A 57671-nucleotide genomic window follows, 5' to 3' on the forward strand; every position below is an offset into this window, starting at 1 on the left:
CAGTGATACACACCCATTCCCCTTACGCTGTGGCGCTATCGCTCCTGGAAGATGTTGTGATGCCAATCGACAGCGAGGGGATTGCATTTCTGGGCGAGATGCCTGTGGTCGACGGCCAGTTCGGCAGCGAGAAGCTCGCCTCCGCCGTATCCGATGCTCTCATGGACCACAGGGCATGCATCGCGCGCGGCCACGGAGTCTTCGCCAAAGGAGGAGACCTGAGAGATGCGTATATCACAGCATCAATGGCTGAGCACAGCTCCAAAATAAGATATCTGGTTAGATGGGGGAGGGTTGCGCCCAAAGACTGAACCGAAGGCTGTGCGTTTACCTTGGGCTCATGGGGTCAAATCGCCAGAGAGGGAACTCTGACGAGCCAACCAGCGGCATTCGTCCTCTACCATTTCTTCTATATACTGCTCGCCAGCGGGGATTAACCATCTCCTGAGTTACAAGATACACACTGCAGATGGTGAACTCGTCTCAAAAATATCTGCTATCGATACATCACCTTGAGTAATGAGAACTCCTGGGGACTGCTGATCAACACAACCAGGCTCTGGGCCAGATTTTCGAAGCAATTTTGAGACGACCACGCTGATAGAGAGCGTGGTCAGATCATGACAATTCTATCCTCCTTGCCATCTCAAGTGACTCCTCCGCCTCCTCGTGTCTGCCCAGGGACTTCAGGCACCCACCCCTGTTCATCCAGGCGGTCCAGTAGCCGGGGTAGATCTTTATGGCCTTCTCGAAGCAGAGCAGCGCATCGTCATATCTCTTGAGAGCAACAAGCGAGACCCCCTTGTTGTTCCAGGCATATGCATCAAATGGCTCGAGCATGATCGCCTCATCATACGATCTGAGAGCGTCCTCATGCCGCCCGAGGTTATCGAGAGCAGCACCACGGTTGTTCCAGGCCCTTCTCGCATCCTGCCCCATCGGATCGAGCTCGATTGCCCTGTCATAGCTCTTTACCGCCTCCTCGTACTCCCCCAGGCTATGGTGAGCAAAACCCTTGACGATCCAACTTCTGGAATTGAACGGATCGAGCTCTAGCGCGCGCTTGCAAGCCTCTAGCGCCTCAGAGTAGCGATCGAGGTTGTTCAGAGCTGCAGCCTTTCCCCTCCAGGCTCTGGCATGTGATGGATCGAGCTCGATCGCCCTCTCAAACGCATCCAGCGCATCTGAGTATCTCCCAAGAGCCTTCATGAGGTATCTGCCACGTGCGACCCAAAGATCCGCATTCATCAAATCGGTCTCAAAAAAACTCTGGTCGCAGGGCATATCCGGCGCTGAAACTGCAAAGGTGCTCTCAACATCCTCCACTTCATTCCTGCCCGACTTCTCACTCAAAATAACACCATCTTCAATCTTCAGAGCTGATATACAAATACGCATCGACGATATGCAGATGTGCATCCGCCTCATCTAGCCATTTCAGCCAGGGGGCTTCAGGGGAACTCTGCCGATTTGGAGATTTATCGCCGCATGCCTCCGCTCAAACAGGGCCGAAGCGGGCCTGTGTGGGCACGCTGAAGTTCGCGAGATCCTTGAGCCTGTAGTCCTGAAGCAGTATGCTCTTCAGCTTTGGCGGATGAACACTCAGAGAGATCTCCTTCGTTCTTCCATAGCGCCCCTTGCTTATTACAACAGTGTGAAGAATGCCAAGCATATCAAGCTCGGCTATGAGATCCGTGATCCTCCTGTGTGTGAGCGATTCAACTTCGACAAGCGGGCAGAGCTGCTTGTACATGCCATAAACTGCACTCGTTGTTATGTTCCTGGCAGCCTGCTCCTCCAAGAGAAGGATGCTGTAGAGCACAAGCTTTGACTGCGTCGGTAGCGTCTTTATGACCTCCTCCACCCTATCCTGCTCGATCTTGTCCCGCGCTGCCTTCACATGCTCCTCGGTGATCATCTGGCTCCTTGCCCTCTCCGCGATCTCGCCTGCGATCCGGAGAAGGTCAAGCGCGCGTCGCGCATCACCATGCTCCCGCGCCGCAAAGGCCGCGCAGAGAGGTATGACATCATCCGCGAGCACGCCCGGCCTGAACGCCAGCTCAGCCCGCTGCTCCAGTATATCCTGTATCTGCTCCGCGTTGTAGGGCGGGAATATGATCTCGTCCTCGCCAAGCGAGGATTTCACTCTGGGATCCAGGAACTCGGTGAACTTCAGATCGTTCGATATGCCGATGAGGCTCACCCTTGCCTGGACCAGATCGGAGTTAATCCTGGAGAGGTTGTAAAGAACATCATCACCCTTCCTGACGAGCTTGTCGACCTCATCGAGCATTATGACGACCACGCGCTTCTTCTCATCCAGCGCGTTCCTGAACTCCGAATAGACCTGATCGGTGGGCCAGCCGGTCATGGGAATATCCTTGTCGAAGTGCCTGGCGAGGTGTGCGAGTACCCTATACTGCGTATCGACAACCTCGCAGTTGAGGTATATGACAGAGCATGTAGACCCTGCATCCGCCTCTTCCAGCTCCTTGCCTACATACTTCGCGACGGCAGTCTTTCCCGTGCCGGTCTTTCCGTAGATGAGGATATTTGAGGGTGTCTCGCCGTGCAGGGCCGGAGCTAGGACTGATGCTAACTCCTGTATCTGCTCCTCTCTGTGGGGCAGCTCCTTTGGAGTGTAGGTGGAACGCAAAACGTCCCGCGACCTGAATATACCTCCTTGGCCGACAAAGCTGGCAAACAACCCGCTAGAAGTGGTCACAAGAACTCCCTCGAACAATGCATCCTTGGCATGGATGGTATTAAGAGTTATGGTGATCTCCCCTTTATTTCCAGTGGAAGGGGACCAACCCCTTTATTTCCAGTGGAGATTGCCATACACACCGGCAGAGAATCGTGAGCCCGTATTTGCTCAGGCTCATGAGGCCTTAGAGTGATGAACTCTGTACAACCACCACGTAGCTGGAGATCCTGTTTGAAATCGTTCAGGCTCATGAGGCCTTAGAGTGATGAACTCTGTACAACCACCACGTAGCTGGAGATCCTGTTTGAAATCGTTCAGGCTCATGAGGCCTTAGAGTGATGAGCCATGTACAACCAGCATTAATCGCCTCTACCCATATGTAAGATTGCTGATTTGCCAAATCACAGGGGGAATGCCACGACCAGTTATTCAAGCCAGCAATTCTGGATCAAAGCTGTTTAAGTGCTCTGATCGCTATTTCAATGCATTCTAGCTTTGACTTCAGGCTGGACAGATCCTGCTCGTTAGCTATACCTTTACACAGCTCCCTCAGCTTTGCATGAAGTGAGCTCCTCACGACTGCAAGACACTCTTTTTCATCATGGCTCCCCAGAGACGACGTAACTCCGACCTGGACTGTGCTTTCTGAAGGGTGTTTCTCTGAAACGCGCTTCTCCTCTTCTGGTACTCTTCCAGTGGTCTCCTGCTCAACCCTCTCGGAAACTGAGCAGACCGGGCATATGATCTCGCCTTTATACCGGAAAAGCGGAGCTCCACAATCATGGTGCTCCGCGAGCATGGTACCGCCAATCTCCATCATTCTCGTGATGCGCCTGATCATCTCTTCTTCGTCCATTTTCTCGTTCATTTCCAATCGCCTTTGACACAGGAATCCATACCCATGAAGGCTCATCTCCTCTCAAATTACCACGTATTCAAGCCTACCAGGTACGATCGTACCGACAGATCTAGCAAAATGAAGGCTCATCTTCTCGAATTACCACGTCTTCAAGCTGAGTTGGTGTTCAGGAGCACAGATACGGCAGTTTTCCAGCACCTCCTTCCAGTCTTGCATTCCAGCTGGATGAGCCTCCACGAATTTATTGCTACCTGTCGCTTTTATCTTTTCGCTCTGATTGTCGGGACGTTTCCGAATGAGAGCTGAAGCCAGAAGTTTTGGCCTTACTGCTTTTGGACCGTTAAGATACTTAGTCTTTATTTGGACTAGTCCCAAGGTCTGAACCTGTTCGGATAATGATGATTTCAGAGATCTGTGGCTTAATCCTTTTTGATGGAGATGACACTCAATCCTTATTCAAATAGGTTCCGAGGTCTGAACGTGTTCAAATAAGAAGCGAGATCCAAAATTATATGCTTTACAGCTCTTGTTTATCACAATAACTTTTTGCTTACGCTCTTATTCATATGATAACTTGCCCAAAGGGGCACTGGTCATGGTATGCGTTTGTGTCGAATGAATGAGTGCTATCATCAACCACATCACATGCTCTACAAGTTGCTGCGCACATAAGAACGTTTGCTTATTCGGGTAGAGACCTGAGGTCTCAACCATACTTTTAAATACAACGATATACATGCAGAATACAAAGCTGAGGCGGGGACTGATCCTAAACCCTTTTGCAGCCCCAGAAAACGCAACGGTGGTGATTTTTATTATGTCTGAAAAAGTGATAAAGCAATGTGTCGAGATTTTGGAGCGGATAATGAGCGACGATACTGTGCCAAGGAACATTAGGCGCTCTGCAGAGAACGTCAAGGGCATACTTCTCCAGGAAGGTCTCGCCGAAGCGGTGAAAGCAGCTTCAGCAATATCCATACTTGACGAGATAAGCAACGATCCGAATATTCCCCTTCACACAAGAACGCTGATATGGAATGTTGCAAGCCAGCTTGAGACGATACCTGTCAGCTGAAACACAAAACATACATGCGATCTTCCTGGAGTTTGGTATTTGGTGTGCACTCACGTCACTGAGATCCGCAGCATTCAGCCAGCTGGCCTCGGAGAACGCCTCTTGCGTGGACGTGGCTTCAGCGAGATCGTCAGGCTATCAGAGGCCTGATCAGAGCCCGCAACCTAATAGCGATAGAGCATCAAAAGCGCTATCAACAGCCATCAGTAATTATCAGTGATCAACTTCCACTACCTCCACTGACAGCTCTCATGCGATTTACCGAGACCGTTGGCTGTTTTGTGCTTTCGTGACTGCGCCAGAATCTGCTAAACGTCTCAGGCCAAATGTCTGCTGGTGACAGACCTACAGGACTGCCCGGCCGCGTAATTCAGGGCCTGCCCTGATGAGAGGTCGTGTGGTTGTATTACGGAAACCCCGCATGCAATAAAAAAGAGATGGATGAAAGCGTCTGAGATGATCTCTTTCAAAAATGTGCTGCTGCAGGATTTCCAGCTGCGGCTATCTTCTCCAGCAGACTTGCTCCGAGATGGTCTCTTCCAAAAACATGCCACTGCAGGAGGTCGCTCTTATCCATTTGATGACTTGCCCGAAGGAGCAGTGGTCATGCTATGCGTTCGTGTCGAATGAAGGAATGTTATCGCCAACCACATCGCAGATACAGAGCAGGAAAGCGCGCGAAGACAGCCAGAGAGTCGAATGAAGGAATGTTATCGCCAACCACATCGCATGCCCTACAAGTTGCCACGCATTATATGAGCGCAGGAGGGTAATCCTAAGTGTCGTGGTCTTAGGATCACCTTGGGTTGAGGTTCATTCTGGCGTTTCGAAGTGCCCAGAGCTTCAAGCTAATTGTCGTGGTCTCAGGATCACCTTGGGTTGAGGGGCATCGCATGTGGAGGAGCGGCTGCTGAAGCAGTCGGTGCTCCTACGACAGTAGAAGCATATCGGATGACCGGATAGCAGAAGTCCTCGACTCCGTCGAGAGGCTTCGATGTAGTTGGAAGTAATCGAAGCGCAGAAAGCCCCGCCCTTCAGGGCGGGCGGGAACTTGCAGAAAAAAAGTTGTGCATTTGATCAGATCCATCCCGCAATGTCTCCATCGGAAATGAGGGGGTCCCTGTGTTCAGGTTTATCCCACTTATATGCGGTTTGTTGGCTCTGACGTTTGTTCAGGGGTGTGTTGAGCAAAAAGCTGCTGAGCAGAGCGGCTTTGTGGACGTCCATACGTATAAAAAGCTCGATCTCGAGTTCGAGTCCGGAATCTCCAGCGAGCTCTTCCGGGTATGGGGCACGCTGGACCTCACCTCCAACAGTTCCGAGCCTTATCTTCTGCTTGAGGCAGCTCTTTTGAGAGAAGGTCAGGAAGTCTTGCGGTCGAAATACCTGCTGATCGATGTGGCTCCAGGTCAGACTGCATTCGAGTTCTCAAAGGCTGCAAGACTGTACCCTGGCAGGGGCTACACATGCCGCCTTGTGGTTTCTGATGCTGATGGCCCAATTCAAAGCGCCGAGCGTACAGTTCATATCCTGGAGAGCAGCCTGGAAGAGTCGATATATCCGCCGTCGCTTTCATTCAGTGAGCCTGCCGAAGCGCCGGCCAGAAATGGGGATGATACCGCGGAAGATCAGGAAGATCGATCTGAGGAGGATGAGACAGGAAAAAATACGAAAGATGACGAAGCAGGTCTCAATGTCACAGACAGATCTGCAGAGCCTGGGCAGGATGGTGCGAAGTACGTCGGGAGCGCCACCTCCAGGAAATACCATCTTCCAGATTGCCGGTACGCCAGGAAGATAAAGCCTGAGCACCTTGTAGTCTTCTCGAGCAAGGAGGAGGCAGAAGCCAGAGGGTATGAGCCATGCAAGGTGTGCAATCCCTGATACGAAGGGAGGTCTGAACTCTGGCTTCTCAGGAAAGGCGCTCTATTCCTCTACCCGTCGTTCGGTCATCGGGCCGTTCCGAACGCGGCGAAGGCTGGTTGCAGTCGGGGAGTTCGATGCACCTGCCTCCCCTTGAAACACCAGACTCCGGCGCCGATGATGACACCAGGTCTCTGAAATGTGATGAGCCCTATGAGTTCTGAGGCGCATGAAACCCCGCCCCTCAACTTTAGCGACAGCTGCAGGAGATTCATGCCCATCAACCAGGTAGTGGGGCGACGGACAAAAATTAACAGGCCTATAGATATCGATTTCGATGCCGATATTGTTCAAAATAACCACGCTCAGTGGAGCCAACCCTTTAGGATAAACTCAATGAAGGTAGACTACCTGAGGTAAGACAGAGGGCTGTAACCATTCCCCAAGAACTCATAGCAGGACCAGAAATCCCCCAGGATAGCACAGATGCCGCGCCGGATGCACCGTAACCATTTCCCAAGAACTCATAGCAGGACCAGTGTGAGGGCAACGGTTGGGATTGTTCAACACCCAGAAAGGTAACCATTCCCCAAGAACTCATAGCAGGACCAGTGCCTCTCCGGATCGAGTCCTCAGATGGATCGGAGATCACTGCCTTAACTTGTGGCATGCAGAGCTGGGGGACTGTCCGTTCGGGACGTGGGAGGATCTCGCTTCGCTCTTGTGTGTTCAGCAACTTGGTTGGCATGCAAGTTGATCGATGATGCAATCATTCGTTTCCAAGAAGCGCATTGCATGGCTGTCTCCACGGGCACAGATGGAACCGTCTCAAAACATCCCGCTGCCATCGAGGGATAAAATCAGCACATGGAACCCGGATGCATGGCAGGACACCATCTCACCGCCTTCACGGCTCTCATGCGGCGGCCATCGCTTCCTGGAACCCAAATGCATGGCAGGACACCGTCATACAGCCAGTTGCCGGCTGGTTTCGAGACGACTTCATGAATGAGAGCGTTTAGCTTATTCTTGATCGCTGCTCGTTTCCGCTGAGCATATCTCTCCGCTCACGAACTCATCGCCGACCCGCCTGAGCTCACAGACGATCCTTCCGTCCACCAGTCTGAGTATGCGATCAGTCTTCTCCGCCATCTCCATGTCATGCGTCACGAGGATGAACGTCTGGTTGATCTTCTTGTTCAGTTCTCTGAGCATCTCATAGATCATCCTTGATGTCTTTGTGTCCAGGTTTCCGGTGAGCTCATCCCCTATGACAATAGATGGCCTGTTCGCCAGGGCTCTTGCGACCGCAACCCTCTGGTTCTGCCCACCGCTGAGCTGGCTGGGCTTGTGATCGAGCCGGTCTCCAAGGCCGACCTCCTTGAGAAGAGCCGTAGCACGCTCGCGCGCTTCTTTTCTCTCGACCCCTGCTATGAGCATGGGCATCATCACGTTCTCGACAGCTGTGAACTCGGGGAGGAGATGATGGTACTGGAAGACAAAACCCAGCTCTCTGTTTCTCAGCCTCGCCCGCTCATTCGCGCTGATCTTCGTGACATCGATATCTTTCAGCAGTATCGTTCCGTTTGTGGGGGTATCGAGAAGGCCTATCATGTTCAGGAGCGTCGACTTCCCGGATCCGCTCGGCCCAACTATCGCCAGAAACTCACCCTCTTTTATCGTGAGATTTATGTGATCGAGAGCCACCACCTTCACACCATCACTGTATATCTTGGTCAGGTCTCTTATCTCTATGATGGTTCTGTTGCTCTGTCTATCTATAACCGGATCCATGGATTATATTCACGCTCCTCGGCTGGATGAGAACTAGCGGACTGCAGGCTTGTATCCAGAATCTCAGGGCATTGACTCTGCAGCTCCAAACAGATTTCGCGTTTTCTCATGGGAGGCAGCTTCTATCGCGTGAGAAGTCCCACAGAGCTGCATGATGCGAGATGGTTTGGCATGTGCTTCTTCTGTGCTTCTTGTTCGATTCTGAGCATCCCACATCTCACAAATACCCATGGCATCGGGATGTTTAAATGCTTTCATGCCGGCGCATCTCTGGGGTGCCTGATGGTCAGGCTGAGCTCGAAGGAATTGAACACAACATCTGCGTCCTCCGGGTCCATCCACTCAAGGCCTGTTTTAAGCACCTCCTCTTTTGAGAGCGTCTCATCATATGCGCCCACCTTCAGCCCTCTGCTCTTCAGGAGCTTCGCGAGCGCGAGGTTCCTGCTGTGATGGAGCTCCCTCACACCCGGGCGGTATGTTATGCCGTGGATGCATATCCTGATATCCACAAGTGGCTTATCGATACGCATACACCCATCCATTATGCGATCCATCCAATAGCGGATCATGCCGTCGTTGAGCTCTCTGGCGGTTCTGAGCATGACTGCATCTTCAGCTCGCTCTCTTCTCACCATCTCATTTATGAGAAACCACGGGTATACCGGGATGCAGTGCCCGCCGACGCCTGTCGATGGCATATGTATGTGACAGTACTCGTGGTTCGCATGCTCCCTTGCCTCGTGGAAATCAATGCCCAGCTCATTTGATATCTTGAAGAGCTCGTTCGCCAGCGCGATGTTGACGTCCCTGTAGCAGCCCTCCATGACCTTTATCATCTCCGCAACCCTTGCGGATGATACCAGCCTCAGATTCGGTATGAACCTCCTGTAAACGTCGTATGCGACAATGCCGCTCCTCTCATCCACCCCCCCAATGACCTTCGGGAACTCTCTGAGCCTGGATATGCTGCATCCTGTCATTATCCTCTCTGGGGAGTGCGCGAGATAGAACTGTCCGAGTTTGAGTTCGCTACTCTCCTCTATCCATCTGAGCGCGAGGCCTTCTGTCGTTCCGGGAGGCACTGTCGTCTCCAGCACCACCAGATCCCCACGCTTCAACACGCTCCCCAGGCTCCTGAAGGCGCTCTCAAGTGTCCTGAAGTCCGGATTGTGGTTCTTGTCTATGAAGAGCGGGACTATTACTATGAACACATTGCATGAGACCGCATCTCTGTACTCTGTCGTTGCGACGAGCCCCTTCCCACCATATCTCGATATGAGCTCGTCCAGCCCGACCTCCTGCGGTATGGGGTTTTTGCCGCTGTTGATTAGATCGCATCTCCTTCTGTCTATATCAACGCCCACGACCTGGATGCCATGGTCTGCGATTACTGCTGCGAGAGGAAGGCCTGCGTTGCCAAGCCCCACAACAGCTATCTTCAGGACGATCCCTCCGTGTTAATGCTTATGAATTCCCCGCAGTCGCACAGGTACTCCTTCACATCACTATCTCTCACCAGCCTCGTCAGAGGTTTGCCGCACCTGCAGACGTATCCGCGCAGGACAGCAGGGTTCCCGTAGACCAGGCCATACGGCGGGACGTCTTCTGTGACGACGCTGCCCGCCCCGACCATGGCGTACTCTCCTATGGTGGTGCCGCAGATGATAGTCGCGTTCGCGCCTATACTTGCACCCCTGCAGACCTTTGTCGGCACGACTCTATCCTCGGACCAGATGAACGCTCTCGGATACAGATCGTTTGTGAAAACCGCTGAGGGACCTATGAAGACGTCATCCTCGATCTCAACTCCGTGATACACAGAGACGAAGTTCTGGATCTTCACGTTGTCTCCGATCTTGACATCCCTATCTATGTAAACGCCCTTCCCGATGTTGCAGTTTCTTCCTATCCTCGCGCCCTCCCTGATATGAGCGAAGTGCCATATGCTTGTGCCCTCCCCGATCTCAGCGCTCTCTACGACCGCAGTTGGATGTTTTCTGTAGCTCATACCAGACCTCCCGACATCTCGGCCCACCGATGATGTTCGCATAGATGATGTCCGCGATCATCTCGCGGGATACACGCCGCGCGTCTCATACCAGACCCCTCGATATCTCGGCGCATACCTTCATGTTTCTGAGCGCCTGCTCCGGAGTTACGGGAAACTCTGATCTGTTCTTGACGGCATCCAGGAACGCCCGCAGCTCGACCTTAAGTGGTTCCACCTTGCTCACGAGCACCTTCTCGATGATGTTCTCCTGGAGGTACCTCTCTCCCTCTTTGAAGTACTTCTCGGGCTTCCTGTAGATGTACACCTCCTGGGTCATGAAGTCGCCCTCTGTCGTCACCCCCTCCTCCTCGACGTAGAACGTCCTGAACTTCTTGGATGAGAGACGGCTCGCTGATAGAGATACAATCGAGGAGTCGAATCGTATCAGGGCTTCGCAGACGTTCCTTGTGCCAGCGCTGCTTATCGTGTAATCCTCCCTCTCCGGGAAGAGCACGTTGAAGACTATATCGATATCGTGGATCATCAGGTCCTCGACTACCGATGAATCCGTGATCCTCGATGAGCCTGGATTATGCCTTTTAATCTCAACATATGCGGGCGAGGTGATTATCCTCTTTATCTCCGCCACTATCGGATTGAAGCGCTCGATGTGCCCGACGCCCACTACCAGATCCCTCGAACGAATCGCGTTCAGAAGCCTCTCCGCCTCATCGAGCGTGAGAGTCATTGGCTTCTCTATGAGACAGTGGACGCCGGCTTCGATCACACACATTGCCACATCGTAATGATGCTTCGTAGGGACGCAGATGGATACGGCCTCTGATGCATCGAGGAGCTCATCGATGGTGCGGCATATCGTTGCATACTCCTTCGCTGCCTCTGCATTCTTTTCCAGGGAATCGTAGACGTAGAGGTTATCCACGCCCTTAAGCTCGGAGTACACACGCACATGGTTGCGCCCCATAGAGCCGACACCTATAACTCCAACGTCCATCACATCACCCAGCGCTGTTCACCGCGTCCGCGATTCTCTTCAGATCCTCATCGCTGAGCCCTGGATGCACTGGAACGCTTATCACTCTTCTGGAGATCTCCTCGGCAACGGGACAGATCGATCTGATTCCGAGCTGCCGGTACAGGGGCTGCTCATAAACAGGCATCGGGTAATGTATACCCGTCCCTATACCCTTTGACTGGAGATAGCTGGCAAGATCATCGCGGCTCATCGGGAAGTCGTCCTCGACCCTGAGGACGTACTGGTTGTAGACATGCTTGCACCTCGGATCCCTCCAGGGCGTTGTTATGCCATCTCTGCTTATGTGCGCGCTCAGATACTCCGCATTTTTTATTCTTGCATCAATGAACGCATCCAGCTTTCTGAGCTGCACGAGGCCTATCGCGCCCTGGATGTTTGTCATTCTGTAGTTGTATCCGAGCATCACGTGATTGTACTTCCCCCGGTCACCATGGTTCCTAAGAAGTCTGAGTCTTTCTGCAAGCATATCATCATCTGTTGTTATCATCCCTCCCTCGCCAGTAGTCATGTTCTTCGTCGGGTAGAATGAGAAGCATCCTGTGCCGAAGCTCCCCGCCCTCTTCCCCTCGTACTCGGCGCCATGCGCCTGGGCACAGTCCTCTATAAGGATGAGGTCATGATCCTCGCAGATCTCGTGAATGGCTTTAACATCGAACGGCTGGCCGTAGAGGTGCACTCCCAGGATTGCTTTTGTGTTGCTGTTCACTTTTTCAAGAACATCCTCTGGGTTGAGGTTGAATGTCCGGGGATCAACATCTGCAAATACAGGCCGGAGCCCCTGGTACAGAACCGCGTTTGATGTCGCGATGAACGTGAAGGCTGGGCATATCACCTCGTCTCCAGGATCGAGACCGAAGGCCTTGAGCGCGAGATCCAGCGCAACGGTGCCACTGCTCACAGCAATCGAGTCTTTCACTCCAACGTACGAGGAGAACTCCTCCTCAAATCGCCTGACCATCTCCCCCTGAACAAGCATGCCTGACCTGATCACCTGGGATACGACCTCTATCTCCTCATCGCCCAGGAGCGGCCTGGCAATCGGGATGTCATCCATTTCTCTCTCCTCTTGATCATTATTCTGATGTTCACAGGAAGCCTGGAGTATGAATGTGGCTCATGTGATCGCAGCGTTTGGCTATCGAGCTCTGATAACCCTAACAGCAATCAACTTCGCCTCTTTCTTCAAGCTTACTGATCCGCCAAATCACAGGGATGAGCCATCAATGTTTCGCTGAGATGATATATTGGTATTGTGAAGATCAGCAATTGATGTCAAAAGATCCGCAGGCTGAGGATGGCAGCAGAAATATTCTCTTCTTGGGGCTGGTCAGTCTCTTTAATGACACCAGCAGTGAGATCATACAGCCGATAATGCCTCTCTTCATAACATCGCTTGGAGGAGGCGCGCTTGCTGTGGGGCTGGTGGGAGGTCTCAGTGAGGGCATTCCGAGCATTCTGAAGATCCTATCAGGATATGCGGGTGATATAATGGGGAGAAGAAAGCCGTTTGTCCTGGCGGGCTATGGCCTCTCTGCAGCGGCCAAGACGCTTCTTCCTTTATCGTTAACATGGCAGCATGTTGTCCTGCTTAAGAGCATCGAGCGATGTGGCAAGGGTGTGAGGGCAGCGCCGAAGGATGCGATCATCGCGGATTCGGCCGAGCCCTCACGCATCGGACGCGGGTTTGGGACCGTCAGGGCTCTCGACACCTTCGGAGCGGTGCTGGGATCCGTTATAGCTTATCTCCTGTGGAGCGCAGGCCTGAGCTTCAGGGATATTCTGGCGGTAGCGGCTGCACTCTCATTGATGGCATTTGTCCCTCTTTTTTATGTCAGGGATATAAGGAGATCTCCAGTGGTAGTCCTCAGGCCTGGCATCTCCTCTCTATCGCCACGGCTCAGGTGGTTCATTCTCGTGGCATCCGTATTTTCGCTTGCCAACTTCAGCTACATGTTCTTCATGCTCAGGGCGCAGGAGCTCTTCACAGGGGCTCTCGCAGTTGGAGCTCCTCTTCTGCTTTACATCCTCTTCAACGTGGTCTACTCGGGAATGGCCATACCGAGCGGAGCGGTATCCGATCTCATAGGGAGAAGATGGATCCTCGCGATCGGATACGCGCTCTTCTCCTTGGTTGCCCTCGGATTCGTCTTCGTATCGTCTTCAGAGTGGCTCGTGCTGCTCTTCGTCATGTACGGTCTTGTCTTCGCGGTGGTCGATGGGGGGCAGAGCGCATATGTTTCGGATCTGAGCTGTGATGAGATAAGATGTACAGCACTGGGCGCATATCATGGAATGGTTGGGATCGCCTCGATAGCTTCTGGCCTGATCGCCGGCACGGTCTGGCAGATATATGGACCGGCGGCGACCTTCCTCCTCAGCGCCCTGCTGGCCGCGGTAGCATCATGTGGCATGATCCTCGGAGGGGTGATTACGGGTGGAGAGAGTCGACAGCTATCATGCTCAGGTCGAGAGTAACGGGTGGGGTTGCAAGCGATTCGCCTTGTGAAACCATCGAATTTGGCTTCTTTATTATTTTATATATTATTACTAAAGTATTACTGAACAATTATTCTGCTGGAATCGAGAGCTATGGCGAGGTATCTCATGAATCTGGAGAGGCTGAGCGCTCCAGATAACGATTGACTTCGTGTTGTGTTACGAAAAATGGCATTGGGTGCAGACTGTTTTCATCCACATGGATGATCTCACGTCATGAGCGTTTTTCAGGAGAGGCTCGTGTCATACCCTTGGATAATCAGTATGCTGCAGTTCTGTATGTCTGAATCATGAGGAGCTAAGGCTGCGTGCAGTAGTAATAAATTTGTGTAAAGCCAGCAATTATATTATGGTATGATACGCGATGATCTCGTAATTTTGATCTCGGTGTTGCTCCTGTTTTCAGGCTGCATTCAGCCAGAGGAGCAGCAGGAGGTTGCAGAAAGTGTGGTCTCGGAGGAGTGGCAACCTGACGGCATTGTGGGTGTGAATGAGTACTCACACTCCCTGAAGCTCTACAGCCCTGCCAGGCAGGGCTACACGGGTGGAGTGATGACCATCTCCTGGAAGATCGATGATGAATATCTCTACATGGCCCTCAATGGAAGCACACGCGGATGGCTTGCCATCGGCTTCGAGCCCACTGAGTGGATGAGAGATGCGGATATGGTGCTGGGGGTTGTTGATGGGAATGCGAGAGTGCTTGACGAATATTCAACGGGCAACTACGGCCCCCACATAGAGGATACATTGCTCGGAGGCACAGACGACATACTGGAGTACGGCGGAAAGAGCTATGGTACGCACACAGTCGCGGAGTTCAGGAGGAGGCTCGACACAGGAGATCGCTTCGACAAGGTGTTGAGGTTGGGGAAGGACGTGTCGATAATCTGGGCGATGTCAGATAACACGGATCCAAGTGTAAAGCACAACATCGCATACGGAGAGGGCTTGATCTATCTGGGAATGACACAGAGCTCTGCGGATATTCATGGCTCGCGGGACACATCACGGAATAATATAACACAGAATGTGACACAAAATGATGCCGATTGGATGCTCTTCATATGGAAGGAGGAGAAGGCAGCCCGTGATCTCTACGAATCGCTTTATGAGCGGACAGGCCTGACGCTCTTCCTGGATCTGGTGAGATCCGAGCAGAGCCACATGGATCAGATCCGATCTCTCATGGAGCGATACGGAATGGAGACGCCTGACCTGGAGAGAGGCGTTTTCGATAACCAGACGCTGCAGGGCATCTACAACGATCTCCTCTCGATATCCTCGGATGATGACGCTCTCAGGGCGGCTGCGACCTTTGAGGAGATCAGCATCTCGGATCTGGAGAGAGCGATATCTGAAACCAGTAATAAAGAGGCAATCGATGTCTACAGCGGGCTTCTTGCCGGATCGAGGAAGCATCTGCGATCGTATGTGAGGGATCTGGAGGATAGGGGTATCGAGTATACCCCAGTGTATCTGAGCAGAAGCGAGTTCGATGAGATTGTGAGGGCGGCGTAAAAGCAGGCCTTCGGTCGCATTCTCCGCATTTATCCTCTATCATCCCTTATACGAAGAAGAGCGCGAGAGAAGAAAAGATCCTCGAGCTCATTCTCCGCATTTATCCTCTATCATCCCTTATACGAAGAAGAGCGCGAGAGAAGAAAAGATCCTCGAGCTCATTCTCTGCATTTATCCTCTATCATCCCTTACACGAAGAAGAGCGCGAGAGAAGAAAAGATCCTCGAGCTCATTCTCTGCATTTATCCTCTATCATCCCTTACACGAAGAAGAGCGCGAGAGAAGAAAAGATCCTCGAGCTCATTCTCTGCATTTATCCTCTATCATCCCTTACACGAAGAAGAGCGCGAGAGAAGAAAAGATCCTCGAGCTCATTCTCCGCATTTATCCTCTATCATCCCCTTGAGTTGGTCGTTTAGTGAAATCATCGATATTCGCAACGCCCAGCCCTGCAGATTTGTGGGATTTCTCGTCAGAGCTCGTCTATTGCAACTATATCATTTGGCGGTAGTGTGCTAATTGGTATGAAAATGGTTCTCACGAAGGTCAATTTTCATCCACATGGGTGACCTTGGGTCATGGGTGTTTTTCTGTAAATTGATCTCAAGCTGCTATGCCCTGTTTTGAATTTACAGTAAATATGGCACACAGTCTGTTTGGCTCTTCGAGCCCGCAACCCATCTTAAAGCATGGACCTCAGAGAGGTCCGATGCGTATCTCATTCTGGCCCGACTGCGAGACTGGCGCTCTCGGGCCGGCTCTGAGGGCGAACCTGATCCTCTGGCTGTAGTAGTTGCCGCTTGGATCGTTCGTCTGTATGTAGTTCCTGCCGGACTGGTACATCGGGGCATTGTTTGTGCCTGCGATGATGGTACCGTATAGCCCCTGGTCCACAGTGTTGTAGCTGCCCATTATGTAGGCGGAGTTGCTCATCGTCTGGCTCGGATCGACATGTGCAGGCAGCATGTTTATCGTCTGCACGACCTGCTGGCTCAGGGTGTTGCCATCTCCCACTATCGTGGCAGTATTCCATCCGCTCTGGTAGATCTCATTGCCCGTAGCGCTCTGTGAGACGAGCTGGTTGACTGTGTTCAGATCTCCTACAACAGCGACAGCATTGGCCGCGCTCTGTGATATGGTATTGCCATTTGCGCTCTGGGATGTGCTCTGCCCAACCGTATTGTTGTTGCCTATGACAACAGCCGCATTTGCGGCGCTCTGGGTTACGTAGTTCCCTGAGGCGCTCTGGCTTATCTTCTGGTTGACATTGTTGTTGTCTCCAACCACCACTGCAGCATTCGAGGCGCTCTGGCTCACATAGCCGCCAGATGCGGACATGTCTATTGACTGCGATACGGTGTTGCCCCCATGATATGCGGAGGCAAGCGGGATCATCAACATCAACATCAATGCAATGTATCTCATATCATCACCTGCGGGTTAAGGGGCCCCCAAAAGGGGACCCCGCCCGGCGAGTTTCCCCCACGCCCCAACCCGCAAGAGAAGAGTACCCGTAGCGGATTTAAATTCCTATTTTTCACGTAGGTCCAATATCAGCTTGATGTATACCAAGGGGCGGTTAGTGAGGATGATATAGACGGCGACAGAATATTTGGAATTAAATTAATAAATTTAATCGAATTATTTTAGTACCTCCTGTTGATAGTAGTAATCATGAGAGTAGCAGTCATTCTGATCTTGATCTTGCTGGTCAGCACAGCCGGCGCGATCACCGACGCCGACTACAGCATCACCAGATCCAAGAAAAGCGCTGCAGAGATATCGGGCATGGGATACCACGGAGCTCACTCCGCGCGCCTCAGTGTGTATCCGGGAGGGTCATCTAAAAGTGTGCCGATAACCATCAGCCCAACACGTATGGATGCGCTCGATACACTCAACCTCTGGATCTACCCGGCGTCTAACAGGGGTTCTATCGAGCTGGAGGTCTTGCTGGATGGAGATAGTGATGGAAAGTCGGGTACCAGTGATCCAGATGATGCACGCATTCTGATTGACATGGCAGCATGGAGCGATGGCAGATGGGTTGATACAGGTGGCAACTCCAATGGCTGGCGCGAGTTCGATGCATCAGAATCGAGGCTCGACATAAAGAGCAAGGACTCTCAGAAGAGCAGAAAGGACCTTACATGGTCTGAGGCACAGGAGGTCCTTCGCGGTATGGATGTCATCAAGGTATACATACGCCTCAGAGGCGCCACGAAGTACGAGGGCGTATCCTGCTACGTGGATTATGTGAGAATAGCAGGAGAGGTGATAAGCTTCGAGCCTCTGGAAAGAGACTCCATAAAGAAGGCGAAGCAGAGCAGTGTCAGCCCGGGAAGCACAATCACATACACCATAACATATGGGAACAACTTGGAGGTGCCTGCGGATATTGTTGTGCGGGAGTTCTACGACCAGAGGACGTTCTTTCTCGAGGCGTATCCTCCGCCGGATCCCGGAACCACAAACGTCTGGACCATACGGGGGTTGAGGCCAGGGGAACACGGCCAGATAACCGTGAAGGTGAAGACGCTGAGGGGATCATGTACCGCCGGGATCGATGGGAGTGTGGTTGGCGTGGGTTATGCATCCGTGTACCGGAGGCTCTCTACGGAGCGAGAGACATACTACGTGACGAACAGCGTCCGCATCGATGGCGGAGGGATCAACCGGAGCGCATCAGCCACGACAAAGGTCAGATCGCAGGCGGGATTCGTTTTCGAGTTCACGGAGCATGGGTCTGGGAGCTATGCAGCATCTGATGATATGGATTACTCGACGACGTCGATAGTGTTCCAGAGCGAATCGCAGGCGAACCGATCGCCCATTGACCTCAACCTGAGCATGAGAAGCATCGGCTACAACAGCACATGGGGGTTGAGCTGGAGCTGCGAGAACCAGAAGCTGAACAGCTACATGCAGGAGACATATTATGGGGAATTTATAAACCTCAGCGGCATGGCCATCATGAGAAGCACGCGATCCACATTTGAGAGCCGAGGGAGCATCAATGGCATGGCGGACCTGAGATACATGACAAGGGACTCTGGTGTCGAGAGGAGGCTTTATGGGATCTTCAACCTCAGCACCAAGGGAATTATGTGGAAGAAAAGCCGATAGGGAGATGTGGCGAGGGAGGGGAGGGTGCCTCCCCCGCATCTTACAGGAGGTATGGAGGACGCTTGGATAGTCCCACTCTCTTACCCGCGCCAGTGAAGGCATACACTGGTTCTCCTTATATCTCTATGTTTCAGCTAGATCTCATGTAGATCTCATCTATGTCGGGTGCATCAGGCATGAATGAGAACAGGGAGTGTTCCGAATCCAGTGAGAACGCTCCTGTCCGTTTGCGAATGGTTGATTTATCCCCAGTAACGGGCCGGCGCGGAAGCTGGATCTCCATATCATTCCTTGGACCAGTCCGGATAAGAGCTTAAGTTAGAAATACTGGACTTTATCGCCTTCTGCAGGTCAGAAACACCTGATCCTTATTCGGGCACGTCCTATGCCTTCATGGTGATCCACAATGCTCGGTCTGCCCAAACCTCCTGAACATCTCGCACATGGCTATCGATTCCAGGATATCGTTCAGCTGTTTGAGCACACGACCCCTGGTTGCTGATGCAGAGACAGTCTCAAAATAACCAGCCGGCATAGGTGGCAGCGTTTGGATCCAGGCATCCAGAGGCGCTGAAGGATCGCATAGCGCAGTCGATTGCCGGGTGCAATTTTGAGACGAATTCTGCCAATTAGGAGCTGTCCGAATAAGGATTAAGCGCCTCCGGCACCCAAAGGCAGTAACGCTCAAGTTCCTGGCTTCAGCTCTTATCCGGACAGCCCTGCCAATTCATTCAGCAGGAATACATAGCAGGACAGGCGTCCCTGCTGGTAAGTTGCCAGATGGATGAAAGCAGTTGTTATAAGGATATGAGCGAAGATGTTTTATTGCCCTCAACTAACATCGGAACCATGATTAGAAGGGCACCTCTGAGCTTGCGATATACAATCCTCTTAGCGGCGTTTGTTGGTGCGATATCCGGATTGGGTGCGTTCATCTTCTACTTTCTCCTCGAGCTGTCGACGAGGGTGTTTCTGACAGGCTTGGACAACTACACTCCTCCAAAAGCAGGAGATGTGGAGTTGGTTAATATCGACTTCCATATCGGCATGCTTCCCCTTCCCGCTGTCGTAACACTTGGAGGACTTCTCAGCGGGTTAATAGTTTACAAATTCGCTCCGGAAGCGGAAGGGCATGGGACAGATGCTGTCATCAGATCCTTCCACAAAGCGAGGGGGGCTTTGAGGGCAAGAGTGCCGGTTGTAAAAACAATATCATCAGCAATAACAATTGGAAGTGGGGGGAGTGCTGGCAGGGAAGGGCCGATAGCTCAGATTGGGGCCGGTTTCGGGTCTTTCGTTGCCGATCTTCTGAGACTATCGGATAGGGATAGAAGGCTGCTTGTGGTGTGCGGAGTTGCGGGTGGGATAGGGAGTATATTTCGGAGCCCTTTTGGGGGGGCGATGTTTGGTATCGAAGTGCTTTACAAAAAGGACTACGAGGTTGAAGCGATAGTTCCTGCATTTGTCTCTTCAATAGTTGCCTTCGTTACCTTCAATGTTGTAACCAGTTACTTTGCAGGCATACCATTTATCTCTCCGCCAATTTTCAAAATCCCTCAGCTTTCAATCCACTCTCCACTTGAGTTTCCTCTCTACGCAGTGGTTTCAGTTTTGGCGGCTTTTTTTGGAGTTTTTTACATAAAGACCTTCTACACCATCCGTGGTCTCTTTAAATCCTCCAAAATACCGCAAACCCTCAAACCAGCTTTCGGCGGACTCCTCACTGGATCTATCGGCATGCTTCTCCCAGGTGTTCTTGGAATGGGGTACGGGTACGTTCAAATGGCCATAGATGGGAAGCTGGCGCTCTCAGTGATATTCCTTCTGATTTTGGGTAAGATCGCAGCCACGTCCTTTACAGTCGGTTCTGGTGGGAGTGGTGGTGTATTCGCGCCATCAATTGTAATTGGAAGCATGGTTGGTGCCTTCATCGGATACCTTTTCCATCAACTCTTTCCTGAAATTGTTGTGCAGCCAGAAGCGTTTGTCCTTATCGGCATGTCGGCCTTCATTGCAGCTGTGGCAAAAACTCCTATAGCATCGATTTTGATGGTTCTCGAAATGTGTGGAAGTTATATGATGCTGCCAGCTTTGATGATCTCCTCCGCGTTGGCCTACTGTCTTAGTGGTGACCACTCAATTTACTCAGAGCAGGTTGCAACAAGAGCGGAAAGTCCGGCACACAGGATGGAGATGTCAGTAGATGTTCTTAAGGATGTGAGCGTGGATGAGGCGATGGTTCCGGCAGAGAAGCTGGTCAGCGTCTCACCCAACCAGAAGGTGAGCGAGGTTCTTGCTCTCATAGAGAAAACGGGACATATAGGTTTCCCTGTTGTTGAGAATGGCATGCTGGTTGGAATCGTGACATTCAGGGATGTCGAGATGGTTCCGGTTGGAGAGAGGGAGAACAAGCTTGTTAAAGACATAATGATGAGGGACTTAATTGTAACTTACCCGGATGAGAGCTTAGAGGATGCTCTGATAAAACTTGTTCAGAAAGATGTGGGGAGGTTGCCTGTTGTTGACAGAAAAATGAACAGAATGCTTTTAGGTCTGATTACGAGAAGCGACATAATCAAGGCCCATGCAAGAGAGGTGGCGAAACTTAAAGAGTGAGCAATGAGCCAGCAGCGGTGTGGATGCTCTGAGTGGGAATCTGAACGTGACTCAAAATTCCGGTCGGGTACTTGATTCGTTGAAATCCAGAGCGCCAGTCCCTCCAGATTCAGGGGATATCCTTTCCATGGCTCTCGATTCCAGCAGAACCATTCAGTGATACGAGCTCACGATCTGGCGTCTGGGCAGCAGCCTGCTGCAAGTGTGAACTCAATATGATTGAGAAGAGAGCAAAAGTCGATTGGATGTAGGGTAAAGGAGGGAGATTGTAATGATAATCGACTTTTGCCGAGGTTTATATCCGACTTTCGTCGAATATAAACCTTCCGGTTACACCATCACGCCATCATATTTATAGTTTACTCAACAGCATGCGGGCGGGACTGGATGGCAAGTGATGCGCAATTTAGGAGGGGGTGACGGGATCGTGATACAGTTCCCTCCCGCGCATGCCGCGCCAGGACGCCTGGGAACCACAAAACGTGAGCTGAGCGCCTTCTGGGATCACCTGTGCGCAAAGTACGCGACGACCTCCTCCCCAACAGAGTCAATCCTGACGAAACCGTATCGTTCGAACTGAACTATCCTGTCGAGCTCATCTGAGATGCCATGCTCTCCAATGCCGGTATCTGTCTTATCAGGACCGAGAACGCGGACAGGGATGCCCTCAACAGGAGCCCAGTGGATTATCCTGAGCTTTAGACGTTTCGCGGTCTCGGGGCTCAGATCGATGAGCTCTGCTCTGAGCGGGAATATCTCCTTTATCTCTATGTTGCACAGGTCCTTCAGCCTGATCCTGCTTCCAGGCGCCAGCCCCGCCACATCCTCCTTGCATAGAAGGAGCCTGCCCCCTGCCCTTATCCTTCTCGTGCCGCGGTCTATGGTCGGATGGAGAGGAGCTTCCGCGACCTCAGGCACCTCACCTTTTATCTCTATCTCAACCGGATCCCATACGAAGAACCTTCTGTTTGCGATTGGATCGACAATTCGCCTGTTCTCCGCGTATATCGAATCCATGCTTATGCTGATGTCTGTCTCCCCGACGCCGAGATCTATCATGAACTTCCTGAGAGCCTCCGCTGTGATGCCCCTGCGCCTCATGGCCCTCACGGTCGGAAGCCTGGGATCGTCCCACCCGCTGTACTCGCCTGCCTCTATCGCTTTCCTGAGCTTGCTGGTGCTGAATGCACCGAACTGGAATATCTTCACCCGTCCCCAGTGGAGGACCCTGGGGTAAACCCATCCCATATGATCGTAGAGATACCTCTGCCGCCTCTCGCTGTCTATCAGATCCTTGCCCCTGAGTATGTGAGTTACTCCAAGCAGATGGTCCTCAACAGCGGACTCGAAGTCCAGCAGCGGCCAGACGCGGTACCTCTCGCCCACAAGCGGGTGGCTCTTTGTCACTATTCTGAAGCCAGCCCAGTCTCTCATAGCCGGATCTTTGTGTTTTATGTCTGTCTTCACCCTCAGTACAGCCTCGCCCTCCTGGAAGCTGCCATCGAGCATTTTATTCCAGAGAGCCATGTTCTCATCGACGGTTTGATCCCTGTGCGGGCATGGCATGGCAGCATCCTTCAGGGCCTTGAACGCAGTTTGTTCACATAAACATACATATGCCCCACCTCTGCGAATCAGCTCCTCAGCGACCTCATAGTACTTTTCAACCCTCTGGCTCGCCGCTACGATCTCGTGGGGCTCTGCTCCAAGCCATTTGCAGTCCTCTATGTACCAGTCATACGCCTCTATCATCGGTCTTTTGTTAACAGGATCGGTATCATCGAAGCGCAGGATGAACTTCCCGCCGTACATCTTCACGTACTCTGAGTTGATTATTATCCCGCGTGCGCTTCCGAGAGTGGGTGGGCCGTTCGGGTTCGGCGCGAAACGCATGACGACTCCACCCTCCGCCCCCTCTAAAGGCTGCAGGCCCTTTGCAGGCTCTTTTCTGGCGCTTATTTCCTCGATAAGCTCTGGCGCCATCTCCCTGAGCCTGGACTCCCACTGTTCTGGGCTCATCCGCTCTATCTCATTTAACACGCTGGTTATGAGCGGAGCTATCTCCCTGGCCCTGGGCCTGAGATCCGGGCGCTCCCCCATGAGCTTTCCCATGACAGCACCGTGGTTGGGCGCGGATCTGTACTTGACAGCGTTCTGCAGCGCAAACTTCTCGATCAATTCCCTGATCTCTTCCGTCACCAGACTCCTCCTGGCTCTGCGAGTTACTGGCCACCGCTAGAAATGGCCATCTACTTTAGACCATCGCTAGCGCATCACGTATCATCCTGGCATGATCGAACGCCAGCTCAGGCAGCTCATCTGGACGGAATATACGCGCATCAGATGCGTCTGATCCTGATCTGAGCTCGCCACTGCCATCAGCGAGATAGCATATCGAGACGACATGCCCCCTCGGATCGCGGTCCGGATCAGAGTAAACGCCCACCAGCTTCACAAGAGATGCACTGATGCCGGTCTCCTCCATGACCTCTCTCCGCGCCGCGTCCTCCACAGTCTCGCCGATCTCGACAAACCCTCCTGGAAGCGCATAGCATCCCATGAACGGAGGGTTCCTGCGGCGGATGAGAACTAATCCATCATTCATCCTCAATACGACATCAACCGCGAGCATCGGCGTCTGTATGCTTTGTCTATCTCTCATCCAACCATCTCCGGGAGATTCTGCACACGCAATTGCTATTACCGTTATATCGAGATGCCCTCAGGTTCAGGTCGGTGCAGTATGGTCTTCTGTGTGCGTGTGTCACGCGCACGGTCTGCCCACACGGACGTTCTAACTGAGAGCTGATGTCGGAACTATTGGACCTTATCTCCTTTGGATGTCTGAGACGCTTAATACTTATTCGTACAGGTCCCCTCAGCACAACAGAATATGCCATATAGTAGGTAATACAAAGGACGCCACTGGATTCAGAGGCGTTGCGATTGACCATAGAGGGTGAGCTGGGCAGGTTGCGGGTCGGAGACGCTTATTCCGTCAGGCTGATGGGGGTTATCAACCTGAGCGCCGAGTCGTTCTACAAGGGATCCGTCTCCACGCCCGAGAGAGCGGCCTCATTCGCCATCAAGATGGCAGACGAGGGCGCCGAGGTGATAGACGTCGGAGCAGTCTCCACAGCGCCCGGCTCCCCCTTCATCTCAGAGGATGTGGAGCGCGAGAGGCTTTTCCCCGCTCTTGAGAACATACTGGACAGCGTTGATGCTGAGGTGTCTGTGGACACCCAGAGGGCATCGATAGCGGATCTTGCCTTGTCGATGGGTGCAGCCTGCATCAATGATGTATCGTGTCTTAAAGATCCCTCAATGGCAGAGGTCGTTGCAGATCACGGGGCATCGCTTCTACTCATGGCCTCTAGAGATAAGCCTGGGGATATCCTGGAGCTAAAGGATATCATCCCGAGGCTCGCGGCGGCTGTCAGCACTGCTGTGGAGAGTGGGGTCGACCCGAGGAGGATTTTGATCGATCCTGGGATCGGCAGGTGGATTCCTGAAAAGACCTACGAGTACGATCTCGCAATTCTCGATCGGATGAGAAGCCTGCGCTCACTGAGGAAGCCGATCGTCGCGGCAGTCTCCAGAAAGTCTTTCATCGGTGCGGTTCTCGGTCTGAAAGACCCCGCTGATAGGCTGACAGGATCGATAGCTGCGACGGCAATCGCTGTTTACAACGGTGCTCATGTTGTCAGGACTCATGATGTCGCTGCCTGCAGGGATGCTGTCAGGATAGCCCAGGCTGCACGCGGAATGCAGATGCCCTCCGGCAGGGTGGAGCTTCTCCAGCTCACAGGCTCAGCCGAGGAGCTAAGATGCATCCTGGACTGGGTTGAGGTCGATCCGGGAGCTTATGATATCCTCTGGAGGAAGGGCTCGTTTATTGTAGTTGCTGTTGAGGACATAACCCCGATGGAGGCATTGGTTATAAAGCAGGAGATGCTTGCAGCGGGTGGAGACGCTGCGGTGCCCAGAGGCGCTCTGAGGTGCGATCCATCCGCAGACAGAGCTGTGATATTCGGAACGCTGGCCCAGATCGAGAGGCTTGTAAGGAAGCTCAGGCTTCAGCCGTTCGGCCTGCCGGCCATCGCGAGCGAGATCGAGTCAGTTCTCTCCACAGATGCGAGCAGATACAAGGTTACTGAAGATGTAACCGCGTCATCCAGACAGCAGAGCAAGGGAAGGGGATGATATGCTGGAGATCTTCGGGATAAAGACCGGTCTTCTGAAGCCCGGCGAGGATCACGTAGAGGCTCTGAGGAGGGGGCTTGCTGAGGCAGGCATCAGGCTCAGGGATAAAGATGTGATCGTCGTCTCTGAGAGTTTTGTTGCAACCGGGGAGGGGCGTGTAGTATCCCTTAAAGACATCACCCCCAGTGCGCGTGCGATCGCTCTTGCCTCCAGGTACGAAAAAGACCCCGCAGAGATGGAGCTGATACTCAGGGAGTCTGATGAGATACTCGGGGGAATCCCTGGTGTGGTTCTGACACTCAAGGATGGTTTTCTTTACCCAAATGCGGGAGTCGATCATTCGAATGCGCCTCCCGGGTATGTGGTCCTCCTCCCATCAGACCCGAAGAGGGCAGCATCTAGAATAAGAACTGAGCTCTCAAACGGCGTCAGAATAGGCGTGATCATAGGCGACAGCAGAACACATCCTCTCAGGCTTGGATGCGTCGGTGTTGCGCTCGCATGCGATGGCATCATACCTGTGGAGGATGCCCGCGGTAGAAGGGACCTGTACGGAAAACCCCTTCGTATAACCGTCAAGGCTGTGGCAGATAACCTCGTATCTGCAGCACAGCTTGTAATGGGCGAGGGGGATGAGGGAATTCCTGCAGTTGTGATACGTGGAGCGCCGGTCGAGCTCTCTGATTCGGGACCTGCTGCAATACCTAACATACCGCCGCACGAGTGCATGTATATCGGCGTACTGAGATCGATACCGCGTCCCTACACAGGCGAGTACGATGATCTCATCAAATCCGCAATCGATGCCAGGGACCAGGCATACGCCCCGTACTCGAAGTTCAGGGTTGGAGCTGCGGTACTGTGCGGAAGCGGGAAGATATACAAGGGCGCAAATGTCGAGAATGCATCATCTGGAGCAGGAATATGTGCTGAGAGAGTCGCGATGGCCACCGCAGTGGCTGCAGGGGAGCGAGAGTTCGTAGCGCTTGCTGTCGCTGGAGAACTGTCGAAGCCCATAACACCATGTGGCATATGCAGGCAGATGATGATCGAGTTTGGCGATATGGATGTTGTTATGGTGGGATCAAATGGCGATGCGCTGATGGTGAGGGCAAGTGAGTTGCTGCCGGATGCCTTCACGTTATCATGCAGATCGGGATGTCCATAATCGGGGCAGTAGCAGAGAACTACTTGGGATCGGGTTCGCCTCAGCTCCGCTGACAGGATCTGTCCGGATGAGAGATAAATTCAGAGATCTGTGGCTTGCTCTTTTTGGATGGAGAAACGCTCAATCCTTAATCGGACAGGTCCCTCTGACGGATGCATATGTATTTATCAACCGTTGCAGATCTTTCCCATGATGCAGGAACCTCTGGTATTCGCCCTGGGCAGGATAGAGAATCTTGTCCATCAGGTCAGTCTTGATGCCAAGAAAGGCACCGGCAGGGTTATAACAAACAGATCCCTCGTTGCCAGAGATGATCTCCATGAGGCGCTTGAGATATTCAAAGATGCGATAGACAGCGGTCTTGCAGTATCTCCGCTGGTCAGGCTGGAGGATGTGGGAGAGAGGTTCATGATACACACAGTCTGCAGCATGACCATAGACGGATATCTCATAAAGCACGGGATACCTGTTCGCCCCAAGGGCGGGGGGCTGATAGAGGTGATCGACAGGGAGACCGTGCGCTTTACGGATATAATCATGTACTGGGCCACAACTATAGATCCCCTGGACCTTCTCATAGCTCAGGAGCTGACCGGCATATGCGAGATGATGCGGACAGGGACTGGCAGAATACTTGGAAATCTGCACGAGGCTCCGATGATCGCCCACGATACGATTGAGGATTTGCTCGATGAGTTGAGAGATGCAGGGATCATGGGGGTAATAGAGCTCGGCGATCCGAACATGGATGTGTTGGGGATGCCGGTGGAGCGAGATCATCTCGGAGTGGCGCTCATTGGCGGCACGAACCCTGCCGCGGCCGCGGTCGAGTTCGGGCTTGATATCGAGACAGCATCCATCTCCGGGCTTACCGAGATCTCTGAGATGTGCCACATAGATGAGCTGATTGATCGGATGCTCTGATCGATCTCCAGGAGCACCTCTGGATACCTGAAGAAACACCTTCCCAGAGGTGAATGGACTCCTCTCCGTTATTGAAGCTTGCGTCCTGCTACTCTGTCATGGACATACCGGTGCTCTGCACAGAAATACCTTGAGAGACCTCTCCTCTAACTCATGCGATCACGTATCGCTGAGCGGAGAGATCTTGCAGGGCTGGGGGACCTCCCGGTCTTTAGCCCGAGCGACTCATCCATCTGATTTTGCGGAACAGCAGGGAACAGCGGCTTGAATAAAGGGTAAGGTCGATCGCTGCTGGTTGGAGTCTTAAGAGCACGCCTCTCCGATGATTCGACCATATGAGCCGTCTGAGTTTATGTTCTGCTGCTTCATATCCTCATTCTGAGCCAGCTCGCCCTCTTCTGAATATCATCTTCCATGCCTCGAACCAGAGCACGCTTGTGGATGCGAGGGCGAGGCATATCATGATATCTTTTGGGTGGAGGTATCCGAAATGGAACATCTCCCTGAGCGATGGTATGTAGAGAATCATCGATAGCAGTAGCACAGTCCCTCCAAAGATCATCCAGAGCGCGGAGTTTCTGGTTTTAATGCTCTGGAGTATCGTTTGCGACCAGGATCTGTTTGTGAGTATGAGCAAAAGGTTTGCCAGAACAAGTGTGGTGAAGATCAGAGCTCTGACTTCGTTCATGTCCCCCACGATGCTCATAAGGTAAATCGTGGAGAGCACCGCAAGAACGCTTATCCCCTGAAGAGCGCCCAGAGCGATCACACCAGTGCTGACGAGCGGGGCCTTTGGATTCATTGGAGGTCTGGACATCACATCGCTCTCCTCAGCCTCGGCCTCGAATGCTATCGAGCACGCGGGATCTATTACGAGCTCCAGGAAGGCTATGTGCACAGGCATCAGAAGCAGTGGCTGGCCGAGAGCAACAGGCAGTATGGACATGCCCGCGATCGGAACGTGTATCGCCAGTATATACGCAGTCGCCTTTCGGATGTTGTCAAAGATCCTTCGCCCCAGGCGTATCGCCTTGACTATCGAAGAGAAGTCATCGTCCAGCAGCACGATATCCGCAGACTCTCGAGCGACATCTGTGCCCCTCGAGCCCATCGCTATGCCTATGTGAGATGATTTAAGAGCGGGAGCGTCATTGACCCCGTCCCCAGTCATGGCAACTATCTCCCCCTGACTCTTCAGAAGCTCGACGAGCCTGAGCTTCTGCTCGGGGACCATCCTGGCGAAGATGTTCGCGTCTCTCAGTCGTTTTGAGAGCTCTTCATCGCTCATGGACTCGATCTCAGGCCCGGTCAGGACAGATCCGCGGTTGAGGTTGATGGAGGATGCGATTGAGGCTGCGGTGATTGGATGATCGCCTGTGATGAGCATCACCCTCACTCCAGCTCTCTGGCATTCATTAACTGCATCAGGCACGCCCGGCCTGATGGTATCAGAGAATCCCAGCAGCCCCATAAACTGAAAGTCGAACCCGTGCTGCCCATCCGGCAGCTCAGATTCTGAGATCGCGGCCCTGGCGACCCCCAGAACGCGCAGGCCGTCCGCTGCCATCCTCTCTACAACTTCATAGATCTTATTCAGCTCTTCACCATCGAGATGGCAGAGATCGAATATCGATTCCGGCGCGCCCTTCGCGGCTATAACATATTCACCCCCGTGCATCCAGACCATCGACATCGCGAGTATGTCATCAGTGAGCGGATACTCCTGAACGAATGTCCAGTCGTTGTGGATGTGCTCTGTCCCGTTGAGCTCCCTTCTCCCCAGCTCCTGGAGAGCGATCTCCATGGGGTTGAACGGATCTCTCCTCCCGGCAAGTATCCCGAACTCAACGACATCGTGAACATCCTCAGGAAGCGCCCCATCAACATCGTATATCCTGCCTCTGGCGAATATCTTTCTGACACGCATCCTGTTCAGGGTCACTGTGCCGGTCTTGTCTGTGCAGAGGACGGTTACAGATCCGAGTGTCTCTATGGCGGAGAGGTTTCTGGTCAGGACATTTATCCTCGAAAGCCTCCAGGCGCCGAGTGCTAGAAAGATCGTGAGAACAACGGGGAACTCCTCGGGGAGTATCGCCATGGTGAGCGTTATCCCTGCGAGAAGGCCGCGGAGAAGATCGCCGGTCTCAAGCGCATACGCTATCAGAAGAACCGTGCTCAGGGCGAGCCCGAAAAGTGTGAGCCTGCGGACGATCGATCGCGTCTCTCTCTTTAGCCTGCTCTCCTCGAGCTCTATGCTCTTGAGGGATGCTCCTATCCTCCCCATCAGCGTCCTGGAGCCAGTGGCGACCACTCTTGCCAGCCCTCTCCCCTGGACGACAAGTGTGCCGGTGTAGACAAAGGGCACATCATCTCCGCCGGGCGGCATGACCTCCTGGTACTCTTTATCTTCGCATGGGATCTTCCTGACTGGCATCGACTCTCCGGTCAGTATCGACTCATCCACCAGCAGACTGGTGCAGGAGATCACTGCAGCGTCCGCCGGCACCCTGTCACCCTCCTCGAGGACTATGAGATCTCCCCGGACGACCTCTCTCCCTGGGATTCTGACTGGCGTTCCATCTCTGATCACCAGCGCTCTCGGGCTCGAGAGAGCCCTGAGAGCATTCAAGGCGCCCTCTGCCCTCCTCTCCTGGTAGAGCGTTATGGAGATGACTACAAGCACAAAGAATATCAGAATCAGCGCCTCCCTGCGGTCTCCCAGGAGGAAGTAAATGGCTCCGCAGGCAATGAGAAGGGATATCATCGGCTCCTTCAGCACATCCATCGCGATGGAGAGAAGCCCGCGCCTTCTCTCAGATGGAAGCTCGTTGTATCCCTCCTCAATAAGCCTCCTCTGTGCATCAGCGCTCGAGAGACCTACAGCCACCATATCAATCACTTTCCTGAGAGGCTCTTAAGGCAGCTCAGGACACGCTCTCTGTCGGAGGTCCTTGCCAAAGATGCCAGCATTGATACCAGCAGAACCAGCGCGACAAATCCCAGCGCGAATGTGACCGGTATCTCGTACAGATCTGAGAGGAGCATCTTGATGCCCACGAATATCAGTATCAGTATCACACCGTGGTTGAGGTAGTGGAACATGTGCGCGCAGGCGGCCAGAGCGAAATAGAGCGCTCTCAGCCCGAGAACCGCAAAGACGTTGGACGTGTAAACCACGAATGGATCGACTGTGACCGCGAAGACCGCTGGGATCGAATCCACCGCGAATACCAGGTCGGTCACCTCGACCGCGATCAGGACGATAAGTAGCGGCGTGGCCATTGTTCTCCCATAGGCTCTGGTGATGAACCTCCCGCCATCGTAGTGGTCTGTTGCCGGTACAACACTTCTGAACATCCTCACAACCGGATTCCTGTCCGGCTGTACCTTTGACTCCCTCTGGAGGGCCATCTTAATTCCTGTTATTATAAGAAATATCCCGAAGAGGTAGATGATCCAGTCGAAGTGTTCTATGAGTGTCAAACCGGTTGCTATGAAGAGCGCTCTCATGAGGAGTGCAACGACTATCCCCCAGAACAGGACTTTGTACTGATGTGTCTCTGGTACCTGGAAGTAGCTGAATATCATCAGGAAAACAAAAAGGTTGTCGACGCTCAGCGATCTCTCTATGAGATACCCTGCCAGGAACTCTATGGCCCTGTCCTGGCCATGCCAGAAGAATATTATTATATTGAATACAAGCGCGATTGCTGTCCAGATCCCGCTCCAGATCAGCGACTCCTTCACTGTTATAACGCTTGATCTTCTGTGGAAGACTCCGAGATCAACTGCAAGAAGTAGGACGACGAGAACGCCAAAGCCGATCCAAAGCACAACCTGGTTTGATGTCAAGGGGACACATCCGTCGAATTTTTGCGATTTGACGAAACCGGAATACGTATTTGCCGATATTTAAGGCCTTTCCATCGCGGCCAGCGTTTGCAGGCACATGAACAGCGATATGAGGGAGTATTCCTATAAACCCTTATTTTTACAATGGCGGATTCTCGCTGATATCGTATTTGACTCACATTTGCCTCAAAACCAGAGGTTTTTAGGAATACTCGAGGGTCTCTGACAATACGCAGGCCGGCCTTGGTCTCTCAGTTCTGTGTATATCTGATACTTCGATACCATGCTCTTTATCGCATAGGCCGCTCGAAACTGTTACATATCGACTTAAACCAACTCTGCACAGGATGTGACATTCTTGAAGGTTGTGGTGTACTACAACGGAGAGTTCGGCGAGAGGGTCGTTGGCAATCTCCTCAACTACCCGGGATTCTGCATCTCATGTGGCGAGGCGTGCACGCAGTGCAGAAGCGGAAAGTACAGCGGAGCTGAGGATATCGTTGCGGCTGTTGAGATGCCGGATCCCTCGACCCTGGGAGACTTCATAGACGATGTCGAGCCGCTGCTTCCTGCGGTTCCAGAGGCGGATATCGCGATCGTCATAAATGTACATCCGGACATACTCTTCGGAATGCTTCCAAGAATGAAGGATGCGGGGATTAGGGGAATAATCGGATGCTCCGAGAGTCCGAAGGATATGCCCATGGGGCTCAGACTGCAGGTATCCAGGGCTGCGGAGGAGCTGGGGCTGGAGGCCGCCTTCTCCAAGCCGTTCTGTGCCATGAGGCCTGATCCTCTTAAGCCGAACATAGCAGCGTTCCTCAAGAGAGCGATGATCGGCGAGCCTGAGCTGGAGATTGTGCTCCAGAAGGGCAGAGAGGGGAAGGATGTGATTGCCGCAGCCAATGTCATCAGATCTGCCCCATGCGGATCGACGTGGTTCGTGGCCAAGCGGCTGATCGGGGTGGAGAAGGACGATCCCAGGCTGCATGAGAGGATCTCGGAGGCTCACCACGCATATCCATGCACTGCGAGCATGGACCGAGATCCTGAGATCGGAGACACCGTGCTGCATAGGGCGGGGTACATCATAAGGGATAAGGTCGAGGAGGCGATCAGGAGAGCCGTGTCCAGGTAAGGTTTTTGTAATATCCTGTGGTATGTAGAATCATGATGTTTACATCATTCGCCTGGGCTTTGGCAGTGATGCTTGTGAGCGAAGCAGACACTGCAGAGGCCAGGAGATGGCTCGAGAAGGGCAACTCGCACTTCAACTCAGGAAGATACGAAAACGCTTTGGAGGCGTACGATCGCGCCATAGGGCACGATCCAACAATCGTGGACGCATGGAACAACCGCGGCATCGCTCTCTCATACATGGGAAGATATGAGGACGCTCTGAAGAGCTACGATGAGGCGCTCAGGCTCGATCCGAACCATGCGTTCGCCTGGAACAACAAGGGCATGGCCCTGGGATCGATGAGAAGGTACCAGGAGGCTCTCGCCTGCTTCGACAGGGCCCTCGAGATCGATGCGTACTTCATAGGCGCGTGGTACAACAAAAGCCATGCCATGGCAGCTCTCGGCAGAGCAAGGGAGGCGCGGGCTGCGATGATCACAGCAAAGACCCTCGAGAGCGCAGCGAGAAGATGCAGGTGAATCACAGTCTTGCTCTCGGCCATCTGATGAATTGTCCGCAGAAGCACTGCCTTTTCATGCGCTCCTCTCGGGTGAATTAGTGCTCACAATCAGTCGCATTGGCCTCCAAGCTGCTGCAAGAGCGTCTGCAGCCTCTGTGCCCATCGGTGGGGCTTCAGGATTAGCTATATATCCATGATTTGATTCATACTGCGTTGCCCTTTTGCGGGACAGTAGGGTAGCCTGGTCCATCCTCGAGCGTTTGGGACGCTTGGACCGCGGTTCGAATCCGCGCTGTCCCATCACCTGGACTCAGAGGTCCGTCCCATTTATAAGTGGATAGCTTACACGACCACAATCTCATCGCAGGAGCTACACGCTCTTTTGATCTCATCCAGCGGTGCGCCTGGAAAGTGATCGAGGATGCACATATCTGGGGTGTTCACAGCTGAGAATAGCTTTCGTATGTCTCCATGGTACACCTCTATCTCGCATGCGCCCGTTGCCCGCCCGACGAGCCTGGGACTGCCTCCTACCATCTCCACCCCGCGATCGAAGAGCTCTATGCTCTCAATACCCAGAACATCCCTGTTAACCTCAAGATTTATAAGCACGTTCTCGACCGCCGGCAGCCATATGTCGTTCATCACGACCTCCTTCGCGCCGGCCAGGACGCAGACGAACCCCAGCGTTCCGGGCCCGCAGAGGCCGTCGATCACACTTCTTCCAGAGATCCTGAGGTCCTCCAGAATCCGTATCTTCGGGTAGCTCTCCCTCGGAAACTCTATGTGTATTTTAGACTGATTTTTATATATCACCAGATCGCCGTAGATGCTCTGGATGATGTCACAGCGCATGTCACAGCCGGAGAGCAGCTCCCATATGTGTCCATTTTTATCTACAACGCCTGGTATCTCTCTGCTGCGCCTGATCACGCCCTTGATCTCCGGGATCTCAAGGAGTCTTGATGCCGCAGCTCTGTTCACCCTATCCATCACCAGTATGAGCTGAGAATCGCCGAGGCGCGGCGGATACGGCAGGGGATATCCGATCTCTATCATCGGCGAGCCGACGCTCCGGAGCGGCTCGCGATCGTCGCGAAGGCCCTCCTCCACGAGGAGATCCATCGCCTCGATCATGACCAGGTCCAGTGGTGCTTTTCCGCACTCTTCACATCTCTCCAGATCTCCTGTCTGGAGAGATCTTCGTGGGGATTTCTTGTCAATATAAGGCTCATTTTTGCAACTTCTACACGCCATGTAAATATTGTCAATGGAGCTCAGGATATGGGTGGCCGGCCTTACGCATCGTCCTCCACAGGATGGGCAGTCCATGGTGATAGTTGATCTATGAAGATATGTAACACTTTCCTGGCATCAGACCGGAAGCGGACCAGAAGATTTCTAAATACGAAGTGCTTAGGCCCGGAGAAGGTGGTTGTAAGATGGCACAGAGAGGCATTAGGGAGTTTGATGCTAAGAGGCTGCTGGCCAGGTTTCTCCCAGAATACCTCGATGATTTCGATTACAGGGGAGATGTGGCCCTGATCGGGCCTGAGACCGATCTGGACTCGATCGTCTCCAAGAATCCCTGGATCCTCGAGAAGAGGCTTGTGGTGAAGCCAGATCAGCTCTTCGGGAAGAGAGGAGTGCACGGGCTTGTCCTGCTTAACGCCTCCTGGGATGACGTCAGGGAGTATCTGAGCGAGAACATGAACAGAGAGGTGACCATAGGCGGCGTCAGGGGAATCCTGGATCACTTCCTGGTTGAGCCTTATGTGCCTCACGAGAATGAGCTCTATGTGGCCATAAGCTCGGATCGCGACGGAGATACCATCTACTTCTCTACACAGGGAGGCGTCTGCGTGGAGGAGAACTGGGACAGGGTCATTCAGATACACGTCGACATTCTGGATGGCATCGATGTTGCAGATATAAAATCCAAACTCCCGGCCTCTCCTGATGCAGACAGGATGGCGAGATTCATTGAGGCTCTCTTCAGGTTCTACGTCGATCTCGGTTTCGCCTACCTGGAGATCAATCCGTTTACAGTCGTGGACGGGAAGATAATTCCTCTAGACATGGTCGCGAAGCTGGACGATGCTGAGGAGTTCTGGTGCAGGAAGAAGTGGGGTGATCTGCTGTTCCCGGAGCCATTCGGCAGGAGCCTGACACCTGAGGAGCTCTTCATAAAGGAGATAGATGCGAAGACGGGCGCATCGCTGAAGCTCACAATACTTAACCCGAAGGGAAGGGTGTGGACGATGGTCGCAGGCGGCGGAGCCAGCGTGATATACACTGACACGATATGCGATCTCGGCTTCGCCGGAGAGCTGGCGAACTACGGCGAGTACAGCGGAGATCCGAGCACGGAGGATACGTATCATTACACAAAAACGATACTTGATCTCATGACCCGGGAGAAGGATCCGAGGGGGAAGGTTCTGCTCATCGGTGGTGCGATAGCGAACTTCACTGATGTTGCGAGCACCTTCAAAGGCGTTATCACGGCCCTGAGGGAGTACAGGGAGCAGCTCAGGGAGAACAACGTCAGGATATACGTGCGCAGGGGCGGGCCGAACTATGAGGAGGGCCTGAGGATGATGAGGGAGCTCGGCAGCGAGCTCGGCATACCCATAGAGGTCTACGGCCCTGAGACGCACATGACCAGGATAGTGCCGCTGGCACTGAGGGAGGAGTGAGCTATGAGCGCGAGGCCTGATTACATTCTCTTCGACAGGAACACGAAGGCTTTCGTTTACGGTTACCAGGTGAACGCCATCCAGAGGATGCTGGACTTCGATTACGTGTGCCAGAGGGATACCCCCAGCATCGCGGCCATAATAAACCCGAGCAGATCCGGAATACACAAGGCATTCTGGGGGACGAGGGAGATCCTCCTTCCGATGTACAGGACGATCGCCGAGGCTGCTGAGAATCACCTGGATGCGGATGTGATGGTGAACTTCGCCTCCCACAGATCCGCGTTTGATACAACGATGGAGGCTTTGCGGGAGGATACGATAAGAACTGTTGCGATTATCGCAGAGGGTGTGCCTGAGAGGCACGCCAGGATAATCGGAGCGACAGCGAGAAGAGCAGGCAAGGTGATAATCGGGCCTGCGACTGTTGGGGGACTGACAGCAGGCGCCTTCAGGATAGGCAACACCGCAGGGACAATAGAGAACATCATTGCATGCAGGCTCTACAGGCCGGGGTGTGTTGGATTCGTCTCGAAATCAGGAGGAATGCTCAACGAGGCGTTCAACATCATCTCCAGGAACTCGAATGGTGTCTACGAGGGCATAGCCATAGGCGGTGACAGGTACCCTGGCTCCAGCATGCTCGATCACATTCTCAGGTATGAGGCAAATCCGGATATTGCGATGATCGCATGCCTTGGCGAGCTCGGCGGTGAGGACGAGTACAGGATCGTCGATGCTCTGAATGAAGGGAGAATAACAAAGCCGCTTGTTGCGTGGGTCACGGGAACATGTGCGCCTTTCTTGCCTGCGAGCGTACAGTTCGGGCATGCAGGCGCGAAGGCGGATACAGCGAAGGAGACCGCACAGGAGAAGAACCGGGCGCTGAAAGAGGCAGGAGCTTTTGTGCCGGAATCGTTCGATGGATATGGAGATGAGATAAGAAAGGTGTACGAGAAGCTCCTGGCCGAGGGAAAGGTCAAAGAGGTGGTCGAGCCGCAGGTTCCGAGAATACCGGTGGATTACAGCAAGGCCCTCTCAACGGGCATGATAAGAAGGCCTACAACATTCATATGCACGATCTCGGACGATCGCGGCGAAGAGGTTCTCTACGCCGGGATACCCCTGAGCGAGGTGCTTGAGAGGAACATGGGAATTGGGGGAGTGATTGGACTCCTCTGGTTCAAGAAGGTGCTCCCAGATTATGCTGCCAGGTTCATAGAGCTCGTTCTCCAGATAGTCGCGGATCACGGCCCGTCAGTCTCAGCGGCGCATAACGCGATCGTCGCATCCTGTGCTGGCAAGGATCTCATCTCATCCCTGGCAAGCGGCCTGCTCACAGTAGGTCCCAGGTTCGGCGGTGCGATCGATGATGCAGCCAGGGAGTTCAAGAGGGCGTATGACGCAGGCCTCACCCCAGAACAGTTCGTGAATGAGATGAAGAGGAAGGGTGTGAACATCCCTGGAATCGGGCACAGGATCAAGAGCGTCAAGAACCCTGATAAGAGAGTGCAGCTGTTGATCGATTATGCAAAGAGGCACTTCGCAAGGACGGATCTACTCAACTACGCGCTCCAGGTCGAGGCGATCACGACAGCGAAGAAGGGCAACCTGATCCTGAACGTCGATGGGTGCATAGGCATACTCTTCCTGGACCTGATGGCATCGTGCCCGGTCTTCACGCAGCAGGACATAGATGATGTGCTAAAGTACGGATACCTCAACGGCCTCTTCGCGCTTGGCAGGACGATCGGGATCATAGGGCACATCCTGGACCAGAAGCGCCTGGGCGCGAGGCTATACCGCCATCCATCAGAGGATATAGCCTTCATGCTGCCGGAGCACTAGAGCTCCGGCATTTTCTCCCTCTGGTGCAGGCGGAGAAGTTTTGCCGTGAGTCCATCCCCTTCACTATCTTTTTGGCCATCGCTGTTGCCCATCTGATTGTGTATCCTGTATAGTCCTTCATCGGATGATTTGGCCAGGGGGAGGCACTGGTACTGTTGATCATTCTTGGATATTGTGGTTGAATCGTCGGAGATGTAAACTCTGACACTCCAGCTAGTGTCAACCACCACTGCATCCCTTCTACGAGATTGCAGAGCGCAGAATCACCGGGATGGGCCAAGAGAGAATATGCCGAAGGATAAGGTCTACAGTTCGTCTCTCTTCAGACGCTATAGGACTGAACCTATCGGGGAAAAACGCGGCCGAAGGATAAGGTCTGCAGTTTATCTTTCTTCATATACATATCCCCTTGGACGGAGGTATCCGAATAAGGATTAAGCGTCTTCCTGGAGCCGGCTTTGCTCGCCACGGCGGCAATCCTTGGACGGAGGTATCCGAATAAGGATTAAGCGTCTCAGACATCCAAAAGCAGTAAGGTCCAGATTTCTGGCCTCAGCTCTTATCCGGACAGGCCTTGCCACGCATTCGAAACTCATATTTAACAGGTGATCTACCCTGTGATTGATGGTAAGGCTCTCGCCGCTGATGGAGCAGTATTCCCGCATAAAGCAGCAGTGCCCAGATGCCCTCCTCCTTTTCAGGGTGGGGGATTTTTATGAGACCTTCGGCGAGGACGCAATTACCACTTCCAGAACGCTGAACATAACACTCACATCGAGGCAGAAGGACGACGAGGGGAACAGGATCCCGCTGGCGGGCATACCGTATCACTCACTTGACGTTTACCTCTCCAGGCTTGTTAATGCAGGTCATAAGGTAGCGATATGCGAGCAGGTCGAGGATCCAAAGCAGGCAAAGGGGATTGTGAGGAGAGAGATCACAAGAATAGTTACCCCTGGAACCGTGATAGAGCCTGCGCTGCTCCAGGAGAGGAGCAACAACTACCTTGCAGCCGTCCTTCTGGAGAACGGGCTGGCAGGGCTGTCTCTTCTCGATCTATCAACAGGCGATTTCATAGCATCAGAGGTTCCGGTGGAGCGGCTGGGATCGGAACTGGCCAGGTTCTCGCCGGCTGAGTGTCTGGCCCCTCCGGGTGTATCTCTGGAGGGCATGAAATTTCAGAACCTCGATGCCGAACTCTTCTCCTTGAACGAGGCGTCTGAATCTGGTGGAATTCTTGGAGATCTCCACAAGAGAAGCCCGCTTTGCGCCCGCGCTGCCTGCGCGATACTCTCCTACCTGCGGGAGACCAGAATCCAATCCGTGGATCACATCAAGCCGATCCGGATGATATCCTCCTCTGAGTACATGCTTCTCGATGAGATCACGCTGAGAAACCTGGAGATATTCAGGAACCTCAGGGATGGGTCCAGAAGCGGCACGCTCATGGAGATCCTGGACGAGACCGTAACGCCGATGGGATCCAGGACCCTGGCTAGGTGGCTCCAGATGCCGTCGATGTCTCTGGAAGTCATTCGCAGAAGACAGGATGCGATTGAGGAGATGGTGAGAAGAGCTGTGATCAGAGAGGAGATCTCGGAGCTTCTCGATGGACTCAGCGACCTGGAGAGGATCATCGGGCGTGTCTCGCTCGGAAACGCGGGTCCGAAGGATCTCGTGGCGCTGCGTTCATCGCTCCGCAGGATCCCTGAGATCGCACATGCGATGAGCGCTCTTGAGTCTGAGTATCTTGTTGAAATCAGAAAGAGGCTGGATGCAAGCGAGCTTGATGATCTCGTGGTGCTGCTCGAAAGGGCACTCTCAGATGACCCACCAACATCGCCCAGGGATGGTGGCGTGATACGGGATGGCTACAGCCCTGAGCTGGATGAGATCCGTTCAGCTCTCAGAAACGGGAGGAGCTGGATCGCGGAGCTGGAATCATCTGAGAGAAAGAGGACGGGGATAAAGTCGCTGAAGGTCGGATACAACAACGTCTTCGGTTATTACATAGAGGTCACAAAGCCGAACCTCTCGATGGTGCCAGACGATTATATAAGAAAGCAGACCCTCTCAAATGCGGAGCGCTTCGTGACCCGGGAGCTGAAGGAGGTGGAGAGCAGAGTGCTCTCAGCTCAGGAGAGATCGTCAGCGCTCGAATACGAGGTCTTCCTCGATCTGAGGGGACAGGTCGCATCCAGGACTAGATCTGTGCAGGAGGTTGCAGCCGCGATAGGCGAGCTGGACACGATTCTCGGATTGACGAGAGCTGCCCTCATGGGAGCGATGGTGAGGCCTGTTGTAGATGCTGGCAGGGAGGTGATACTCCGCGACTCTAGGCATCCCGTTCTTGACAGAGTCATGAAGGGCGGCTTCGTCCCGAATGACCTCACGATGGATGAGAGCAGCTGGTTCATGATACTGACCGGCCCCAACATGGCCGGGAAGTCGACGTTCATGCGCCAGGTCGCTCTGATAGCGATAATGGCGCAGATCGGCTCGTTTGTTCCCGCCTCTTATGCGAAGATAGGGCTCATCGACAGGATCTTCACAAGGGTCGGCGCCAGGGACGATCTCGTCTCGGGGAGATCCACATTTATGGTGGAGATGAGCGAGCTCGCGAACATACTGGTATCAGCCACAAAAGACAGCCTGATACTGCTCGATGAGATAGGGAGGGGGACGAGCACGTTTGATGGGCTGAGCATAGCATGGGCAGTCTCTGAGTACATACATTCCAGGATTAAGGCGAAGACGATCTTCGCGACGCATTACCACCAGCTTACGCAGCTCAATCTCCCTGGAATTGTGAACTACAGCATGGCTGTGAAGGAGGAGGGGAGATCGATAACATTTCTCAGAACTGTTGTGCCAGGTGCGACAAACAAGAGCTATGGAATACATGTCGCCAGGCTTGCTGGTGTCCCGGAGCATGTGATTCGACGGGCGGAGGAGCTTCTCGACATTATAGAGGAACAGGCAGCCATAGAGATAAGGAAGTGCAGATCAAAGGAGAGACCGAAGAGGTACACTCAGCTCATATTCTTCAACCAGCCCGAGAGCATAGATAACGACATACTCGAGGAGATAAAGAATCTTGAACCTGAGAAGATAACACCGCTGCAGGCTCTGAACCTGCTTGTGGAATACAGAAGAAGGCTCGGCTGTAAAGATGCCAAGGATACACATACTTGATGAAGAGACTGTGAGCAGGATAGCTGCGGGGGAGGTGATAGAGCGGCCGGCATCTGTCGTCAAGGAGCTGATCGAGAACTCGATAGACGCCGGAGCATCAAGAATAATCATCGAGGTCGAGAACGGTGGCATCTCTCTCATAAAGCTCGTGGATGATGGATGCGGTATCGAGCGCGAGGATCTCCCACTTGCATTCCAGAGGCACGCCACAAGCAAGATCTCTACAGCAGATGACCTGTTCAGGCTTAAAACCCTGGGGTTCCGCGGCGAGGCTCTCTCTGCGATCGCCAGTGTATCAAAATGCGTGGAGGTGCACACTAGGACTAGATACTCTCCAGTGGGCACGTATCTTCGACTGGAGAACGGCAGGGTTGCTGAGATAAAAGATGATGGATGCCCTTACGGAACAAGCATAGAGGTGAGGGGGCTTTTTGAGACGATCCCTGCAAGGCTCAAGCATCTCTCCTCTCCATCACAGGAGCTTGCGAGGATCGCGGAGATTGTGACACAGATGGCCATAATCCACCACAGGATATCGTTCGAGCTCTCCTCCGGCAGAAGGACTCTTTTCAGATCTAACGCCTCTGAGACGTGGGACGATGCACTGATCAGGGCATTTGGCCTCAGAACTGCGAAAGGCATGATTTCCATAATAGCGGAAGGGGATGGTTTTGACCTTCATGGCATGATCTCCTCCCATGATTCATCACACCATGGCTCTGAGTTAATACTAGTTTACGTAAACAGCCGGCCTGTCTACTCCAAAGTTGTCGTTCAGGCTCTGAGGGAAGCGTACCGTGGCTTCCTGCAGTCTGGTAGGAGCCCTCTTGCTGTAATCTCGATCGAGATCGAGCCGTCACTGGTGGATGTGAATGTCCATCCAGCGAAGAGAGAGGTCAGGTTTCTTCGGGAGGATGAGGTATACGATGCTGTGAGGGATGCAGCGCTCAGCGCGCTGAGGTCCTCAGCAATACCATCTCCACCACCGCCCGCGAGGATCGCAGAGCCGCAGCTCTGGAGCGCGAAGCCCCAGATCCAGAGGACGCTCCCTCTTGAGGTGCAGGCTGAGCAAAGAATCTCAGAGCCGCTCATCAGAATCGTGGGCCAGGCTCTCGATCTCTATATCATTGTGGAGGACGATGATGGTATAATGCTCGTGGATCAGCATGCTGCAGCAGAGCGGATCCGCTACGAGCATCTCCTCGAGAAATGCAAGAGCGGAAGCATCTCTCAGGAGCTGATCCAGCCGGTCACCGTGGAGCTATCCCCTGGGGAGGTGGCACTGCTCGATTCGTTCTCAGGAGAGCTGGGGGAGATCGGCTTCGAGATCGATCCCTTCGGAGGGAGGGCATACAGCGTGAGGTCTGTGCCTGCAGCTGCTGGCCTCGAGAGCCCCGAGTCGATTCGCGATGTTCTCAGAGAGATCCTGAATCTCGGCAGGGTGTGCAGAGCATCCTTCAGAGATGAGGCTCTGAAGCATCTAGCATGCAGGGGCTCGATAAAATCGGGGGAGAGGCTGAGCGAGAGCGCGATGCTCAGGCTTCTCACAGACCTCTTCGCATGTGATAACCCCAGGACATGCCCGCACGGAAGGCCTGTCGTTGTTCGGATATCCTCTGAGAGCCTGGAGAAGATGTTTGGGAGGAGATGACAGCGTTGGCTGCTGGATCTCTAATCACATGGAGATATCGAAACCCCGCATTCAACAGTAGATGCGTGCCCGAATGATGAAAGTGGCCTCGGATTGCAGAGGCGAGGATATCCAAAACCTTATGGTGAGTACTTTCATGGTAACCTGGAAGTTCAGGTGATGCTTCATATGGGATCAGATAGGGCCTCATCCAGTTTATGATAGTAGCTTGCTGCAGGAGAAATCATGTGTGCGAATGACCTCAGAGAGCTCGCATGTGAGATTGTGAGATGTGAGAGGTGCGGGCTTTCAAAGACGAGAAGAAACGCTGTTCCAGGCGAGGGTCCAGAGGATGCGAGGATCATGATGATTGGCGAGGCCCCGGGTGCGGCTGAGGATCTTGCAGGAAGGCCATTTGTGGGAAGGGCTGGAGCAATCCTGAACAGAGCTCTCAATCTCGCAGGATTGGATCGTGATGAGATATTCATAACAAACATCGTGAAGTGCCGGCCACCTGGAAACAGGCAGCCCAGCGCAGATGAGATCAGAGCATGCATGCCGTATCTGAGAAAACAGATCGAGATGGTCAGACCATCAGCGATCTGCCTGCTCGGGAACGTCCCGGCGAGGGCCATCCTCGGCGTACAGGGCGTGACAGCTCTTAGGGGCAGGGTATTCGATGATCTCTACCTGATCACATTCCACCCAGCGGCTGTTCTGAGAAACATGGGCCGCATGGAGCTTTTCGTATCTGATCTGGTGAGGCTTAGAGAGATGCGATTCGGAAGCAATGTGCGCTGAGAGCGGTCAACATCTCAACAGGAGATTGTGGTGTATCTCACAACTCTGTAAAAATAGCTGAGTCCAGATCCTCAGACCTGGCTCAGACCGATATATATCCTGCATTTTCTGCAAGTAGTCCCCATTGGCATATCTCTTGTGAAGAATGGCGGTGGCTCAGACCGGTATATATCCTGCATTTTCTGCAAGGCTCTGCCCCTGTGAGCTCAGCACGAAGTCTATGAAGGCCTGGGCTCCCGGGCTGGGCTCTCCGAGGGTGTAGAAGTACAGCTTTCTTGCCAGTGGGTACTCTCCGGATTTGATGTTCTCCATTGTTGGATAAACGCCATCCAGCGCAACTCCCTTCACAGTACCGTCTGTGGCGTAGCTGTATCCCAGATAACCTATCGCCTTATCACTGCCTTTTATCGCGGTCTTCACCTCAGAATTGTCCGCTGCCTCGGTCGCCACTCCAGGAGTCTCCGCCTCCTTGGAGCCCATTATGATCTCGTTGAATGTATCCCGTGTGCCGGATCCCGCCCTCCTCGCTATGGCGTATATCTGTCTGTCAGGGCCGCCTACTTCCTTCCAGTTACTGATCTCTCCAGCATATATCTTCCTGACCTGCTCTTTTGTGAGCTCCCTCACACCTGCATCATAAATCTGGGGGCTCACTGCCACGACTATGCCATCATACGCCACTAGAATCTCATTGAACTTCCTGTCAGCAGTCTCATACTTGCTTCTCTCGGTCTCCGTTATCTCCCTGGATGCCATGGCGATATCCGATCTCCCCTCTCCCAGATCAGCTATCCCTACACCAGTGCCGCCGCCTGTGACCGTAACCCTGTACTCGCTCTGCTCAGAGTTGAAGCTCTCAGCGCATACAGATGCGAGAGGCATCACAGTTGTCGATCCTGAGACGCGCACATCTGTGGCGCTCAGCGCTGGGCTGATTGCGCCCAGGACAAGCATTATGGTGATTACTTTCAGCAATCCCATTTCGATCACCGGTGGGAGGGACGTCGAGGTTTTATATATACTATTTCGAAATAAAAAATATATCTCAATATGTGACTATATTCTGATTATAATGTATATACCCAGAGGCGCGGAACGGGATAACCTCACGCGTGGACTGGCATTCAGATGAATCAAATGCGGGAAAAACCTCTGCAATGATTACCGCACAGCCTTTCTCAGCGCATTTTTCTCCACAAATATGCTCGGTGTGGATGTCACATTGATAAAAGTCCTGGTGACTCCTTCGGGGTAAACCACGGTGAACCTGGATATCGGAGAGCTGAGAGGTTTCGCGTCGTAAAGGTAGTAACCATCAAGATACGTGCCGGCGTTCTCAACAACAAGTGTTGCTGTGGACGGTTTGGCTTTCACTGTTTTTACATTCTGATAGCTGGAGAACAGCCTGACCAGCTCGGGCTCGATATGCCTGCACCCCAGAGCAAGCACATACAGCCTCGCGAACGGCTCCAGTGTATAATTTACATTAAACTTCAGATCATCTCCATCGGGGATCATCGTCACGTCCTTCACCTGGATGTAGCTCAGTCCGGCGGAGGCATGCCATACAAAAAAAACAAACGTGATAATCAGCCCGAGATACCTCATATCTACCACCTCAGCCAGCAGTCCCCTGTCCAAAGAGAGCAGGCAGGATGCCGAGCAGGACGAACGTTGCTATCATCAGGAGAAGAAATACCACAAAAACAAGCTGCTGTCGCCTCTGTGCTGATCTGTACTTAGATTCGCAAAGCTCGTCACAGAACATGCTGTTGGCCTCAATGGCATTACCGCATATTATGCAGTGCTTGTGGGGTGAGAGCTTGTTCAACCACACCACCATGGGATGTTCTTAGTCGAAGCACAATGATAGATAAAATTTGCGTGTGATTGCTCCTGCCCGGATGGCTGAGACCCTGTAATTCCCCGCAATTCACTGTAGTAAAACTTTCTGCCAGGAAAACCGCTCCGCGTTACGGCATCAGGTCACTGAATCTCTGGATGGTATAACAGGGAATCTGTCGCCCGATGCTAACTCCGGTGCATCATCCTCCGGCAACCTCTGTCTGACCGGCAACCCTCGCAACGGGCTCATGTACCGCATCTGGGTTGTCTTGAGGTCATCGTCAGATCATTTCAGAGATCTCCCACAAGGACCTATCAATGCGGCATGTCGTCCCTCTATCGCACCAGCACTCAAAGCGACATCATGCCATGCTCATGCCAGCCCTCGTTAAAGGGACTAGTATTTGTTAGATTCTTCATTTATAAATATATCGTTGTCCACGGCGGACGTGTTCGGATAAGAAGGGGAGTCTATTTGATGAGCAATCCCTTCAAGGCTCGCGATTCAAACACACGGCCTTTATTCGGACAGGTCCTCCAGGGTGGACCTGCCGAATAAGACAAAACCAGAACTGAGTATGGAATTACTTCACTGAGATTTAGAAAATTCAGAGAGGTGATGCCGGATGACATCGAATTCGTCTCGAAACTATTTAAGCAACGATGCGGATCTGCATCGACCCTGCGCGGAAATACAATCTGCATAAATCAATACGCCTGGGGATTTTGAGACGACTTCATCGGTATCTTTGATCTCTGCTTTATCCGGCCCGCCTCTCTTCAGCAGGAATATGGCCTTTTATGGTGTCTTTTGAAATTAGGTTGCGTACTCGTATCACTAAATACTTCAGCTGGATTCGAGAGCTATGGGCAAAATGTCCTGCGAATCTGAAGAGGCGGAGTGCTTCCAGATTTCAATGGATCAAGTAAACGACCAGAAATCAAGCTTTTCGTGATAGCGGCCCCTGGGGCTGGACCTATCTGGATAAGAGCCGATGCCAGAGATTTGGGCCTTACTCCTTTTGGATGTCTGAGACGCTTAATCCTTATTCGGACATCTCTCTATCCCCCATCACAAAGTTCAAGGATGTGTGGCGCTCAGAAGCAAAGGGGATTGTCTTGAGTTTCGCGGAGAGGATCATGGTGAAGAGCATGCCAGGCAATGTGTACAGAATACTCGCAAAGGACGTGCGTTCATACGAGTTCATAATACCCTATGATGAAAAGGCAGATGTGGGGGAGATATTCACTGTGGAGGACAGGGATATGCTCTTTCTCGCCCGTGTCGTCAATGTGCAGCACGACTCAAACTACAACGGGAGATGGGATACGAGCATTAGGGGCACGGAGCTGTACGATGAGGAGCAGATCTTCAACAGGGTGATCGCAGAGCCGCTCGGATGCATACCCCGCGATCAGACCAAAAGAAGAGGCGCATTCAGAAAGGCAAAGACAATTCCCACGAAGTTCTCAAAGGTGAAGAGGACAGAGGCGGAGGAGTTCGGTTTTTTAAAGGATACTATGGGAGATATCGAGGTCGGTGTTCTGAGAAACGGCAGCAGGGACACAGATGTGACTGTGGCGCTCCACAGCAGCGCGATGGACCATCATATGGGCATATTCGCAACCACTGGAATGGGAAAGTCTAATTTCATGAAGGTCTTCGCAGCCTCATGCATGAAGCTTGCTTCAGAGAACAGATCTGAGTTCGGGCTGCTCATAGTAGATCCTCATGGGGAGTACCTGAGAGGCGGAAAGGCCGGCAAGGGGCTTCTTCACCTCACCCCGTATGCATCAAGCCTTAAATGTTACTCCACAGATCCCAGGAATCACAGCCTCCCGGAGGTCAGCGAACTCACGATCTCCAGAAGGGATATCCTGCCAGAGGATATCAAGGTGCTGCATGACTGGACCGGTGCGCAGATGGACGCCTTGGACAGTATCGAGCGGATCTTCGATGGGGACTCGTGGATAGATGAGATCCTTGATGAGAATGGTAAAGCGATGCTGACAGAGAGGGCTAAGGTATCAGAAAAGACTGTCGATGTTCTGGTAAGAAAGCTGGAGAACATACTTTCAAGAAATAAATATATAAAATCCTCTGGAAACTCCAGCATCCCCGGGATAATCGAGGGAGTGAAGAGCGGAAAGGTCGTGCTGATCGACATCCCCAACCTGAGCGAGAGCAGCGAGCTCTTCCTGCTCTCCCTGATATCCAGGCGGATAATGGAGGACTACAGAAACGAGGAGGAGGGGAGGAAGAGGTGCATGATAGTCATCGAGGAGGCGCAGAGGGTTCTCGGGAGTGACAGCAGGATCGCGCGCTTCGAGGAGATAGCAAGAGAGGGAAGAAAGTTTGGAGTTGGACTTTGCGCGATAACACAGCAGCCGAAGCTGATAGACAGGGAGCTCCTCTCGCAGTTCAACACGGTGGTCGTGATGGGGCTCGCAGACAGGAACGATCGGGTGCGCGTGGAGGAGTCCGCAAAGCAGGATCTCTCGTCGCTGGATGTTGAGATACAGACCTTGGAGAAGGGAGAGGCGATCATAAGCACGCTGAACGTACCCTTCCCGATACCTGCTAAGATACACATATATGAGGATTACATAGAGCGTCTCCGGCCGAGTGCACCCGAGAGAAGGTCGTTCAGGCCGACACCTGACTGAGGGGATGCCTTGAGGATAGTTCACATCGCAGATACCCATCTTGGGTTTCAGAGCTTCAGCAGGATGGATGAGAAGGGAAGGAACCTGATGGAGGAGTGCATCTATAGGGACTTCGGGCAGGCTATCGAGAGGATCACAGAGCTCAAGCCAGATGCAGTGGTGCACGCTGGAGACGTCTTCCACCACGTCCGCCCCAGAATAAGACCGCTCTACATATTCAAGCAGTCTCTGGAACGCCTCAGCGATGCTGGCATACCCGTGATCGTGATAAGCGGAAATCATGATGCCCCGAAGAGCTACTCAGCGTTGAGCCCGTTCTACCTCTACGATGGGATGAAGGATGTGTATATCGCTCACAGATACAGATACGAGCGTTTCGAGGTCGGAGATCATGTCTTCCACTGCATACCATTCTGCTTCACCCAGGAGGACTACCTGGAGGAGTTCAGAAAAATAAAGATGTGTGGTTCGGATGTACTCGTTATGCACGGGCTCGTGGAGGCGCTGCGCGACCAGAGCATGAAGCCAGTGGGAGAGCATATCGTCAGCGACAGCTTCCTGAAGAGCGATTTCAGCTACATCGCGCTCGGACATTATCACGATCAGAGGAGGATAGCACAAAACACCTGGTACAGCGGCTCGATCGAGTACTTCAATTTCAACGAGGCTCCGCAGAGAAAAGGAGCACTGATGGTGGATTTGAGCACCGGAGGCGTGGAGAGCATCGGGGTGCCGAACGTCGGGATGAGGGTGATAGAGCTGGATTGCTTTGGAAGAACGGCTGAGGAGATCCTGGATCTGATCGAGGAGGAGTGTGGAGGGGAGAGAGACAAGATCGTCCGCGTCGATCTCAGGAGGGTTAACAGAGCAGCCTACAGGAGAATGGATCAGAGAAGGCTGAGCAGGCTCGCTGCCTCGATGTTCTGCCTCAAAATAAAACCGGAATACGATGAGACTGCAAGAGCCGAGGAGATTAAACCACCGGAGCGTCTCGATCTGGAGTTCGTGCGCTTCCTGGAAGGCGAGATGGAGAAGATACCGAATGCGATCCGGCAAGATGTCATGAGCTACGGGACTGAGCTGATCAGAAAGGTGATCGAGAGGAGAGGCACAGAGGGTATGGATGCATCTCAATAGGCTGGTGTTGCGGAACTTCAAGAAGTACAGGCGTGCAGATATAACATTCCAGGACGGGCTCACTGGCATAATAGGCGGGAATGGAGCAGGCAAGAGCACGATCGTCGAGGCGATAGCCTGGGCGCTGTATGGCAGCAGGGCATACACTGTCGAGAAGCTCGAGAAGAGGCTCATAAAGAACGTGAACGCCAGGCCCGAGGAGTCGGTGGAGGTTCATCTGACGCTCTCCATTGGAAAGAATGAGATCGTCATATCGAGAATCATGAAGGGGAAGAGCATGCTGCCCGATGCATCTCTGTGCATCAACGGCCAAGAGGTCGCAAAGGGCATGCGCGAGGTCGATGCTCATCTCTCTAAACTGATGAAGATAAGCTTCCAGGACTTCATGAGGACATTCTATGCGCGACAGAAGGACCTTGATAATCTCATAAGAGAGGGTGGAGCTGGAAAGAGGGATTACCTGCTGAAGCTCCTCGGCCTTGAGGACATCCGTGAGATCGGGCTCGAGATCACGAAGGATGATCTGAGAGAGATCGAGAGAAGGATCAATCTGGCCTCCGGAGCGCTCTCGGAGCTGGGCGATGTGGAGAGGAGGATCGAGGAGATAAGAGCGCAGGAGGCATCTGCCAGGGCAGAGCTGATCAAACGGGAGATTGCTCTCAAAGACGCTGAAAATGAGCGGAAGAGGGCTAGGGAGGATCTGGAGCGGCTGGACGAGAAGAGACAGGAGCATATGCGTCTGAAGCGGGAGATCGAGCACGTTCAGGGCTACATCGCAGATAGGGAGAGGACTGCAAGAGAGGAGCGCGCAAGGCTCGAGGGGATTGAGGAGAAGAAGAGAAAGCTCCATGCTCTCACATCAGATCTGAAGCGCCTGAATGAGATAAGAAAGCACCTCCATGACCTGGAGGCGGCTCGGAGAGATTACGAGCAACTGAACTCAATTCTTAAGAGCCTTCAAATAGAGAGAAGGGAGGCGCTTCGCTCACTGAATGAGCTTGAGACAAGGCTTGATGAGCTCTACAGATGCCGCAGTGAGATGGAGGGGCTCAGGGAGAAGGCGGATCTCTATGTGACTACACAGAGGGAGCTGGAGGAGCTCGAGATAAAGAGAGAGCGGTTCACCTCCCACGTCTCATCTATCGCTAGCCTGGATGCAGAGAGGTCCGCGCTTTTGAGAGATTACAAGATGAAGGCTGACCTTGTGAGAGAGCTTCGGGAGGCCAGGAGATCGCTTCCAGATCTCGAGCGCCGGCTGTCTGTCCTGGAATCGCTGAAGAGGGAGCTGGAGGAGCTTGAAAGGGCAAAAGAGATGCATCGCAGGCTTGATGAGCTGTTATCTGAGAGAGACTCACGCATCGAGAGGAGAGCTCAGCTTCTGAATCGGCTTGATATTATTCACAAAAAGCTCTCTGAGATCGGCGATCTTGCCCGGGAGGAGAGGGGTCTCAGAGAGAGGGAGGTCCAGCTGGAGACGCTCATAGAGACTCTGAATCAAAAGAGGACAGAGATCGAGAGCCGGCGCAATCTCGCAAGATCCAAGATGCACGAGTCTCAGAGCAACCTCAAACGAATCGAGAGCCTCGGGGCCGAGAGCCCCTGCCCGACGTGCGAGCGCCCACTTGGCGACCAGTACTCTCGACTTACGGAGAAGTACAGGGAAGAGATCAGAAGGTACAGAGACGATTACGAGACTGCTACAAATGAGCTCCGCGATTTGAATGAGCGCGTCAAAAATGCGCAGCATCTCAGGGAGCGTCTCAGGGCATCCGCAGAATCGCTGGGCAAGAGGAGGAGCGATCTCGCATCGCTTGAGGCTGAGCAGAGGGAGGTCATGCTCCAGCTCTCAGAGATGAGGGAAAGAATCTCCGAGCTGGATGGGGAGATCGATGCCATAGGCCAGGCTGAGTATGATTCGAAGAGACACGAAGAGGTCAAGCGCTCGCTTTCAGGTTACAATGAGCTCATCGATAAGCGGGCGAGGCTCCTGGCACGCCTCGAAAACCTCCCCGGGCTGGAGAGCGAGCTGGAGAATACCAGAGAAAAAGCATCCGCGCTGGATGAGAGAATATTCGAGCACTCGAGAAGCATCTCCATCTTAGATTACGATGAGCGTGCATACCTGAGGGCGAGATCGACTCTCTCAGAGCTCCAGAGCTCCCACGAGAGGTACGGGCTCCTCCTCCAGCAGACAGGCGAGATTGAAAGGCTTGAGAAGCTGCTGGAAGCCCTGAGAATACGGGTCCAGAGGCTGGACGGAGATATGCTGAAGGTGGAGGGGGAGCTGTCAGAGCTGGCATTCGATCCGAATGAGTATGATATGCTCAGAGCAGAAGAAACAAGGCTTGCTGAGATCGAATCGATCGCGAACCGCCTCAGGGTCGAGATCGCAGCTGAGGATCTCTCGAGATCAAGACTGTTCGAGGCCGAAACGGATCTCAGAAGGCTGCACACGCAGATGGCTGAGCTCAGTACGCGTCTTGAGGAGCTGGGTTATACCGATGCATCTTATGAGAATGCGAAGAGAATACTATCAGATGCGGATGAGAGGCTGAGGTGTGCGAACGAGGAATACGCCAAAATGCGCGATGAGCTCAGGAGGCTGGAGTGGTCCCTATCTGGCCTGAATGATGATCTGAAGAGAAAAAGGGAGCTGGAGAGGAAGATCGATGAGCTAAACAGAAAAGCACAGGTGGTATCCGTAGTCAGGGACCTGCTGGTGCGGTTCATGGACGCGCTCCTGGTGAGGGTGAGAAATGAGATCGCCCAGAACGCGGCAAGGATAATGGAGGAGGTCACCGGCAAGTACAGCATACTCAAGATAGATGAGAACTTCAACATACTGGTCGATGACAGGGGCACGGATTATCCGATATGGAGGTTTTCAGGCGGAGAGATAGATATGATCGCCCTCTCTGTGAGAATAGCGATAAGCGAGTATCTCATGAGGTCTTTCGGGGAAGAGAGCGGCTACTCCTTCATGATACTCGATGAGGTCTTCGGATCGCAGGATATCGAGCACAGGGAGAGGATGATAAACATGCTCAGGAGTCTAGGCGTGAGATTCCCACAGCTGTTTGCGATAAGCCACATCAGCGATGTCCAGGGTCAGTTCGACAACACGATAGTGGTGAGCGAGGATGATATGGGAAACAGCGTTGCATATCAGTGATCCTCTGGGGAACCCATCGCTTTTATCCATCTGATAACCTGCCCGAAGGGGCACTGGTCCTGTTATGCATTTCGATGAATGGCAGCCTCTTGAGGAGAGCATGCCAGCGGACATCTTCAAGGCCGAAGGTGCACGCATGGTCTGAGAGGATCGGCGTGGAGCCACGCGAGATTCATATCCTCCTATGAAGCACAAGTGGGGCAGCTGCTCATCAGCCGGCAGGCTGACGTTCAATGTGGAGCAGCTCCGCCAGCCATCCGAGATAAATTATCATCATGCTTATTCCACGATCTTGTTAAAAACAGCTCTTACTGGTACGTCTGGGGTGATACCGATGGATGATGTCGAGAGGCAGCTCAATCTGATCCTGCTCGAGATCGCCAGCCTGGAGGAGAGAATATGGGACGACACCGAGAGGCTTCGCGAAAAAGACCGCCTCTCTCCGCAGCTCGAGGAGTACGTTCGCGGCATCATGAGCGAGCTGTCATACTGGACCGCGCTGTGCACCACAGCCTCTGAGTCTCCGCATGTGCTCCTGAGGCGCATGGAGGTGCACCTCACGAGAGCCAGGCGTTTGGCCGAAAAGATTGAGCAGCTGAGCGCAGCATGCGACTGATCACATGCGCAGACCTACAGCGCCACCCTGAGCACTGCGATATACGACAGAAGAGCAATAGAGAGTAACAGGAGATCGACCGCCCTGCCCCGCAGGCCATGCCTCATGAATGCAAAGCGAGCGCTTATCGTCACATGTATGAGAAAGAACAGCACAAGGAGGGGATCCAGTGTCGTATGGATCTGCGCCGCCTGCCGGGGGTTCATGATCACGCGCTCGTGCCAGGAGTAGCCGGTTACTATGAATATCACCATCAGAAACAGAAGGATCCATGCGCATATCCTGTTGATTCTCACCAACATGCTCATTTGACAGTACAATATGGGATAACGTATTAAAATCTGTTGATCTGGGATATTGGAGCTGGTTTTAACACGCTGTAATCGATGAATTCATGATTAAAAGAAACCTTCTCCAGGCACCCCCACCAGATCTGATGATATTTCGAATTTATCTAGGAATTCGTCTCGAAACTATTTAAGCAACGATGCGGATCTGCATCGATCATGCGCGGAAATACAATCCACATAAATCAATACGCCTGGGAATTTTGAGACGACTTCGAGGCAAATGAAGCTGAACATCGGAAGGGGCAAGCTATGTACAGCTAGCATCAATCGCTCTCAGCATCTTGCAAGATTGCTGATCCGACGAATCACATGGACGAGCATGCTGTGTTCCAATGCTATAAGTCAATGACCAAATGTCTATTATTTACATTGACGGCAGCAACAATTTGAATGTAAACAATTCCGGCATCCCGCAGATTACTAGCAGCAGTGAGGCATGCTGATAGAAAAGTATATATACTATTACTTCTCACAATTAAACGATTAATTATGTCGCTAGCCTCAACTGTAATGGTGAAAATCTACACCAGAATACGTTCGGGGATATAGCGGCGCCCTTCTTTGAGCTCCACACTTAGCAGTGCATATTCATCAAACTTAATATTAATAATATTAATTAAATATAAAGGAGGTGACTGGCTGTGAATCGCACTACAAAGCTGCTGATGCTATCGGATATCCTCATGCTCACAGGGCTCGGGCTGATACAGCCCATACTGGCGATATTCATAAATGATGGTGTTGCGGGTGGCAGTGTCCTCTCCGCAGGAATAGCAAGCACGCTCTTCCTGGTTACAAAATCACTGGTCCAGCTGCCATTCGGGATGTACATTGACAGGGTGAATAACAAGAGCAGGTGGCTCCTCGTAGGGACATCAATTGTGTCATGTGTGCCTGTCATGTACATGTTCATTGACAGCATATATCAGGTGTATATCGCAGAGATCATCAACGGTGTCGGAAGCGGTCTCGCATATCCCGCCTGGGTGGCTCTGTGGAGCGCAAATGTGGAGAGGGGCAGCGAGGGGTTCGAGTGGTCTCTATACTCCACATCCACAGGCCTCGGGACTGCGTTCACAGCAGCAGTCGGTGCGGCCATAGCCAGCATGCTCGGATTTACTGCCACGTTCATGTTCACAAGCGTGATGTGTCTCATGGGATCCGGGATAATACTGATGCTCGACCGGGAGGAGCGGGTGGCAGTAAAATCCTTCGCGTCGGCCACTCCTGGCTGAAACATGAGTCGTCTCCAGCCCAGCGATCGGTTCATGAGCCGATTCTGGCATCTTTCCGGATGTCCTGCTCCCATGGGATCCCAAAATTGATAAATCTTGAAGAAATCTTCACTTTGGCGATGAAAGTCTGCGAGAGATGCGGTGGGCAGGGCTTCGTGGTCGTCGGTGAACGTACCTGCCCCAACTGCGATGGGACCGGGAAGACGGAGTCCATAACACTGACCGAGGCGAGGGATTCTGATATAACAAGCCTGCTCCAGGAGGGCTCAGCGAGATGCGCGGTCTGCAACGGGACGGGCAGAATACCCATAACAGAGACGTGCGAGGCATGTGGTGGTCTCGGCAGAGAGTACAGATGTCTTGTGTGCGGGACCAGGTTGAGCTTGAAGGCAGATCTGTGCGAGAGATGCTCACGCACTCCTCTCGTGTACATCCTTGATAAGGCGTGCGACACGGCCGATCTTGTGGTCGGGAGCATATACGAGGGGAGTGTGTCCGGGCTGGCGAGCTTCGGCGCCTTTGTGGACCTGAACGAGAACATGCGCGGCCTTGCGCACAACAGGTATCTGAGGTTCAGGCCTGAGGTTGGTGAGAAGCTCTTCGTCAGGGTGAAGAACATCGCTCCGAACGGCAATATAGAGCTCGAGCCGGTCGAGCTGAAGGAGTACCATGTGATAACTGTGGAAAAGGATCTGCCGCTCACAAAGACATCAGATCTGCAAAAACACCTTGGAAAGATCGTGTGCATCAAGGGAGAGGTGATTCAGGTAAAGCAGACTGCTGGCCCCACAATATTCACAATCGCAGATGATAGCGGCACCGTCTCATGCGCTGCTTTCGAGCGAGCAGGTGTTCGGGCCTATCCAGAGATTCAGGGGGATATGGTCGTCAAGGTCATCGGCGAGCCGACGATTAGAAACAACCAGATGCAGATAGAGATCCGCTCGATGAAGCAACTCTTCGGCGGGGAGGCGACGAAGGTCAGGGAGGAGATCGAGCAGGCGATAGACAGGAGAGCTGAGCCCTTTGACCCGCCACTGCTCATAGAGAGCGAGGTCCTGGAGAGGCTCAGGCCAAGGATGAGGGCGGTCGCCAAGGCGATTCGTAGAGCGATATTCAAGTCGAAGCCTATAGTAATAAGACATCACGCAGATGCCGATGGTATCTCAGCTGCGGTCGCGATAGAGACCGCGATACTTCCTCTGATGAAAGAGGTTGGCGGGCCGGATGCAGAGTACTATAGCTACAGGCGTGCTCCCTCAAAGGCACCATTCTACGAGCTCGAGGACGTCACAAAGGATCTCAGCTATGCGCTTGAGGACCAGTCCAGGTACGGCCAGAAGATGCCGCTCGTAGTTCTCATCGACAACGGCTCCACGGAGGAGGACGTGCCTGCGATGAAGCACGCCCAGGTATACGGCCTGGAGATGGTTGTGGTCGATCACCACCATCCAAATGACATTGTCGATCAGTATCTCATCGCCCATGTGAATCCAGCGCACGCGGGCGGCGATTTTGGTATCACAACAGGAATGCTGGGTGTGGAGATCGCCCGGATGATCAACCCTGATGTGGAGAACAAGATCAAGCACCTTGCCGCTGTCTCTGCAGTAGGTGACAGAAGCGAGGCTCCTGAGGCGGAGAAGTACATCAAGCTCGTCGAGGACAGGTTCAGGGAGGAGGATCTCAAGAAGATCGCTCTTGCTCTCGATTATGAGGCGTTCTGGCTAAGGTTCAATGAGGGTCGCGGCCTGATAAACGATATCCTCTGCCTGGGGAGGCTGGATAGGCACCGCAGGATAGTGGATCTGCTCTGCGATCAGGCGAATGCAGCCATCGAGGATCAGCTCAGGGCGAGCATGGGCAACGTGAAGAGCACTAAGCTTCCAAATGGAGCGATAATGAATGTAATAGACGTCGAGAACTATGCGCACAAGTTCACGTTTCCTCCGCCAGGAAAGACATCCGGAGAGATCCACGACAGGATGTGCAAGAAGTACGATGGGAAGCCGGTCGTCACGATAGGATACGGCCCGGACTTCGCGGTTCTGAGGAGCAGAGGGGTGAAGATGAACATACCGCAGATCGTCAAAGAGTTGATGGAGGAGATCCCGAACGGTGGCGTGAGCGGAGGGGGTCACCTGGTTGTAGGCTCCATCAAGTTTGTGGGCGGGATGCGGAAGGAGGTCCTGGCCAAGCTTGCCGAGAAGATCGGAAGCTGCGAGGTCGAGGAGGTCATTCCTTCTGCAGCATAATTTTGTGCGGTCCGGGTTCTCCATCTGCTGTTCCCAAAATAACGTCCCTCCTACCAGCCCTGGAAAAAAAGGCTGAGATCATCCTGGCGTCAGGATGTGAACGTTCCCCACACGCACCCTCTCGAGTCCAGCTCTTTTCGCAGCGTCGAGGCACCGCATGGCCATCGGCCTTGACGTGAACGGCATGTCTCTCATGTAGAACTGCGGGTGGAACGCGAGCAGCGTGTACGGGATTTCTGGGTTGAGCGATGCCAGGAACTCCGCTATACCTCTGACCTCCTCCTCATCGATGTATCCCGGAACCAGAAGCGTGCTCGCGATGACGAGCGGCGGCACCTCTCTCTCATCCATCATCTCCATCGCGGCAGAGATGTTCTCCAGCGTTCTCCTGTTCGAGACCCCTGTCAGCGCCCTGTGGAGGTTCTCATCCATCGCCTTGATGTCGAACTTGATGCATCCACCGCTGTTCAGGGAGAGCTCGATCATCTCATCAAGAAGATGACGATTCATGGAGCCGTTTGTCTCCCAGCAGATCCGGAAAATCTGATCCCTTCTCGCGTCGATGGCCATCCTAGATGCCCTCAGGGCGAACGGCAGCTGCGGTGCTGGATCGCCGCCGAAGTAGCAGATGCACGAGGTTTTTTCATCAACACTCTCCACCAGCTCTTTTACATCAGTCATCCACGGGCGGAGCGTCTCAGCTCTGAACTGCCAGTTCTGGCAGTATAGGCAGTTAAATGTGCATGCATGGAAGAAGACCGCTAGGTTCCTGTAACCTATCTCCGGGCCGTTTGAGTGCGCGTACTTCGGATACCCGGCGCCCGTCCCGCCTGCGCAGACCCAGTCGCCGACGCAGTTCGTCGGAAGTGGATCATGATACCATGAGAGCTTTCCTTGTGTTGGTGTGACACCCACCATCTCTCCATCAGCATTCATCCGCAGACCACAGTATCCCATGCCGCCAGGAGGAATTCTGCACTCATTTACACATATGCTGCACCGCGCACCCTGCGGATCCCTTGGTGGCTCCTCTGGAAGCCCGTACGCAGCTCTGCTCCTCCTGTGTGCCATTATCGCAATCTCGAGAGACTCTTCCGGCTTGGATCTTATGCAGCCAAGGCATACTTTCAGCTCTCCTGAGATCATGTTTGAGGTTGCGCCACACAAAGAACAGCGTGCCATAGCATATCTGTTTACCATATTAATCATCATAGTATATTATAATTGGGGCCAGCGTGCCCGCACTCCTATCAGAATATTCAGAATTCATCCTGAGAGAGACCGGCAGTGTTGTTTGCAGCGAGATCGAGTAGCTTACTAGATAGGTGTG

General features: G+C 53.1%; 42 protein-coding genes and 1 tRNA gene (1 of these 43 only partly in view). 24 read left to right on the forward strand and 19 right to left on the reverse strand.

Annotation, left to right across the window (positions count from 1 at the left end; translation table 11 throughout):
- Window positions 1-311, forward strand: the 3' portion of a protein-coding gene (locus MTHE_RS07570) for an aldolase (RefSeq protein WP_011696616.1). Its footprint begins 250 nt before the window's first position; the window shows 311 of its 561 coding nt (coding positions 251-561); the start codon falls outside the window, past its left edge; it ends in the stop codon at window positions 309-311.
- A gap of 307 nt (window positions 312-618) precedes the next feature.
- Here MTHE_RS07570 and MTHE_RS07575 read toward each other — a convergent pair whose 3' ends face one another.
- The 3 genes from MTHE_RS07575 to MTHE_RS07585 all read right to left on the reverse strand — a co-directional run bounded on the left by MTHE_RS07575 (window position 619) and on the right by MTHE_RS07585 (window position 3575).
- Window positions 619-1353, reverse strand: a complete 735-nt coding sequence (locus MTHE_RS07575; protein ID WP_011696617.1) for a tetratricopeptide repeat protein — start codon at window positions 1351-1353, stop codon at window positions 619-621.
- A 145-nt stretch (window positions 1354-1498) separates the two neighbouring features.
- On the reverse strand, window positions 1499-2725 hold the full coding sequence (locus MTHE_RS07580; RefSeq protein ID WP_175266083.1) for an ORC1-type DNA replication protein: 1227 nt from the start codon (window positions 2723-2725) through the stop codon (window positions 1499-1501).
- A 430-nt stretch (window positions 2726-3155) separates the two neighbouring features.
- A complete protein-coding gene (locus tag MTHE_RS07585) occupies window positions 3156-3575 on the reverse strand; it encodes an Sjogren's syndrome/scleroderma autoantigen 1 family protein (protein ID WP_232840847.1) in 420 nt (139 codons plus the stop codon).
- 808 nt (window positions 3576-4383) lie between these two features.
- On the opposite strand from MTHE_RS07585, the gene MTHE_RS07590 reads away from it, so the two are divergent.
- Window positions 4384-4641, forward strand: a complete 258-nt coding sequence (locus MTHE_RS07590; protein WP_011696620.1) for a UPF0147 family protein — start codon at window positions 4384-4386, stop codon at window positions 4639-4641.
- 1122 nt (window positions 4642-5763) lie between these two features.
- Window positions 5764-6525, forward strand: coding sequence for an Ada metal-binding domain-containing protein (locus MTHE_RS07595; RefSeq protein WP_011696621.1), 762 nt, complete (start codon window positions 5764-5766; stop codon window positions 6523-6525).
- Window positions 6526-7527: 1002 nt separating this feature from the next.
- On the opposite strand, the gene MTHE_RS07600 is transcribed toward MTHE_RS07595, so the two are convergent.
- From MTHE_RS07600 to MTHE_RS07620, 5 genes are all read right to left on the reverse strand, one after another.
- A complete protein-coding gene (locus tag MTHE_RS07600; RefSeq protein ID WP_011696622.1) occupies window positions 7528-8298 on the reverse strand; it encodes an ABC transporter ATP-binding protein in 771 nt (256 codons plus the stop codon).
- Between the two features lie 254 nt (window positions 8299-8552).
- Window positions 8553-9725, reverse strand: a complete 1173-nt coding sequence (locus MTHE_RS07605; RefSeq protein ID WP_011696623.1) for a nucleotide sugar dehydrogenase — start codon at window positions 9723-9725, stop codon at window positions 8553-8555.
- A gap of 11 nt (window positions 9726-9736) precedes the next feature.
- Window positions 9737-10306, reverse strand: coding sequence for an acyltransferase (locus MTHE_RS07610; protein ID WP_011696624.1), 570 nt, complete (start codon window positions 10304-10306; stop codon window positions 9737-9739).
- Window positions 10307-10391: 85 nt separating this feature from the next.
- Window positions 10392-11303, reverse strand: coding sequence for a Gfo/Idh/MocA family protein (locus tag MTHE_RS07615; protein WP_011696625.1), 912 nt, complete (start codon window positions 11301-11303; stop codon window positions 10392-10394).
- 4 nt (window positions 11304-11307) lie between these two features.
- Window positions 11308-12399 (reverse strand): DegT/DnrJ/EryC1/StrS family aminotransferase, encoded by a 1092-nt coding sequence (locus MTHE_RS07620; protein ID WP_011696626.1) that lies wholly within the window; start codon window positions 12397-12399, stop codon window positions 11308-11310.
- Between the two features lie 215 nt (window positions 12400-12614).
- Here MTHE_RS07620 and MTHE_RS07625 point away from each other — a divergent pair, with 215 nt between their 5' ends.
- Entirely contained in the window at window positions 12615-13820 is a 1206-nt protein-coding gene (locus tag MTHE_RS07625) for an MFS transporter (protein ID WP_175265915.1), read from the forward strand.
- Window positions 13821-14195: 375 nt separating this feature from the next.
- The gene (locus tag MTHE_RS07630) at window positions 14196-15362 is read left to right on the forward strand and encodes a DUF2202 domain-containing protein (protein WP_011696628.1); all 1167 of its coding nucleotides are present in this window, start codon (window positions 14196-14198) and stop codon (window positions 15360-15362) included.
- A gap of 696 nt (window positions 15363-16058) precedes the next feature.
- Here the strand turns inward: MTHE_RS07630 and MTHE_RS07635 are convergent.
- Window positions 16059-16787 (reverse strand): hypothetical protein, encoded by a 729-nt coding sequence (locus MTHE_RS07635; RefSeq protein ID WP_011696629.1) that lies wholly within the window; start codon window positions 16785-16787, stop codon window positions 16059-16061.
- A gap of 249 nt (window positions 16788-17036) precedes the next feature.
- On the opposite strand from MTHE_RS07635, the gene MTHE_RS07640 reads away from it, so the two are divergent.
- The gene (locus MTHE_RS07640; protein ID WP_011696630.1) at window positions 17037-18488 is read left to right on the forward strand and encodes a hypothetical protein; all 1452 of its coding nucleotides are present in this window, start codon (window positions 17037-17039) and stop codon (window positions 18486-18488) included.
- Window positions 18489-19337: 849 nt separating this feature from the next.
- On the forward strand, window positions 19338-21104 hold the full coding sequence (locus MTHE_RS07645) for a chloride channel protein (RefSeq protein WP_175265916.1): 1767 nt from the start codon (window positions 19338-19340) through the stop codon (window positions 21102-21104).
- A 504-nt stretch (window positions 21105-21608) separates the two neighbouring features.
- Here MTHE_RS07645 and MTHE_RS07650 read toward each other — a convergent pair.
- Both MTHE_RS07650 and MTHE_RS07655 read right to left on the reverse strand, forming a co-directional pair.
- Window positions 21609-23303 carry a glutamate--tRNA ligase gene (locus tag MTHE_RS07650; RefSeq protein ID WP_011696632.1) on the reverse strand — a complete coding sequence of 565 codons (1695 nt, stop codon included), beginning with the start codon at window positions 23301-23303 and terminating at the stop codon, window positions 21609-21611.
- A 55-nt stretch (window positions 23304-23358) separates the two neighbouring features.
- Complete coding sequence (locus MTHE_RS07655; protein ID WP_011696633.1) at window positions 23359-23766, reverse strand: NUDIX domain-containing protein; 408 nt, start codon at window positions 23764-23766, stop codon at window positions 23359-23361.
- Between the two features lie 284 nt (window positions 23767-24050).
- Here MTHE_RS07655 and folP point away from each other — a divergent pair, with 284 nt between their 5' ends.
- The 3 genes from folP (at window position 24051) to MTHE_RS07670 (ending at window position 27399) form a co-directional block, all read left to right on the forward strand.
- Complete coding sequence (gene folP / locus MTHE_RS07660; protein ID WP_011696634.1) at window positions 24051-25307, forward strand: dihydropteroate synthase; 1257 nt, start codon at window positions 24051-24053, stop codon at window positions 25305-25307.
- 1 nt (window position 25308) lies between these two features.
- The gene (gene cofE, locus MTHE_RS07665; protein WP_011696635.1) at window positions 25309-26475 is read left to right on the forward strand and encodes a coenzyme F420-0:L-glutamate ligase; all 1167 of its coding nucleotides are present in this window, start codon (window positions 25309-25311) and stop codon (window positions 26473-26475) included.
- A gap of 192 nt (window positions 26476-26667) precedes the next feature.
- Window positions 26668-27399: a DUF128 domain-containing protein gene (locus MTHE_RS07670; RefSeq protein ID WP_232840848.1), complete on the forward strand. Its 732-nt coding sequence runs from the start codon at window positions 26668-26670 to the stop codon at window positions 27397-27399.
- A 373-nt stretch (window positions 27400-27772) separates the two neighbouring features.
- On the opposite strand, the gene MTHE_RS07675 is transcribed toward MTHE_RS07670, so the two are convergent.
- Together MTHE_RS07675 and MTHE_RS07680 are read right to left on the reverse strand one after the other, a co-directional pair.
- A complete protein-coding gene (locus MTHE_RS07675) occupies window positions 27773-30289 on the reverse strand; it encodes a cation-translocating P-type ATPase (RefSeq protein WP_011696637.1) in 2517 nt (838 codons plus the stop codon).
- 5 nt (window positions 30290-30294) lie between these two features.
- Window positions 30295-31251 carry a TerC family protein gene (locus MTHE_RS07680; RefSeq protein WP_011696638.1) on the reverse strand — a complete coding sequence of 319 codons (957 nt, stop codon included), beginning with the start codon at window positions 31249-31251 and terminating at the stop codon, window positions 30295-30297.
- Between the two features lie 367 nt (window positions 31252-31618).
- Between MTHE_RS07680 and MTHE_RS07685 the strand changes: the two genes are divergently transcribed.
- From MTHE_RS07685 to MTHE_RS07695, 3 genes are all read left to right on the forward strand, one after another.
- Window positions 31619-32389 carry a DUF166 domain-containing protein gene (locus MTHE_RS07685; protein WP_232840932.1) on the forward strand — a complete coding sequence of 257 codons (771 nt, stop codon included), beginning with the start codon at window positions 31619-31621 and terminating at the stop codon, window positions 32387-32389.
- Window positions 32390-32421: 32 nt separating this feature from the next.
- Complete coding sequence (locus tag MTHE_RS07690) at window positions 32422-32910, forward strand: tetratricopeptide repeat protein (protein WP_011696640.1); 489 nt, start codon at window positions 32422-32424, stop codon at window positions 32908-32910.
- A 206-nt stretch (window positions 32911-33116) separates the two neighbouring features.
- A tRNA-Pro gene (locus tag MTHE_RS07695) sits at window positions 33117-33191 on the forward strand.
- A gap of 42 nt (window positions 33192-33233) precedes the next feature.
- Here the strand turns inward: MTHE_RS07695 and MTHE_RS07700 are convergent.
- The gene (locus MTHE_RS07700) at window positions 33234-34148 is read right to left on the reverse strand and encodes a methyltransferase (RefSeq protein ID WP_232840849.1); all 915 of its coding nucleotides are present in this window, start codon (window positions 34146-34148) and stop codon (window positions 33234-33236) included.
- A 185-nt stretch (window positions 34149-34333) separates the two neighbouring features.
- Between MTHE_RS07700 and MTHE_RS07705 the strand changes: the two genes are divergently transcribed.
- The 5 genes from MTHE_RS07705 (at window position 34334) to MTHE_RS07725 (ending at window position 43064) form a co-directional block, all read left to right on the forward strand.
- Entirely contained in the window at window positions 34334-35590 is a 1257-nt protein-coding gene (locus MTHE_RS07705; protein ID WP_175265918.1) for an ATP citrate lyase citrate-binding domain-containing protein, read from the forward strand.
- A 3-nt stretch (window positions 35591-35593) separates the two neighbouring features.
- Window positions 35594-37438 (forward strand): citrate/2-methylcitrate synthase, encoded by a 1845-nt coding sequence (locus tag MTHE_RS07710; RefSeq protein WP_175265919.1) that lies wholly within the window; start codon window positions 35594-35596, stop codon window positions 37436-37438.
- 624 nt (window positions 37439-38062) lie between these two features.
- Window positions 38063-40633 carry a DNA mismatch repair protein MutS gene (gene mutS, locus MTHE_RS07715; RefSeq protein ID WP_232840850.1) on the forward strand — a complete coding sequence of 857 codons (2571 nt, stop codon included), beginning with the start codon at window positions 38063-38065 and terminating at the stop codon, window positions 40631-40633.
- Window positions 40611-42284 (forward strand): DNA mismatch repair endonuclease MutL, encoded by a 1674-nt coding sequence (gene mutL, locus MTHE_RS07720; protein ID WP_011696643.1) that lies wholly within the window; start codon window positions 40611-40613, stop codon window positions 42282-42284. The genes mutS and mutL overlap by 23 nt, the downstream gene beginning before the upstream one ends.
- A 225-nt stretch (window positions 42285-42509) precedes the next feature.
- A complete protein-coding gene (locus MTHE_RS07725; protein ID WP_011696644.1) occupies window positions 42510-43064 on the forward strand; it encodes a uracil-DNA glycosylase in 555 nt (184 codons plus the stop codon).
- Window positions 43065-43220: 156 nt separating this feature from the next.
- Here the strand turns inward: MTHE_RS07725 and MTHE_RS07730 are convergent, their stop codons facing one another.
- The 3 genes from MTHE_RS07730 to MTHE_RS07740 form a co-directional block, all read right to left on the reverse strand.
- Window positions 43221-44045: a phosphate ABC transporter substrate-binding protein gene (locus tag MTHE_RS07730; RefSeq protein ID WP_011696645.1), complete on the reverse strand. Its 825-nt coding sequence runs from the start codon at window positions 44043-44045 to the stop codon at window positions 43221-43223.
- A gap of 180 nt (window positions 44046-44225) precedes the next feature.
- Window positions 44226-44672: a hypothetical protein gene (locus MTHE_RS07735; protein WP_011696646.1), complete on the reverse strand. Its 447-nt coding sequence runs from the start codon at window positions 44670-44672 to the stop codon at window positions 44226-44228.
- A 10-nt stretch (window positions 44673-44682) separates the two neighbouring features.
- Window positions 44683-44895, reverse strand: coding sequence for a DUF2116 family Zn-ribbon domain-containing protein (locus tag MTHE_RS07740; protein WP_175265920.1), 213 nt, complete (start codon window positions 44893-44895; stop codon window positions 44683-44685).
- 1133 nt (window positions 44896-46028) lie between these two features.
- Between MTHE_RS07740 and MTHE_RS07745 the strand changes: the two genes are divergently transcribed.
- The 4 genes from MTHE_RS07745 to MTHE_RS07760 all read left to right on the forward strand — a co-directional run bounded on the left by MTHE_RS07745 (window position 46029) and on the right by MTHE_RS07760 (window position 52501).
- Window positions 46029-47576, forward strand: a complete 1548-nt coding sequence (locus tag MTHE_RS07745) for an ATP-binding protein (protein WP_232840851.1) — start codon at window positions 46029-46031, stop codon at window positions 47574-47576.
- A 9-nt stretch (window positions 47577-47585) separates the two neighbouring features.
- A complete protein-coding gene (locus MTHE_RS07750) occupies window positions 47586-48713 on the forward strand; it encodes a metallophosphoesterase family protein (RefSeq protein WP_011696648.1) in 1128 nt (375 codons plus the stop codon).
- Window positions 48700-51885 (forward strand): AAA family ATPase, encoded by a 3186-nt coding sequence (locus MTHE_RS07755; RefSeq protein ID WP_011696649.1) that lies wholly within the window; start codon window positions 48700-48702, stop codon window positions 51883-51885. Before MTHE_RS07750 ends, MTHE_RS07755 begins: the two co-directional genes overlap by 14 nt.
- A gap of 334 nt (window positions 51886-52219) precedes the next feature.
- Window positions 52220-52501, forward strand: a complete 282-nt coding sequence (locus tag MTHE_RS07760; RefSeq protein ID WP_011696650.1) for a hypothetical protein — start codon at window positions 52220-52222, stop codon at window positions 52499-52501.
- Between the two features lie 14 nt (window positions 52502-52515).
- Here MTHE_RS07760 and MTHE_RS07765 read toward each other — a convergent pair whose 3' ends face one another.
- Window positions 52516-52809, reverse strand: coding sequence for a hypothetical protein (locus tag MTHE_RS07765; protein WP_175265921.1), 294 nt, complete (start codon window positions 52807-52809; stop codon window positions 52516-52518).
- Between the two features lie 683 nt (window positions 52810-53492).
- Between MTHE_RS07765 and MTHE_RS07770 the strand changes: the two genes are divergently transcribed.
- Window positions 53493-54086, forward strand: a complete 594-nt coding sequence (locus MTHE_RS07770; protein ID WP_011696652.1) for an MFS transporter — start codon at window positions 53493-53495, stop codon at window positions 54084-54086.
- 119 nt (window positions 54087-54205) lie between these two features.
- Complete coding sequence (locus tag MTHE_RS07775; protein ID WP_175265922.1) at window positions 54206-56341, forward strand: DHH family phosphoesterase; 2136 nt, start codon at window positions 54206-54208, stop codon at window positions 56339-56341.
- Between the two features lie 78 nt (window positions 56342-56419).
- On the opposite strand, the gene MTHE_RS07780 is transcribed toward MTHE_RS07775, so the two are convergent.
- Window positions 56420-57508, reverse strand: a complete 1089-nt coding sequence (locus tag MTHE_RS07780) for a radical SAM protein (protein ID WP_217417056.1) — start codon at window positions 57506-57508, stop codon at window positions 56420-56422.
- Window positions 57509-57671 lie beyond the last annotated feature (163 nt).

It is taken from the genome of Methanothrix thermoacetophila PT, assembly GCF_000014945.1.
Classification (GTDB): Archaea; Halobacteriota; Methanosarcinia; order Methanotrichales; family Methanotrichaceae; genus Methanothrix_B; species Methanothrix_B thermoacetophila.

Bases quoted from the DNA above. Each gene is read 5' to 3' on its own strand.
- MTHE_RS07585 (WP_232840847.1), bottom strand. From the start codon at position 3,575: ATGAACGAGAAAATGGACGAAGAAGAGATGATCAGGCGCATCACGAGA.
- MTHE_RS07590 (WP_011696620.1), top strand. From the start codon at position 4,384: ATGTCTGAAAAAGTGATAAAGCAATGTGTCGAGATTTTGGAGCGGATA.
- MTHE_RS07600 (WP_011696622.1), bottom strand. From the start codon at position 8,298: ATGGATCCGGTTATAGATAGACAGAGCAACAGAACCATCATAGAGATA.
- MTHE_RS07610 (WP_011696624.1), bottom strand. From the start codon at position 10,306: ATGAGCTACAGAAAACATCCAACTGCGGTCGTAGAGAGCGCTGAGATC.
- MTHE_RS07615 (WP_011696625.1), bottom strand. From the start codon at position 11,303: ATGGACGTTGGAGTTATAGGTGTCGGCTCTATGGGGCGCAACCATGTG.
- MTHE_RS07620 (WP_011696626.1), bottom strand. From the start codon at position 12,399: ATGGATGACATCCCGATTGCCAGGCCGCTCCTGGGCGATGAGGAGATA.
- MTHE_RS07625 (WP_175265915.1), top strand. From the start codon at position 12,615: ATGTCAAAAGATCCGCAGGCTGAGGATGGCAGCAGAAATATTCTCTTC.
- MTHE_RS07630 (WP_011696628.1), top strand. From the start codon at position 14,196: ATGATACGCGATGATCTCGTAATTTTGATCTCGGTGTTGCTCCTGTTT.
- MTHE_RS07635 (WP_011696629.1), bottom strand. From the start codon at position 16,787: ATGAGATACATTGCATTGATGTTGATGTTGATGATCCCGCTTGCCTCC.
- MTHE_RS07640 (WP_011696630.1), top strand. From the start codon at position 17,037: ATGAGAGTAGCAGTCATTCTGATCTTGATCTTGCTGGTCAGCACAGCC.
- MTHE_RS07645 (WP_175265916.1), top strand. From the start codon at position 19,338: ATGATTAGAAGGGCACCTCTGAGCTTGCGATATACAATCCTCTTAGCG.
- MTHE_RS07655 (WP_011696633.1), bottom strand. From the start codon at position 23,766: ATGAGAGATAGACAAAGCATACAGACGCCGATGCTCGCGGTTGATGTC.
- cofE (WP_011696635.1), top strand. From the start codon at position 25,309: ATGCTGGAGATCTTCGGGATAAAGACCGGTCTTCTGAAGCCCGGCGAG.
- MTHE_RS07670 (WP_232840848.1), top strand. From the start codon at position 26,668: ATGCAGGAACCTCTGGTATTCGCCCTGGGCAGGATAGAGAATCTTGTC.
- MTHE_RS07675 (WP_011696637.1), bottom strand. From the start codon at position 30,289: ATGGTGGCTGTAGGTCTCTCGAGCGCTGATGCACAGAGGAGGCTTATT.
- MTHE_RS07690 (WP_011696640.1), top strand. From the start codon at position 32,422: ATGATGTTTACATCATTCGCCTGGGCTTTGGCAGTGATGCTTGTGAGC.
- MTHE_RS07700 (WP_232840849.1), bottom strand. From the start codon at position 34,148: ATGGCGTGTAGAAGTTGCAAAAATGAGCCTTATATTGACAAGAAATCC.
- MTHE_RS07705 (WP_175265918.1), top strand. From the start codon at position 34,334: ATGGCACAGAGAGGCATTAGGGAGTTTGATGCTAAGAGGCTGCTGGCC.
- MTHE_RS07710 (WP_175265919.1), top strand. From the start codon at position 35,594: ATGAGCGCGAGGCCTGATTACATTCTCTTCGACAGGAACACGAAGGCT.
- mutS (WP_232840850.1), top strand. From the start codon at position 38,063: ATGGTAAGGCTCTCGCCGCTGATGGAGCAGTATTCCCGCATAAAGCAG.
- mutL (WP_011696643.1), top strand. From the start codon at position 40,611: ATGCCAAGGATACACATACTTGATGAAGAGACTGTGAGCAGGATAGCT.
- MTHE_RS07725 (WP_011696644.1), top strand. From the start codon at position 42,510: ATGTGTGCGAATGACCTCAGAGAGCTCGCATGTGAGATTGTGAGATGT.
- MTHE_RS07730 (WP_011696645.1), bottom strand. From the start codon at position 44,045: ATGGGATTGCTGAAAGTAATCACCATAATGCTTGTCCTGGGCGCAATC.
- MTHE_RS07735 (WP_011696646.1), bottom strand. From the start codon at position 44,672: ATGAGGTATCTCGGGCTGATTATCACGTTTGTTTTTTTTGTATGGCAT.
- MTHE_RS07755 (WP_011696649.1), top strand. From the start codon at position 48,700: ATGCATCTCAATAGGCTGGTGTTGCGGAACTTCAAGAAGTACAGGCGT.
- MTHE_RS07760 (WP_011696650.1), top strand. From the start codon at position 52,220: ATGGATGATGTCGAGAGGCAGCTCAATCTGATCCTGCTCGAGATCGCC.
- MTHE_RS07765 (WP_175265921.1), bottom strand. From the start codon at position 52,809: ATGAGCATGTTGGTGAGAATCAACAGGATATGCGCATGGATCCTTCTG.
- MTHE_RS07775 (WP_175265922.1), top strand. From the start codon at position 54,206: ATGAAAGTCTGCGAGAGATGCGGTGGGCAGGGCTTCGTGGTCGTCGGT.